Source organism: Streptomyces sp. NPDC088733 (genome assembly GCF_044751185.1).
GTDB lineage: Bacteria > Actinomycetota > Actinomycetes > Streptomycetales > Streptomycetaceae > Actinacidiphila.
This window is the reverse complement of the sequence record NZ_JBIVLH010000023.1, coordinates 1-56202: the sequence shown is the minus strand read 5'-3', so window position 1 is coordinate 56202 and position 56202 is coordinate 1. Positions and strand designations below refer to the sequence as shown.

Sequence of the window (56202 nt, the reverse complement as noted above, 5' to 3'; positions counted from 1 at the left end):
TTCCGGCTCACCCCGGTGGGCTGACCAGACCCGCGCGGCGCCGACGTTCGAGGGAGACGCCGGCGCCGCGCGGCACCACGCCCTGAGCGGGCGGCCGAGCGGTACGCCACCCCGGGGCCAGGACCGGCCGCTCCGTGTGCGGCGGGCACGTCGCCCGGGCTCACAGCGGCGCTGTCAGTGGCGGGCGGCACACTTGCGCCATGAACGTGTTCCCGCCCGACGCCGCCGGGACCCGCCGCCGGCCCGAGTGGGTCGAGTCGACGGGCGGTCCGCTGATCGTCGTGCCCGTCTCCGCGCTGCCCGCCTGGGGCGGCTGCACGAAAGCGGGGACGGTCGTGGGCGACGGAGACGTCCCTGACGACTACGACCGGGCCTGCGCCGTGGACGACCTGGCGGGGGTGATACCCGTCGGCCGGGACGGCGCCGTGGCGTTGGTCCTGGGGGAACAGCCCGCCACCACGCGTTACCTCCCGGCACACCGGACCTTCCTGCGTTGGCTCGGTGCCGGCTCCGAGGCCGAATTGTCCGAGGCGGCCGAGGCCTTACTCGCGGATCCGGGCATCACGTGGGAGCAGTGCGGGACATGGGACACCGACGGGCCCGCGGTACTCATGGACTCGGCCGAGGCGGGCAGTCCGCAGGGCGTCGAACACCCCGGCGGCGGCCTGCCCCAACATGCCTGCGTCCCGCTGCCTCCCGGACGTTGGGCAGTCCGCACCGTCGAGGTGGAGGCCGGCGACCGCACCTCGCTGGGCCTGGTGCGGCTGGTGCCCGCCAACCCCTGACGTGGCACGCCGACACGACCGACCGTCAGGTCGGGGCGGCCTCGGCGTATCTGCGGTGGGTCCCGGGATGGGCCGCCTCACGCCGACCCCGACGCCGCGTCAGGCCAGTGCCTCCCAGCGCCGGGCGAGCCGCGCCGCGCCGGCGTCCGTCAGGGAGCCCCACAGCCGCAGCCGCGCGACGCCGCCGTCGGGGTAGGTCTCGATCCGCACATGGGTCGCGGCGGGCGCGACGACCAGGAACCGGTGGACGGTGTCGGGCTGCAGGGCGGTGCGGGGCAGGATCGTGAACCACTCGCCGCTGCCGCCGTCGCGGCCCAGCAGTGCGGCCCAGCCGGCGGCGTTGCCCTTGTAGTAGCCGGTGTCGATCTCGACGGCGCGGACGACGCCCCGTTCCGCGAGCCGGTAGCGGACCCAGTCGTGGCCCTGGTCGCGGCGGCGCCGGGTCTCCCAGCCGTCGCCCATGCGGCGGGACTTCCCCGGAAGGATCGGGTTGACCGGCGAGGAGTAGAAGCGGTCGGAGACGTCCTCGGGGGCGCCGCCGTTCTCCAGGGCGACCAGGTCGAAGGTACCGAGCGCCGCGAGCCACGCGGGGTCGGGGACGATCTCGCCGTGGACGCGCAGCCGCGCGATGCCCCCGTCGGGGAACTGCCGGAGCCGCAGGTGGGTGAAGCGGCGCTCCACGGCCACCTCGAACCCGTTGGCGGCGTGGCCGCCGACATCCGTGCGCGGCACCAGTCCGGTCCACTCCACGCCGCCCGCGAGCAGGTCGTCCGGCGCGGCGGACAGCGGAGCCGAGGTGGCCTCGACGGAGACCTGCCGGGGGTGGTTGCCCCGGAAGTGGGCCGTGTCCACGACCAGGCCGCGGACGACGCCGGGCGCGGCGAGGCGGATCAGCGCCCAGTCGTGGTCGGTGTCGCCGGGGTGCGGGCTGTCGGCGCCGGTGCCGCGCCGGCGGCGGGTCTCCCAGCCGTCCATGACCTGCCCCTTGTGGCCGAAGTGCTCGGGCCGGAACTCGGGGCGCCCGGGGACGAGCAGGTTCTCGCGCTCGGCGAAGAACTCGTCGTTGGCGGCGATGACGGCGGCTCCCAGGCGCCGGTCGGCGAGGTCGGGCAGCCCCGTGAACGGCAGGTCGGCGCCGCGGTAGTCCGCCCAGGGGTCCCCTCCGGGGTAGGGCTGGGCGGCGCCGGTGTACCGGGGCACGGCGCTCACGCGTCCTCCCGCGCGATGAGGCGGCCGGAGGGCCCGGCCGGGGCGCCGTCGCCCGCGACGGGTTCGCCGCGCAGCCAGGTGCCGCGGACGACCCCCTGGAGGGTGCGGCCCGCGTAGGCGGTGACCGGGTTGCGGTGGTGGAGTGCGGCGGGGTCCACGGTGAAGCTCTCGTCGGGCGCCAGGACGGCGAAGTCGGCGTCGTAGCCGGGCGCGATCGCGCCCTTCGTGCTCAGGCCCGCGAGGCGTGCGGGGCCCTGTGCCATCCAGCGCACCACGTCGCCGAGCGAGGCGCCACGCCTGCGGGCCTCGGTCCACATCGCGGGCAGGCCGATCTGGAGGGAGGAGATGCCGCCCCAGGCCGCGCCGAAGTCGCCGGTGCCGAGGTGCTTGAGGTCGGCCGTGGACGGCGAGTGGTCGGAGACGACGCAGTCGACGACACCGTCGAGCAGGCCCTGCCAGAGGGCGTCGCGGTTGGCGGCCTCGCGGATGGGCGGGCAGCACTTGAACTGGGTGGCGCCGTCGGGCACCTCCTCGGCGGTGAGCGTCAGGTAGTGCGGGCAGCTCTCGGCCGTCAGGCGTACGCCCTCGTCGCGGGCGGCGGCGATCATGGGCAGTGCCTCCGCCGAGGACAGGTGGAGCACGTGCACCCGGCAGTCGTGGCGGCGGGCGAGCGCGATCAGGCCCTCGATCGCGGTGTTCTCGGCGGCGCGCGGACGGGAGGCGAGGAAGCCGGCGTACGCGCGGCCCGTGGGCCGCGGGGCGCCGTCGATGAGCGCGGGGTCCTCGGCGTGCACGATCAGCAGCCCGTCGAAGCGGGCGATCTCGGCCATCGCCTCCGCCAGTTCCGCGGGCGCCAGGTGCGGGAACTCCTCGACTCCGGAGGGCAGCAGGAAGCACTTGAACCCGAAGACGCCGGCCTCGTGGAGCGGGCGCAGGTCCTTGGCGTTGCCGGGGACGGCGCCGCCCCAGAAGCCGACGTCGGTGTGCACCCTGCCGCGCGCGGTGTCGCGCTTGAGGTCCAGGTGCGCGGTGGTGGTGGTCGGCGGCACGCTGTTGAGCGGCATGTCGATCAGCGTGGTGACGCCGCCCGCGGCGGCCGCGCGGGTGGCGGTCGCGAAGCCCTCCCACTCGCTGCGGCCGGGGTCGTTGATGTGCACGTGGGTGTCGACCAGGCCGGGGAGCAGCGCGTCGTGCCCCAGGTCGACCAGGCGGGCGCCCGGTGGTGGCGCGCTCCCGTACGGCAGGACGGCGGCGATCCTGCCGCCGGCCACGGCCACGTCGGCGGGGCGTTCGGCCTCGGGGGTGACTACCCGCGTCGAGCGCAGCACCAGGGAGGTCGCGGCAATGGCCTCGGACACCCGTTCCCCTTCCCCTGGTTCCACCGGCGTCGCACGGAAATTCAACGTTCTGTTGAATCAGATCCTCCGCCCAGCCGTACGACCCGTCAAGACCCGGCCGGCCGCCCGGGACGGGAGGACGGCGCGCGGGCCGGGGGCTTCCGGAGTAGGGTTGACGGATTCCGCACAACGGAATCCGGCTTCCGCAGCGGCCGTTGCGTCGCTCCGCACAAGGACGCGGCCGACGACGATCGCCGCCTCGCGACCGCCGGTAGGCTGCACCACCACATCGTCCGCCTGGGGAGGAACCGTGGCGTCAGACCGCGCCGGGGGCGTCCAGTCACTTGAACGCGCCTTCGACCTGCTCGAGCGGATGGCCGACGCGGGGGGCGAGGTCGGCCTCAGCGAACTGGCCACCGGCAGCGGGCTGCCGCTGCCCACGATCCACCGCCTCATGCGGACCCTCGTCGACTGCGGCTACGTCCGCCAGCAGCCCAACCGGCGCTACGCGCTGGGCCCCCGGCTGATCCGCCTCGGCGAGACCGCCTCCCGCCTGCTGGGCACCTGGGCCCGCCCCTGTCTCGCCGAACTGGTGGACGCGACCGGCGAGACCGCCAACATGGCCCTGCTCGACGGCGACGAGGTCGTCTACGTCGCCCAGGTCCCCTCGCGCCACTCCATGCGGATGTTCACCGAGGTCGGACGCCGGGTCCTGCCCCACTCCACGGGCGTCGGCAAGGCGCTGCTGGCCCAGGTCCCGCCCGAGGAGGTGCGCGCGCTGCTGGCCCGCACCGGCATGCCGGCCGCCACGGAGCGGACCATCACCGACCCGGACGCCTTCCTCGCCGAACTCGCGCACATCCGCGCGCAGGGCTACGCCGTGGACGACAACGAGCAGGAGATGGGCGTCCGCTGCCTCGCCGTCACCGTCCCCGGCTCCCCCACCGCCGCCGCCATCTCGGTCTCCGGACCGGCGGGCCGCGTCACCGACGCCGCCACCGAGAAGATCGTCCCCGTCCTCCAGGCCGCGGCCCGCTCCCTGTCCGCGGCCCTCGCCGGTGCCGCGGACCCCACGTGAGGGCTTGACCTGGAGTGCGCTCCAACAACTAGCGTCGTCCGGGTCCGCGACAACGACCCGAGGCGGGAGTGACCGTGCAACTGGGCGTGCATCTCACGAAGTTCGACCATCCGGAAGGACCTGCCGCGCTGGGCCCGGCGCTGGCGGAGGCCGGGGCCGCCGCGGAGGCGGCCGGGGTGGGCTGGCTGTCGGTGATGGACCACTACTTCCAGATGGAGCACAACGGCGGCGCCGAGGCGGCCATGCTGGAGTGCTACACGACCCTGGGCTATCTCGCCGCCCGCACCTCCTCCGTGCGGCTCGGGGTACTGGTCACGGGGACGACGTACCGGCACCCGGGGCTGCTGGCCAAGATCGCCACGACGCTCGACGTGCTGTCCGGCGGCCGGGCCACCCTGGGGCTGGGCGCCGCGTGGTACGAGCGCGAGCACCTGGGGCTGGGCGTGCCCTTCCCGCCCCTCGCGGAGCGCTTCGAGCGCCTGGAGGAGACGCTGCGCGTGTGCCTCCAGATGTGGGACCAGGAGGACGACGGCCCGTTCGAGGGCAAGCACTACCGGCTCGCGGAGACCCGCTGCACCCCGGCGCCCGTCAGCGCCCCGCACCCCGAGGTCATGGTCGGCGGTGGCGGGGAGCGCAAGACGCTGCGGCTGGTGGCCCGTTACGCGGACGCGTGCAATCTGTTCAGCTCCTCGCACGCCGATGTCGCGCACAAGCTGGACGTGCTGCGCCGGCACTGCGACGAGGCGGACCGGGACTACGACTCCGTCCGCAAGACGATGCTGTACGCGGGAAGCGCGTTGCGCGACGGGGACCTGGACACCTTCACCAAGGAGATGACCGGCTACGCCGCCCTCGGCGTCGAGAGCGTGATCGTGATGCCGCCGGAGGCCGCGTCCGCCGGGTGGATCGAGAGCCGGTGCGGCGCCGCCGCGCGGCGGCTGGCCGAACTCGGCTGAGCCGGGCTCAGTCGGCGGAAGGCGGGGCGCCGAAGAGTTCGATCGCGCGCCGCACCTCGGTCAGGGCGGCGGACAGGGCGCTGACGGAGCCGAGGGCGCTGGTGACGACCAGGAGCCCGCGGCGCAGCCGCGGGACGTCGGGAACACCGGCGGCGGCCGCGGACGCCAGCGCGGCGAGCTCGTCCTCCGCGATGTGGCGGTCCGGTAAGTTCGAGCGGTACGCGGCGAGCGCGCGACGGCAGTGGGAGACCGCCGCACGCAGCGCGGCCGCCCTCGGGTCCTCGGCGCCGTCCCCGTCCAGGGCCGCACGGGCCGCCATGTCCTTGACCACTGCTGTGTCCCCCATTGTTCGACCCCCGTTGTACGCACCCGTGCGGGTCCGGCCCCACCCGGGCCGCATCGGGGAGGACAGTAAACGCGACGGAGCGCTCCCCTCGCTATACGGACAGCGAAATCAGCCCCAAGTTCTCCTCGCGCGAGACGACTTGCCGACATTCAACGAACAGCGGGCGGCGTTCGGTTCCAGTCGGCGAGCCGCCACCCGCCGGCGCCGTGCCCCCAGCGCGCGAACGAGCCGTTGGCGACGTACGCTCCCTCCTCCGGCAGGGGCGGCCCCAGCAGATGACGGATCATCAGCACGACGGCGTCGTGGGCGACCAGCAGCACCGGCGCGCCGTCCCCGCCCGCGGGGAGCCCGTCCAGCACGGACCGCACGCGCAGGGCGACGTCGTCCATCGACTCGCCCCCGCCCGGCGGCCGGTAGGCCTGCTCGCCCTCCCGCGCACGCCGGGCGGCCTCCTGCGGGAAGCGCTCCCGGACCGCCTGCGGCGTGAGCAGTTCCAGCGCGCCCGTACCGCGGTCGCGCAGCCGGGGCTCGTAGGACGCCGGGGGCAGCGGGTGACCGGCGGCCCTGTGGACGGCGTCGAGGACGTCGAGGGTCTGCCGGGCGCGCCGGTACGGGGAGCAGAGCACCGTGCCGGGAGTGCCGTCGCCGAGCGCCAGCAGCTCCCCGGCGAGGCGCGCCGCCTGGTCGCGGCCGCGATCGGTGAGGCCGACATCGGCGTCCCGGACGCCCTCCGGGGAGACGCCGCGCGCGAACGCCGCGTTCGCGGTGCTCTCGCCGTGCCGCACAGCAATGAGCCAGTTCGTCATGGGAGGTCCTTTTCCTCGCCCGCCATCCACGGTATCCAGGGAGTGTGGAACGGGACGGTTCGAGCGGAACGGGCACCGCCGTCGCCGGGCTGCTGCTGGCCGCCGGGGGCGGCCGCCGGCTCGGCGGGCGGCCGAAGGCGCTGCTGGAGTACGGCGGCCGCCCGCTCGTGGAGCACGCCGCGAGGGCGCTGCGCGAGGGCGGCTGCGCCCCGGTGCACATCGTGCTGGGCGCGGCGGCCGCCGAGGTGCGGGCGCGGGCGGTGCTCGACGGCTGCACGGTGGTCGGGAACCCGGACTGGGAGCAGGGCATGGGCTCCTCGCTGCGGGCCGGTCTGACGTCGCTGGCGGGCACGGGGGCGCGGGCCGCGGTGGTCACGCTCGTGGACCAGCCAGGCGTGGGCGCGCGGGCCGTGGCGCGGGTGGCGGCGGCGTACGCCTCGCCGGCGACGCTGGCCGCGGCCGCGTACGGCGGCAGGCGTGGGCATCCGATCCTGCTGGGCGCCGGCCACTGGCCCGCGATCGCGGCGAGTGCGGCGGGCGACCAGGGGGCACGCTCGTACCTGGGGCGGCACGAGGCGGAGATCGTCCTCGTGGAGTGCGCGGACGTCGCGCTCCCCGGCGACATCGACACCCCGGACGACCTGTGGCGCCTCGGCGGGGGGCCGCGGCCCCCCGCGCCCGGTGCCACAAAACGTTGAAGTTCCGCAATGCAAAAACTATGCTCCACGCAGCAGAAGCGCCCGTCGGCCAGGGCGCCCCGCGGCCACTCCCGGCGGGCCCGGCACCGCGTGCCACGCCGCGCCCCGGCAGCCGCCCGGTATCCGGGCCGCCCGCACCTCCGCCGTGCCGCGTCCCCGCGCGGCGGGAGCAGCCGCAGCCAGAGGAGATCAGCTTCATGTCCGCAGCAGGAGCAGGGCCTTCCCCGCATGCCGTCGTCGCCGGCACCGCGCCTCCCGTCGAGCGCGCGGAGGAGGTGCTGACCGACGCGGCGCTCGCCTTCCTCGGCGAACTCCACCGCCGCTTCGCGCCGCGCCGCGCCGAACTCCTCGCCCGCCGGGGGGAGCGCCGGGCGGAGATCGCCCGGACCGGCACCCTGGACTTCCTCCCGGACACCGCGCACATCCGCGAGGGCGACTGGCGGGTCGCGGACGCCCCGGTCGCGCTCACCGACCGCCGGGTGGAGATCACCGGCCCCACCGACCGCAAGATGACCGTCAACGCCCTCAACTCCGGCGCCAGGATCTGGCTCGCGGACTTCGAGGACGCCTCCGCCCCCACCTGGGAGAACGTCGTCGGCGGGCAGATCAGCCTGATCGACGCCTACGAGCGGCGCATCGACTTCACCTCCCCCGAGGGCAAGGCGTACGCGCTGAAGGACGAGGCCGAACTCGCCACCGTCGTCACCCGCCCCCGCGGCTGGCACCTCGACGAGCGCCACCTCACCGTCGACGGCGAGCCCGTCCCCGGCGCCCTGGTCGACTTCGGGCTGTACTTCTTCCACAACGCGCACCGGCTGCTCGCCAAGGGCAAGGGCCCGTACTTCTACCTCCCCAAGACCGAGTCGCACCTCGAAGCCCGGCTGTGGAACGACGTGTTCGTCTTCGCGCAGGACCACCTGGGCATCGCGCAGGGCACGATCCGCGCCACCGTCCTCATCGAGACGATCACCGCGGCCTTCGAGATGGAGGAGATCCTCTACGAACTGCGCGACCACGCCTCCGGCCTCAACGCGGGCCGCTGGGACTACCTGTTCTCCATCGTCAAGAACTTCCGCGACGCGGGCGAGCGCTTCGTGCTGCCCGACCGCAACGCCGTGACGATGACCGCCCCCTTCATGCGCGCCTACACCGAACTGCTGGTCCGCACCTGCCACAAGCGCGGCGCCCACGCCATCGGCGGCATGGCCGCCTTCATCCCCTCCCGGCGCGACGCCGAGGTCAACGCGGTCGCCTTCGAGAAGGTCAAGGCCGACAAGGACCGCGAGGCCGGCGACGGCTTCGACGGCTCCTGGGTCGCCCACCCCGACCTGGTGCCGATCGCCCGCGCCTGTTTCGACGCGGTCCTCGGCGACCGGCCGCACCAGAAGGACCGGCTGCGGGAGGACGTCCACGTCACCGCCGCCGACCTGCTGGCCGTCGACTCGATCGGGGCGAAGCCCACGTACGAGGGGCTGCGCAACGCGGTCCAGGTCGGCACCCGCTACATCGAGGCGTGGCTGCGGGGCATGGGCGCGGTCGCCATCTTCAACCTCATGGAGGACGCCGCCACCGCCGAGATCTCCCGCTCGCAGATCTGGCAGTGGGTCGACGCGGGCGTCGTCTTCGCCGACAACGGCGAGAAGGCCACCGCCGACCTGGTGCGCGCCGTGGCGGGGCGGGAACTGGCCGCCATCCGTGCCGAGACGGGCGACGAGGCGTTCGCGGCGGGCCGCTGGCAGCAGGCCCACGACCTGCTGCTGAGGACCGCGCTCGACGAGACCTACGTCGACTTCCTCACCCTGCCCGCCTACGAGTTGCTCGACTGACCGGCCGCTGGCCCCGGGTCCCGGCCGCACAGGCCGGGGCCCGTCCGCCCGCGGCCGGCCGATCCGCCGTTCGCCCGACCGGCGGCAGGGGAAGGGTCCGGGCATGCCCTTCGACCACAACGACCACTACCACCGGCTGCTGCTGAACCACGTGCCGCCCGGCGCGCTCACCGCGCTGGACGTGGGCTGCGGCACCGGCCGCTTCGCACGCGAACTGGCGGAACGGGGGCTGCGGGTGGAGGCGCTCGACGTCTCCGAGGAGGCCGTCGCGGCGGCCGGCGCGGCGCCCGGGGTGGACTTCCGGGTCGCCGACGTGACGGCCGTGCGCCTGCCCGAGGGCCGCTACGACGTGATCACCTGCCTGGCGAGCCTGCACCACGTGCCGTTCCCCACGGTCACCGCCCTGCGGGCCGCGCTCGCCCCGGACGGGGTGCTGCTCGTCCTCGGCTGCTACCGCGAACGCAGCGCCGCCGACCGGGCGGTGAGCCTGCTGGCCGTCCCCGTCAACGCCGTCGCCCGGCTCTCCGTCGCCGTCTGGGAGCGGCTGCGCGGCCGCCCGCGCCCCGCCGTTCGCGCGCCGGTCCGGCCGCCCACGATGTCCCTGGCGGAGATCCGCGCCGAGGCGGAGCGCCTCCTGCCGGGCAGCCGGGTGCGCCGGCTGCTGTTCTGGCGCTACCTCCTGGTCTTCCACGAGGACGCGGCGCGCTGAGCCGGGCCCCTCAGGCCTGGCCGGTGTCGAAGCGGCTGATCTTCCCGTCGTCGACGGTGAAGTGCCACTTGGTGCGCATCTCGCCCCAGGTGTCGTTGCGGTAGTCGGCGATCAGGGTGCGGCCCGCGGCGTCCTGCGACTGGACGTCCATGTGGCCGTGGGAGTCGAAGATCTCCCGGTCGGCCCATTCGTCGAGGACGCGGTCGGAGCCGTCGTCCGACATGGTCGCGTTCTCGGTGAGCGCCCGGCGGAAGGCCTCGCGGTCACCTGCGTTGACCGCCGTGACGAAGGCGCGGACGGCGGGCTCGTTGAGAGCGTCGGTGCGGATCATCGTCGGACTCCCTGTGCCGGTGTACTGGCCACCAGCCTGGCCGTCGGGTGCGGCCTGCGCCACCCGGCGGACGGCCGTTCACCCGAGGGGCGGCCACCGCTGGCCGGGTGGCACGGACCCGGGGAGTCTGGGACGACAGCCCGGCGGGCCGGGACGGACGGCAGGAGCGCGCGCGTGGGAAGTGTCGACGAGGGCGGCACCGACGACCGCAGGGACGTGGCCCGCTACATCCGGCTGCTGCCCGTCGTGCTGCTCGTCGGCGGCTTCCTCGTGGACTACCTGACCCCCGCCGAGTTCAGCGGGACCGCCTTCTACTCCGTCGCCCCGATGATCGCCGCGCCGCTGATGTCGCTGGGCGGCACGTGCCTGATCGGTCTCGGGGCCATCGCGGCGGACGCGGGCATCCTCAACCACTTCGGCTACATCAACGGGGCGGGCGGGGTCAGCGAACTGCTGTCGATCACGGCGGTGGCGGCGGTCGCTGTCTTCATCAACCGGGTGCTGCACGTCCGCGAGGAGCGGCTGCGCTCCGCGCGGGGCATCGCGGCCGCGGTGCAGCGGGCGGTGCTGCCCGAGCCGCCGGAGCGCGCCGGGCCGTTCCGGATCGCCGCCCGCTACGAGGCCGCCGAGCAGGACGCGGACATCGGCGGCGACCTGTACGCGGTGCAGGAGACGCCGTTCGGGCTGCGCTGCGTCATCGGCGACGTCCGCGGCAAGGGGATGGACGCGGTCGAGGCGGCCACGGTGGTCCTGGGCGCCTTCCGCATGGCGGCCGACGAGGAGCCGACGCTCGCCGGGCTGGCCGCGCGCATGGACCGCGCCCTGTGGCGGGAGTCCGAGCGGCGCGAGGGCCTGGACCGGCTGGAGGGCTTCACCACGGCGGTCCTGGCGGAGATCGCCCCGGACGGGGAGCTGCGCCTGGTCAACCGGGGTCATCCGCCGCCGCTGGTGCTCCGCGAGGGCCGGGTCCACTACGCCGAGCCCTCGCAGCACGCCCTGCCCCTCGGCATGGGCCTGGAGACCGGGGTGGCCGCGGTGGACACCCTGCCCTTCCCGCCCGGCGCCTCCCTGCTGATGCACACCGACGGCGTCACCGAGGCACGCAATGCCGACGGCACCTTCTACGACCCGGTCGCACGGCTGGCCGGGGTGCGCTACGACGGCCCCGTCGAACTGCTCCAGACGCTGCTGGACGACGTCCATCTGCACACCGGCGGCCCCCGCAACGACGACATGGCGCTGCTGGCCGTCACGCACGACCCGCGGCCCTGAGCAGCGCCCCGCACGAGGCGCGTACCCGCAAGGAGGGCAGCAGGTCGAGGTGCCCGCGCGGCCGGGAGTCGCCGCTGCCGCGCTCGGCGATCCGCTGCAGCAGCAGCGCCGCCGCGGCCTCGCCGACGGCGCGCTCCGGCGGTGCGACGGCCGTCAGCGGAGGGTCGGCCAGGCCCGCCACCCGGTCGCCGTGGACGACGATCGCCAGGTCCTCGGGCACGAGCACACCGAGTGCCCGCAGCCGGGGAACGAGCACGACCGCGAACTGGTCGTCGTGCAGGAGCACCGCGCGCACGCCGTGCTCCTCGGCCAGCGCACGCAGGTGGTCGGCCGTCAGCGCGGTCCGCTCGGCCTCCGGCAGCGGCGCGGGCGCGCTGTAGGGCGAGCCGGGCGCCGGGGTCAGCTCCAGTGCCTCGACGGCGGCGGCGTGGCCGGCGGCCAGCTGTCGCGCGCGGGCGGCGTCCCGCAGCACCAGCGCGACCGAGCGGTGGCCGAGCGAGGCCAGGTGGCGCACGGCCGTCGCCGCGCCGTGCGCGTCGTCGCAGCGGACGTGGTCCAGGTCGGCCGCGGGGCTGCCCGGCGGTGCCTGCCGCTCCACGAGGACCACGGGCACCCCGCTCCCGGCGATCCGGCCGTCGCCGTCGGGGCCGGGGACGAGCAGCACTCCGTCCGCGCCGGCGGCGACCAGTCGTCCCGCCTGCTGGGCGTCGCCCTCGGCGTGGCCGGAGAGTCCGAGCACCAGCCGCCCGCCGCGCGCCTCCAGGGCGTCCCGGGCACCCTGGACGATCCGGTCGAAGGGGTGGTCGAGCGTGGGGACCAGCATCCCGGCCACCAGGCCCTCGGCATCGCGGGCCTTGGCGGGAAGGGGAGCGGGAGCAGGGGTGTCGACCGGGGTACCGCGGCCGCCGGTCTCCGCGCACGGCCAGACGACCGAGCCGTGCACACGGCGCAGTCTCCCCTGGGTCGCGAGCGTCTCGACGTCCCGGCGCAGGGTGACGGGGGAGACGCCCAGTTCCTCGGCGAGGTCCGCGACCCGCAGGCTGCCCCGTTCGCGGACCAGTGAGATGACCCGTTCGTGGCGCTGGCCGACATGGAGCCGCACGGTCTTCTCCCTGCTCAGGACCGTCGGGGCGGTGATCCGCACTCCCTTGTCACTGTACGCCGGGCGGGGCGCCGGGGGCCGGTGACGCCTACCGCCGGCTCCGCTGCCCGCGGGGCGCGGCCCGCTTGCGGTACCCGTCGAGCACGTCCTGCCGGAGCAGGAAGCCGAAGCCGGCCGACTCCAGCCGCAGGCCGAGGGCCGCCTCGTCGATCCCGAGGCCGGCGGCGGTGTCCGCCAGATGCCAGTCGTGGGCGGCGAGGCGGTCGAGGAGGTGGCCGCGGCGGACCTGGCTCTCCGAGAGCCGGAACGTCTTGAGGTAGACGGTCCGGCCGGCGGCGTCCGTGATGGCCTCGCCGATGTGGTTCTCCTGCCGGGGCCGGAACTCCGGCAGGAAGCGGGCGAGGGTGAAGGGCCCCATCCGGTGCACCCTGCGCCAGGTCCCGTCCTGCTCCGCCGCCCGTGCCGCCATCGTCGTGTCGTGGAAGGCGGCCCAGGCGCGCTCCTGTTCCCCGGCCGCCGCCCGCAGCCCGGCGAGGGAGTCGATGCCCTCGTCGGCCACGTGGGCCCGGAACTCCTGCACCGACGGCATCAGCAGCGCGTAGTGGTGGACGAGTTCGCCGTACAGGTCCTGCACAAGGGTGGGGTGGAGCACGCGGTAGTCGTCCGGGTGCGGCACGACGAACACGGCCGCCAGGGCGTCGGCGACGTAGAACAGCACCCCGCACTGCCCGGGGTGGATCTCGAAGACGCGCAGCGCGTCGGCCAGTCCGGGGATTTCGGCCCCGGTGTACGCCTGCTCGGCGCGCGGCGACAGCCCGCTGCGCAGCGCCCGGTGCGACCACTCCTCCCAGGCGAACGAGGGGCCGCCGAAGTGCAGCGCCAGATAGCCCTCCAGGGCCATGTGCAGCGGGAGGAAGCGCAGCCGGTGCTTCTCCTCGCGGCGGGCCATCCTGCGGTGGAAGCGCAGGGCGGTGGTGGCGGGCGCCGCCGCGTCGGCCGCGGCGGCCAGGTGCGTGCCGTAGGCGGCCGCCGGAGTGCCGTCGTCGGTCCAGTCGGCGACGAAGGCGTGCGGGATGTACGAGAAGTAGGCCGCGCGCGGGCCCACGCTCACCACCGAGGGGCCGTCGCCCAGGATCCGCGGATGCAGCCGCAGGTCCTCCACGGGCGCGGGACGCACCAGCGGCACCAGCCGCACCGCGCCCCATACCTGGGAGGGACGGGTCTCCAGGCCGGTCAGGTCCATCGCGGTCACCGGGCACGCTCCCGGGGGTCGGCGGCCGTCATGCGGTCGGCGCGGGCGTCCAGGTAGGCGGTGAGTTCGGCCAGGTCCGTGCGGCCCTCGGCGAACTGGGCGATCTCCACGAGCGCGGGCAGGTCCTCGGCGTCGCGGATACCGGCGGTGGCGACGGTCGCCGACAGCCGGCGCACGTCGAACGCGTCCGCGTCGTATACGGGGTTGAGGTGGACGACGGCGGTGCGCCCGGCGGGTTCGAAGTAGGACGGTGACCAGAAGTGCTCGCCCCACAGGTACTTGCGGATGTGGTCGGGGAACTCCTGCCGTCGGCGCCGGGCGGAGACACCCTTGAGGGAGCCCACGAGCCGTGAGATGGCGACCTTGGGCGGGTAGTGCACGAGCAGGTGGACGTGATCGCGTTCGCCGTTGAACTCCCCCAGCTCCGCGCCGAAGTCGGGGCACACGTCGCGCATGACCTCTTCGCAGCGCCGAAGGATCTCGTCAGTGAATGGTCCGCGGCGGCACTCGGGGGGTGAAGATCAAGTGTGCTTGGAGAGTGCGGACGACGCTACGGCCCCTACGAATAGCGGGGTTTGGTTCCAGCGCGGTGACATAGAGCAATGTTACGATCACGCCCGTGAAGATCGTGACGCAGTTCAAACTCATGCCGGATGCCGTGCAGGCATCCGTGCTTGGGCGCACCCTGCGCGCGGTCAATGACGCTGCGAACCGGGTGTCGCAGGTGGCGTTCGAACACGGCGTGCCGCGTGAGTACGAGCTGCGCAAGCATACCTACGCCGAGCTCAAAGCCCGTGGGCTGGGAGCTCAGGCCGCGCAACACGTCATCAAGAAGGTGTGCGACTCGTACACCACGCTCAAGGCCAACATCCGGGCCGGGAACCTCGGCAAGGACGGCTCCGAGCGTCGCCGCAGGGCCGAGTCCAAACCGGTCGCCTTTCGCCCCGAGGCCGCCCAGCCGTATGACGACCGGTGTCTGAGCTGGCAGTACGACCAGCAGACCGTGTCCATCTGGACCGTGGACGGCCGGGTCAAGAACGTACCGTTTTTGTGCTCCCTGGACGCGCTCAAGATGCTCCAGGCACACCGGCAGGGCGAATCCGACTTGATCAAGCGCGACGGCGTGTTCTACCTCGTCGCCACCTGTGACGTGCCCGAGGCCGCGCAGTACGAGCCGGACGGCTTCATCGGCGTGGACCTCGGGGTCGAGAACATCGCCACCGCCTCCACCGGCTACCTCGCCGCCGGGCAGAGGCTCAACCGGTACCGCAAGCGACAGCTCGCCCTGCGGGTCAAGCTCCAGAAGAAGCGCACCAAGAGCGCCAAGCGGCGGCTGAAATCGCGCGCCCGAAAGGAAGCACGGCACGCTGCAAACGTCAACCACATCATCTCCAAGACGATCGTGACCGAGGCTGAACGCACCGGACGCGGCCTGTCCCTCGAACAACTCAAGGGCATCCGCAACCGGGTACGGCTCCGCAAGCCTCAACGGGTCGCACTCCACTCCTGGGCCTTCGCCCGGCTCGGAGACTTCATCGTCTACAAGGCCAAGCGGGCCGGGGTGCCCCTGGTCTTCGTTGATCCCGCGTACACGTCGCAGACGTGCGCCGAGTGCGGCCACGTCGACAAGCGAAACCGTGTCGACCAGGGGCTTTTCATCTGCCGGGGGTGCGGGGTCGTTGCCCACGCCGACCGAAATGCTTCCTACAACATCGCCTTCCGTGGCGAGAGCGCGTGGAATGCGGGGCGTGAGTCACGCGTCCCTGCCACCCCATAAGGGTGTCTGGACGGAGGAGTCCACCCCAGCAGCCAGCTGGGCACTACCTCCAAGCCCCGTCCTTCAGGGCCAGGTCAAGTTGACAGGCAGTTTCCGGAAGTCGCACCGAAGTCCCGCGGCCAGCACCCGGACCGTAACAGAGCCCGCGCGGGCGGCTCCACCCGATTCCCGCCGGGGTCCCGCTGGTCAGCCGGTCAGGCCCGCGATGCGGGCGAGTCGCCGGGCCTCGGCGCGGGTGGTGCGGGCGATGGCGTCCTCGTCGGCGGTGACCAGCCGGCCGTCCTCCACCACCGGGCGGCCGTTCACCAGCGAGAGGGTGACGGGGGCCGCGGCCCCGAGGACCAGGGCGGCGACCGGGTCGGCGATCGAGGCGTGGGCGAGGGTGTCCATCCGCCACAGGACGAGGTCGGCGAGCTTGCCCGGTTCCAGCGAGCCGATCTCCTCGGCCCGGCCGAGGACCTGGGCCCCGCCGTGGGTGCCCAGCCGCAGGGCCTGACGGGTGGTCAGCGCGGCCTCGCGGTGGGGCCCGAGGCGGTTGACGAGCAGGGCGTTGCGCAACTCGGTGTGCAGTTCGCCCGATTCGTTGGAGGCGGTGCCGTCCACGCCCAGCCCCACGGGGACGCCGGCCGCGAGCATGTCGGGGACGCGGGCGATGCCCGCGGCGAGGCGGGCGTTGGAGGAGGGGCAGTGGGCGACGCCGGTCCGCGTGCGGGCGAAGGCGGCGATGTCGGCGTCGTTCATGTGGACGCAGTGCGCCATCCAGACGTCCTCGCCGAGCCAGCCGGTGGACTCGAAGTAGTCCGTCGGCCCCATGCCGAACAGTTCCTTGCAGAACTGCTCCTCCTCCACGGTCTCGCTGCCGTGGGTGTGCAGGCGAACGCCCTTGCGCCGGGCCAGTTCCGCACCCTGGCGCAGCAGTTCGGTGGAGACCGAGAACGGGGAGCAGGGTGCGACGGCGATCCGCGTCATGGCGTCGAAGGAGGGGTCGTGGTGCTCGTCGATCGTCGCCTCGGTCGCGGCGAGCGCGCCGTCCAGGGTCTCGACGGCGAAGTCCGGCGGCAGGCCGCCGTCGGACGCGCCCCGGTCCATGGAGCCGCGGGCGAGGGTGAAGCGCACGCCCATGGCGGCGGCGGCCCGGATGATGGAGCCGGACAGGTCGCCGGTGCCGCGCGGGAAGACGTAGTGGTGGTCCATGGCGGTGGTGACGCCGCCGCGCGCCATCGTCGCGAGGGAGCCCTGGGCGGCCGCGTGGGTCATCCGCTCGTCGATCCGCGCCCAGGTGGGGTAGAGGGCGACGAGCCAGTCGAAGAGGTTGTGGTCGGTGGCCAGGCCCCGGGTGAGCCACTGGTAGAAGTGGTGGTGGGTGTTGACCAGGCCCGGGGTGAGCAGATGGCCGGAGCCGTCGACCCTGCGGACGACGCCCTCCAGTCCGGCGGGGGCGGGGCCCGGGCCGACGGACTCGATGCGGTTGCCGGCGACGACGAGATGGCCGTCGGCGTACTCGGTGTCGTGCGCGTCCACGGTGGCGACGGCGCAGTTCTCGATGACGGTGCGCTGTGCTGCGGCGGTCATGGCGGGCCTCTCAGTCCGTCACCGGGATACGGGGCTCTGCCCCTTCGCGCAGGACCGTGCCCTCGATGAGGCCGTAGGGGCGGTCGGCGGCGAAGTACACCGCGCTGTCGGGGGTGTCGTTCTTCAGACCGAACGGTTCGAGGTCGGCCAGGAAGTGGTGCTTGTTGGGGAGCGACAGCCGCACCTCGTCGATCTCGGGGCGGTGCTCGACGACCCGGTCGCCCATCGTGTACAGGGTCTGCTGGAGGGAGAGCGAGTAGGTGCCGGCGAAGGCCTCCAGGAGGTGCCTTCGGGTCTCGGCGTACGACTCCTCCCAGTCTGGGGCGGGGTCCTCCTCGCGGGTCCAGTGGAACCGCCAGCGGGCGGCGACCTCGGTGGCGAGGACGCGGTCCCGGGTCTCGCGCAGCGTCGTCCAGCGGTCCTTGGCGAAGCCCCGGAACTCGGAGTCGGTGGAGTTCATGACGACGAGGTCCTTCAGGCCCGCGAGGACCTGCCACCGCGTGCCGTCGAAGGCGATCTCGGCGGTGCGGGTCTCCTGGCCCTTGCGGACGAACGAGTGCTCCTCGGTGAGGCGTTCCCAGGCGTACTCCTCGATGCGGATCCTGGCCCGCCCGATCGCGTCCTGACTGGTGACGAAGTGCCGGGCGAGCAGGATGCCGAACTGCTCGGCGGACTCGATCCCGTACTGCTGGGCGAACGCGAACACCGTGTTCTTGGCGGTGTCGGTGGGCAGGACGCTGGCGTTGCTGCCGGAGTAGTGGACCTCGTCCATCGCGCCGGACAGCGCGACGGAGACGTTGAGGTCCTTTACGTGGTGCGTGCGGCCCTCGCGGGAGACCCGGACGACGCGGGTCTCCGCTTTGCCGTACTGGTTCTGGCCGAGGCGGGTGGGCGACATGTCGGTGCTAGCTCCCTCGGTATACGGAGTAGCCGAACGGGTTGAGCAGCAGCGGTACGTGGTAGTGCTCGCCCGGCTCCACGGCGAGGACGACCGCCACCTCCGGGAAGAACGCCCCGCCGCCCCCGGCCGCGGTGCGGGCGAGGTACGGCCCGGTGGCGAACTCCAGGCGGACCTGGGCCGTGCCGCCGGGCAGGTCGGGCAGGTCCTTGCAGCGGCCGTCGGCGTCCGTCGCCGAGGCGCCGTGCGGCACCCAGGGGGCGTCGCCGGCGGGGCGGACCGCCAGGTGGACGGCGATGTCCGCGGCGGGACGGCCTGCGCTGGTGTCCAGGACGTGGGTGGACACGGACGTCATGAGGGGGCCTCCTCGAAGGGCGCGACGAGCCGGGCGAGCCGGATGCGGTTGATCTTTCCCAGCTCGGCACGGACGATCCCGCGCTCGGTGGCGGCGTCGTTCCCGATCCGCTCGGAGAGGGCGGCCAGCATCTCGTCGCCGGTCCGGCCGGTGGCGCAGATGAGGAAGACATGGCCGTGCCGCTCCTGGTAGGCGAGGTTCAGCTCCAGCAGCCGCGCGCGCAGGGAGTCCCGCACGCCGCTCTGCTCGCGGGCAGAGACCCGGTCGCCGGGCTTCGGGCAGCCGATCGGCGGGTGCCCGGCCATCGCCTCGGCCAGTGCGTCCGTACCCAGGCGGGCCGTCGCCGTGTCGCTCGCGGCGAGCAGCGCCTCGGCGCTGCCGTAGGGGCGGCCGGCGGCCACTTCCGCGCCCCAGGAGCGGCTCGCGCACACCTCGCGCAGCAGGGCGGCCGCCTCCACCGCGTCGGCGGAGTTGAACCGGGCCAGGCCCGGGGAGGGACGGGAGGTCACAGCAGCACGCTAGGAGCGCGCCCCGACCGGCGTCAACACTTTGTTGAAAAGAGTCCGCCCCGTGGCGGCCGCGACACGGCCGGAAGTGCGACGGACAGCGGCTACTCGCGCTCCCTCGCCGCGTTCTCCCGGTTCAGGTAGTTGTAGACGGTGAAGCGGCTCACCCCGAGGGCCGAGGCGACGGTCTCCACCCCGTGCCGCACGGAGAACGCGCCGCGTTCCTCCAGGATGCGCACGACCGTCTGCTTCTCCTTGCGGCCGAGTTCGGCCAGCGCCCTGCCGTGCCGGCGCTCCAGGTCCGCCAGGAGGTGGTCGAGGGAGTCGGCCAGGTGCGGCAGGCGTACGGCGACGACCGCCTCGCCCTCCCAGCTCAGCACGACGTCGTCGCCGCGGGCCTCACCGGGCGGCACCATCTGCGCGCCCATGGCGGCGACGAGCGGGGTGATGGCCGCACTGAACGGGTGCGGGTGCCCGCCGGGCGCGGTCATCGATCCGCCGCCTCATGACCGATGACGCTGATCTGCAGCGACACCCGGGTGGCCCCCGCGTCCAGGGTGCGCCGCAGCAGATCGCCGACGGCGTCCACCACCTGGTCGGCGGTGCCCTCGGCCGTATTGCCGAACGGCCCGACGTCGACCTTCTCCAGTGCGGCCGAGCCGATGACGTCCCGGGCCACCGCGGCGTGCTCCGGCAGCACGTCCAGGTCGAAGGGCTCGGTGGTGAATTCCAGTCTCAGGCGCACGTCTTCAACCTAGCTGGTCAGCGGCTTTCGGGGACATCCCTCTTGACAGTCCCCGGCCAGGTGATCCAGTCTTCCGGTAAGTAGAAAACAGATTCCGTATTGCGGAAGTCAGGGATGGCAACGCACCGGCCGGAACACCGGACGGAACACCGGACGGAAGGGGCGCACGGGATGGGCTTCGACTCCACGCGCTGCGATGTGAACCTCTCGATCCTCTTCACCGAACTCCCGCTCCTGGAGCGCCCGGCCGCAGCCGCGGCCGCGGGCTTCGAGGCCGTGGAGCTGTGGTGGCCGTGGCCGGACGCACCCACCCCGCCGAAGGCGCGTCTCGACGAACTGCGCTCCGCCCTGGAGCACGCGGGCACCCGGCTCGTGGGGCTGAACTTCTACGCGGGGCAGCTGCCCGGACCCGACCGCGGCGCGCTGTCCGTGCCCGGCGAGGAGTCCGCGCGCTTCCGCGCCAACATCGACATCGCCGCCGACTTCGCGCGCTCGGTCGGCTGCACGGCCCTCAACGCCCTCTACGGCAACCGGGTCGACGGCGCCGGCGCCGAGGCGCAGGACGAACTCGCCCTGGAGAACCTGGTGCGGGCCGCGCACGCCGCCCACCGGGTCGGCGCCACCCTGCTCGTCGAGGCCCTCAACGCACCCGAGTCGCCGCGCTATCCGCTGGTCAGCGCGCCCGCCGCCGTCGAGGTCGTCGACAAGGTCAACGCGGAGACCGGCCTCGGCAACGCCCAATTCCTGCTCGACCTCTACCACCTGTCGATGAACGGCGAGGACCTGCCGGCCGTGATCGACGCCTACGCCGACCGCACCGGCCACGTCCAGATCGCCGACAACCCCGGCCGCGGCGCCCCCGGAACGGGCTCGCTGCCCCTGGCCGGCCTCGTCGACCGCCTGCGCACGGCGGGCTACGACGGCTGGATCGGCCTGGAGTACAAGCCGGGACCGGAGGGGAGCGCCGCCTCCTTCGGCTGGCTCGCCGACGCCGCCCAGCAACCCGAGAGGACACCATGACCACCACGCCCCAGGCCGCCGCCTCCTCCCCTACCGGCCTCCCCCAGGTGGCCTGGATCGGCCTCGGCATCATGGGCTCCCCGATGGCGGAGAACCTGCTCAAGGCCGGTTACTCCGTCACCGGTTACACCCTCGAGCAGGACAAGCTCGACCGCCTCGCGGCCGCCGGCGGCACCGCCGCGGGCTCGATCGCCGAGGCCGTCGGGGACGCCGACGTCATCGTCACGATGGTCCCGGCCTCCCCGCAGGTCGAGGCGATCGCGTACGGCGAGGACGGCATCCTCGCGCACGCGAGGCCGGGCGCCCTGCTGGTCGACATGTCGTCGATCACACCGCAGACCTCCGTCGACCTGGCCAACGCCGCGGCGTCCAAGGGCATCCGGGTCCTGGACGCCCCGGTCTCCGGCGGCGAGGCGGGCGCGATCGAGGCGGTGCTGTCCATCATGGTGGGCGGCGCGCAGGCCGACTTCGACGAGGCCCGTCCCCTGTTCGACGCCCTCGGCAGGACCGTCGTGCTGTGCGGTCCGCACGGCGCCGGCCAGACGGTGAAGGCCGCCAACCAACTGATCGTCGCCGTCAACATCCAGGCCTGCGCCGAGGCCGTGGTCTTCCTGGAGAAGTCGGGCGTCGACCTGGGAACGGCCCTGGAGGTGCTGGGCGGCGGCCTGGCCGGCTCCACGGTGCTGAACCGCAAGAAGCAGAACTTCCTGCACCGCGAGTTCGCCCCCGGCTTCCGCATCGACCTCCACCACAAGGACATGGGCATCGTCACCGACGCCGCCCGCGCGGTCGGCGCCGCCCTGCCCGTCGGCTCCGTCGTCGCCGGTCTCGTGGCCGCGCTGCGCGCCCAGGGCGACGGCGGCCTCGACCACTCCGCCCTGCTGCGCGGGGTGGAGCGCCTGTCCGGTCTGCCGGTCACCGGCTGACCCCGGCTTCCGGGCGGTGGCGTCCGTTTCTGTCCTGTCGCGCCCGACGGACGTCACCGCCCGGAACCCCTCCCCCGGCCCGGGAGGATCACGACCGTCCGCGCCGCCATGAACTTCTGAGGGGTTGGTCCTGGCGGCGCGGACACCTGTGCGCGGGTCAACCGGCGCGCGCGGGAGCGCAGGAGAGCTGCGGGAGCGGCGTCCCGTAGGAGAACATGGAGGGTACGTCCGCCGCCCGGTAAGCACCCGCCCTGGAGTCCCGAACCATGGCAGAGAGTGTGCCCGTGCGCTGCCCGGCCTGCCGCCGGGAGCACACGTACACCGCCCCCGTGTTCCCGTGTGCCTGTGGCACGCCCCTCACGCTGCCGCTGCTGCGCGGCGGCATCCCGCTGCTGATCCGCCACCGCTCCTGGTCCGACTCCTGGGTGGGCATGCGCTGCCCCGACTGCCACCGCGAGGACCAGTGGCCGCAGCCCGAACTCGGCTGCGAGTGCGGGGCGGTGGTCCGGCTGCCGGTGGACACGCGGGCGCTGCGCACGCCGCCGGCCCGGCCCGCCGCCGTCGAGCACCCCGCCGGGGCGGCGCCGACGGCGCCGGGGCACCGGGCCCCGTTCCGGCCGGTGACGATCCGCACCGCGCGGGACGCGCTGACCGCCGCCGCGCAGTACCTGAAGTGGCTCGGCTTCGGCGGGGTGCGGATCGCCTCGGAGCGCGCCGCCAACGGCATCGACCTGCGCGGGGACGGGGTGGTCGCCCAAGTGGACCCGACGACCCGGCCGAGCGTGCTGCGGGACGTGGAGACCCTCTGGCTGAACTGCCTCAACGAGGACTCCTCCGGCGCCTTCTTCTCGCTGGCCGGCTACGCGCACGACGCCCGGCTGCGCGCCGACCAGCTCGGCGTGCCGCTCTTCGTCATGGACCTCACCGGCACCCCGCAGCCGGTGAACGACGCCGCGGACGCCCTCATCCGCACCGGCCCGCGCGCCCGGCCCTGAGGACGGACGCGCCGCGTCCGGCCCGCTCTGCCCCCGGCCTCACCCTGTGTGGCCACTCGGGTCGCGCGAGCGGCGCTCCCGGGGGAACATCGAGAAGTTCCCCTCTCCCGACTCCAGGAGACCCCAGGACTACGTCAGGACGCAGCGATGTCTACCGCCCTCTTGAAGCGCAAGCTCGACATATCCTTCCGCCGCCTGGACACGGACGGCAACGGGTATGCCGAGCGCGCCGACTTGCAGGACGTCGGCGCGCGGCTGATTCACGGCTTCGGCCAGTCCCCCACCTCACCCAAGGGCAGGCCGGTCGTGGTGCGCCTCGACGCCGTCTGGGCGGAGCTCGCGGCCTATGCCGACGGCGACCGCGACGGGCGGCTGTCCTCCGCCGAGTACCGCCACGGCATGACCCGGGCCTTCATCGAGGGCCCGGCCTTCGACCCCGTCTTCCATCCCGCCGCCGAGGCGGTCGTCCACCTCTGCGACACCGACGGCGACGGGCGGGTCCAGCGGGGCGAGTTCGAGATCCTGCAACGCGCCTTCAGCACCCCGGCCTCCGCGGTCGTCGCCGCCTTCGACCGCCTCGACACCGACGGCGACGGCCTGGTGAGCACGGCCGAGCTCGTGACGGCGATCCGGGCGTACTACACCGGCACCGATCCCGCGGCCCCCGGCAACTGGCTCTTCGGCCCGCTCTGAGCGGCCCGCCGCCCGCGCGGACTGACGCCGGCCGCCGCACCCGCCGAGGCGGGACGCGGCGGCCGGGACCACGCGGCGGCGGACGGGTCAGCCGCCGGCGAGCGGCAGGATCTCGGTGGGCGCGTGGCCGGGCTCGGTGGCCAGTTCCTCGAACTCCACCACGTTGCCGATGTCGTTGGTGACGCTCATCGCGATGTTCGTGACGCGTTCCAGGATCGCCTCGACCACCACGGGCACCCGGTACTCCGCGGCGAGCTTCTTCGCCCGTTCGAAGGCGGCGCCCAGCTCCGCCGGGTCGGTGACCCGCAGGGCCTTGCAGCCCAGGCCCTCGGCGACCTTGACATGGTCGACGCCGTAGACGCCCAGTTCGGGCGAGTTGACGTTCTCGAACTCCAGGTTGACCTCGAAGTCGATGTCGAAGGCGCGCTGCGCCTGGCGGATCAGGCCCAGGTAGGCGTTGTTGACCAGGACGTGCACGTACGGGATGCGGTGCTGCGCACCGACCGCCAGTTCCTCGATCATGAACTGGAAGTCGTAGTCGCCGGACAGGGCGACCACGGACGCCTCCGGGTCGGCCTTGGCCACGCCGAGGGCCGCGGGGACGGTCCAGCCGAGCGGCCCGGCCTGGCCGCAGTTGATCCAGTGCCGCGGCCGGTAGACGTGCAGCATCTGGGCGCCGGCGATCTGGGAGAGCCCGATGGTGGAGACGTACCGGGTCTCGGGGCCGAAGGCCTTGTTCATCTCCTCGTACACCCGCTGCGGCTTCATCGGGACGTCGTCGAAGTGGGTGCGGCGGTGCAGCGTGGCCTTGCGCTCGCGCGCGGATGCCGCCCAGGCGCCGCGGTCCGGCAGCCGCCCCGCCTCCTTCAGCTCGCGGGCGGCCTCGACGAAGAGCGCGAGCGCGGCCGCGGCGTCGGAGGTGATGCCGTAGTCGGGGGCGAAGATCTTGCCGATCTGGGTGGGCTCGATGTCGACGTGCACGAAGGTGCGGCCCGCGGTGTACACGTCGATGCGGCCGGTGTGCCGGTTGGCCCAGCGGTTGCCGATGCCGAGCACGAAGTCGGACTCCAGGAACGTCGCGTTGCCGTAGCGGTGCGAGGTCTGCAGTCCCACCATGCCCGCGTTCAGCGGGTGGTCGTCCGCGATGGCGCCCCAGCCCATCAGGGTCGGCACGACCGGTGTGCCGGTCAGTTCCGCGAACTCCACGAGCAGGGCGGAGGCGTCGGCGTTGATGACGCCGCCGCCCGCGACGATCAGGGGGCGCTCGGCCGCGTTCAGCATGGCCAGCGCCTTCTCGATCTGCCGCCGGGTGGCGGCGGGCTTCCAGACCGGCAGCGGCTCGTACGTCTCGGGGTCGAACTCGATCTCGGTGAGCTGGACGTCCACCGGCAGGTCGATCAGGACCGGCCCCGGCCGGCCGGACCGCATGAGGTGGAAGGCCTTCTGGAAGACGCCGGGGACCTGCGCGGCCTCCAGCACGGTGGTCGCGGCCTTGGTGACGGGCGCCGCGATGGAGGCGATGTCGACGGCCTGGAAGTCCTCCTTGTGGATCACCGCGGTGGGTGCCTGCCCGGTGATGCACAGGATCGGGATCGAGTCGCCGATGGCCGAGTAGAGGCCGGTGATCATGTCGGTGCCCGCCGGGCCGGAGGTGCCGATGCAGACGCCGATGTTACCCGGGGCGGTGCGCGTGTAGCCCTCCGCCATGTGCGAGGCCCCCTCGACGTGGCGGGCGAGCGTGTGGGTGATGCCGCCGGAGGCCTTGAGGGCCGCGTAGAAGGGGTTGATGGCGGCGCCGGGCACGCCGAACGCGGTGTCGACGCCCTCCCGCTTGAGGATCTCCACTGCCGCTCGGGCGGCGGTCATTCGAGGCATTCGCTCACTCCTGCGTCGTCCGGCGGTCCAGGTGTCGCGTCCCAGCCACGCTGAGGTCCATTTTTCCGCCATGCGGAAATTTACTTTTGTTATGTGGAACTGCATCGAACATAGGGCGTGCCGCGCGCACCGGTCAAGAAGAGGGCGCGCGGATGCCGGCGAAATCCGTGGTGGAACACATGTACGGACCAGTAGGGTGCGGTGGCTCCATATGCGCATCAGCACCGCACCTCAGCACCACAGATCCCGGGGGGGACCTCCGTGACCGCACCGACGCCACCCGCTCCCGCGCCCCAGCCCGCGCCGCAGGCCGAGCCGCAGCCCGCCGCGCAGCGGCCCCCGTCGCTCTACCCGCCGCAGTGGCCCTTCCTGCCGCAGCAGTCGATGAGCATGGACATACCCGGGTACGGCCCCTCGTGCAGCTTCTGCGGCTCGGTGCCCGCGGCGGCCGCCACCTTCCGCGGGCACCAGGGCATGCTCGTCCTCATGCGGCGGCTGCGGCTCAAGGGCTACTTCTGCCGGTCCTGCGGCCTCGCCGCGCACCGCAAGATGACCGGCGACAGCCTGGTGCAGGGCTGGTGGGGCGCGCCGTCGATGATCATCAACCCCGTCGTGATGCTGCTCAACCTCAGGCAGTGGGTGAAGGTCAAGCGCCTCGGCGAACCCGTCGCCGGCGCCCCGCGCAGGCCCGCCGACCCCGGCAGGCCCCTCTTCCTGCGTCCGGTCGCCCTCGGACTGCTGCTCCCGGTCGCGATCGTCGGCGGACTCTGGTTCCTCCTCCACGACGATCCCGAGTTCGCCGCCGTCGGCGACTGCGTGCGCAGCAGCGGCGACGCGTTCTACGCCGATGTCTCGGTCGTCGACTGCGGTTCCCCCGACGCCCGGTACAAGGTCGTCGGCCGCTTCGAGGACACCGGCGACCCCAGCCTCTGCCCCGCTTACCCCCAGACCGTCGCCACCTATGGCGAGGAGCACGGGAGAACCCGGTACATCCTGTGCCTGGGCCCGAACGACGAGGACGCTCCCGCGAACGACGGCTCCGCCGACACCAGCGTCTGAAGGGACAGGGCGGATGGCGGCCGCGGCGGTCGCGGCGGAGTTCTCCGCGGTCGTGGACGAGGCGGACCCCGTGCGGGGCGGGCGGACCGCCGTGGCCGTGCTGGTCGCCGGGACCGGCGGAACCGGCCGCCCGCTGCGGCAGGACTGCCTGGTCGCACGTGCCGCCGCAGCGCCGGGGCCGCCCGGTGCCGCCTCCCGCGTCCGCGCGGCACCGCGGAGGCACGGCCGGCGGCAACTCGGCCTTGCGCGGAGCCGGTCGGCGACGTCCGTCACCGTCGCCAAGCGGTGGTGGACGCTGACGATCGGCGCGGGCGCCTGGCCCGGCGAGCCGGACGCGTACGACGTCGTCGCCGTCCTCGACCGCTGCCGACGCACGGGGTGGCGTCCGCGGGCCCTGACATGGTGTCCCGATGGACGGGATCATCCGGCTGAACGGGACCTTCGGCGCGGGCAAAACCACCACTGCCGCGGAGTTGGGCCGACTGCTGCCGGGGGCGCACGTCTTCGACACCGAGCACGTCGGCTTCATACTCCGGCACGTACTGGCACAGGCCGCGCCTGTGCGCGACTTCCAGGAGTGGCCGCCTTGGCGCGCGCTGGCCGTGGAGTCGATCGCGCAGGTGCGGCGCTCCTCGGCGGTCCGCTGGTCGTGCCGCAGACCGTGCTCGTGGCGGCCTACTGGGCGGAGCTCCGCGACGGCCTGGCCCGGCAGGGCCTGCCCGTACGGCACTTCGTGCTGCACAGCGACAGAGCCACCCTGACCCGCCGTATCGAGGAGGACACCGTCGAGACCGGCGCACGGCAGTGGCGGCTGGACCACCTCGCCGAGTACGAGGCGGCCCTGCCGTGGCTGCGCGAGGCGGGCACCGTGCTGGACACCACCGGCGTGCCGCCGCGCGAGGCGGCCCTGCGGATCGCGGCGGCCGCCGAAGACGTCACCGCGGGCTGAAGGACTCCCGCAGTTCGATCTTGCGCACCTTGCCGCTCACCGTCATCGGGAAGGACTCCATGAGCCGCAGGTGGCGGGGCACCTTGTAGTGCGCCAGCCGGCCGCGGCAGTAGTCGGCGAGGTCCTGGACGGTGAGCGTCGCGGCCGGGTCCTTGAGGATGACGCAGGCGAGGATCTCCTCGCCGTAGCGCTCGTCGGGGACGCCGACCACCTGGACGTCGGCGATGCCGGGGTGCCCGTACAGGAACTCCTCGATCTCCCGCGGGTAGACGTTCTCCCCGCCGCGGATGATCATGTCCTTGATGCGGCCGACGATCTGCAGGTAGCCGTCCTCGCGCATGACCGCGAGGTCGCCGGTGTGCATCCAGCGGCTCGCGTCGATCGCCTCGGCGGTCTTCTCCGGCTCGTCCCAGTAGCCGAGCATCACCGAGTAGCCGCGGGTGCACAGTTCGCCCGCCGCACCGCGCGGAACGGTCACGCCGGCGGTGTCGACGACCTTCACCTCGATGTGCGGCAGGACCCTGCCGACGGTGCCGGTACGGCGTTCCAGGTCGTCGTCGCGCCGGGTCTGGCAGGAGACCGGCGAGGTCTCGGTCATCCCGTAGCAGATGGAGACCTCGGCCATGTGCATCTCGGCGACAACCCGCTTCATGACCTCCACCGGACAGGGCGAGCCGGCCATGATGCCGGTGCGCAGCGAGGACAGGTCGTAGTCCGCGAAGCCGGGCAGGTTGAGCTCGGCGATGAACATCGTCGGCACCCCGTAGAGCGAGGTGCAGCGCTCCTGCTCCACCGCCCGCAGCGTGGCCGCGGGGTCGAAGGTGGGCGCCGGTATGACGATGCAGGCGCCGTGCGAGGTGACGCCGAGGTTTCCCATCACCATGCCGAAGCAGTGGTAGAACGGCACCGGCAGGCAGACCCGGTCCTGTTCGGTGTACGCGATCGACTCCCCCACGAAGAAGCCGTTGTTGAGGATGTTGTGGTGCGACAGCGTCGCGCCCTTGGGGAAGCCGGTCGTGCCGGAGGTGTACTGGATGTTGACCGGGTCGTCGCAGGACAACTCGGCCTCGCGCTCCGCCAGTTGCGCGTACGGCACATGGGCGCCGGCCGCGACGAGCGCGTCCCAGCTGGGGCCGCCGATGTACACGACCTCGCTCAGCGACCGGCACTGAGGGCGGACCCGGTCGACCATGGCCCGGTAGTCGCTGTCCTTGTACGCGGTCGAGGAGACCAGGACCTCGATGCCGGCCTGGTTGAGGACGTAGGCCAGCTCGTGCACCCGGTACGCCGGGTTGATGTTCACCATGATCGCGCCGATGCGGGCCGTGGCGTACTGGACGAGCACCCACTCCGGGCAGTTGACCGCCCAGATGCCGACCCGGTCGCCCTTGCCGACGCCCTTGGCGAGCAGGCCGCGCGCCACGTCGTCCACGGCGCCGGAGAACTGCGCGTACGTCCAGCGGCGGCCGCCGGCCACGTCGACCAGTGCCTCGCGGTCCGGCCAGGCGGCCACGGCGCGGTCGAGGTTGCGGCCGATGGTGTCGCCGAGCAGCGCGGTGGTGCCGGTGCCGGAGGCGTAGGAGGGTTCCGCGGGCTCCTGGCCTTGCGACGGTCTGCCGGGTGCGGTCACTTGTGGTCCTCCTCGCGGTACTCGGTGCCGGTGCTTCCCTCGGCGGTGCGCTGCCGCAGTTCGATGCGGCGGATCTTGCCGGAGACGGTCTTGGGCAGGTCGGCGAACTCCAGCACGCGCACCCGCTTGTACGGGGCGAGCACCTGCCGCGAGTGCGCGAAGAGCGCGGCCGCGGTCCCCGCGTCCGGCTCCCAGCCCTCCGCGAGCACGACGTACGCCTTCGGCACGGCCAGCCGCAGCGGATCGGGCGAGGGGACGACGGCCGCCTCGGCGACGGCCTCGTGCTCCAGCAGGGCGCTCTCCAGCTCGAACGGGCTGATCTTGTAGTCGGAGGCCTTGAAGACGTCGTCCGAGCGGCCCACGTAGGTGATGTAGCCGTCGGCGTCGCGCGAGCCGATGTCGCCGGTGCGGTAGTAGCCGCCGGCCATCGCCTCGGCGGTCCGCTCCGGGTCCCCGGCGTAGCCGGTCATCAGGCCGACCGGACGCGCGGACAGGTCCAGGCAGATCTCGCCCTCGTCGCCGGGCTTGCCGGTGACGGGGTCCACCAGCTCCACCACGTACCCGGGGCTCGGGCGGCCCATCGAGCCCGGCTTGAGCGGCTGGCCGGGCGGGTTGGCGACCTGCACGGCGGTCTCGGTCTGGCCGAAGCCGTCCCGGATGGTGAGCCCCCAGGCGCGCCGTACGTGCTCGATGACCTCGGGGTTCAGCGGCTCGCCCGCGGCGACGACCTCGCGCGGCGGGGTGCGCAGCGCGGTCAGGTCGGCCTGGATCAGCATGCGCCAGACGGTCGGCGGGGCGCAGAAGCTGGTGACGCCCGCCCGGTCCATCTCGGCCATGAGGCGGCCCGCGTCGAAGCGGGAATAGTTGTGGATGAAGACGGTCGCCTCGGCGCTCCACGGCGCGAACAGGTTGGACCAGGCGTGCTTGGCCCAGCCCGGCGAGGAGATGTTGAGGTGGACGTCGCCGGGGCGCAGGCCGATCCAGTACATGGTGGCGAGGTGGCCCACGGGGTAGGAGATGTGGGTGTGCTCGACGAGCTTGGGCCGGGCGGTGGTGCCCGAGGTGAAGTAGAGCATCAGCGGGTCGTCGGCGCGGGTCTCGCCGTCCGGCGTGAAGTCCGCGGGGGTGCCCGCGGTGTCCTCGTACGCCAGCCAGCCCTCGGGCGCGCCCCCGACGGCGATCCGGGTGTAGTCCCCCGGGACCGTGTCGAACTTGGCGGTGTCCGCGGAGCGGACGATCACATGGCGGGCCTGCCCGCGCTCCACGCGGTCGGTCAGGTCGGCCGGCCCGAGCAGGGGGGTGGCGGGGATGACGACGGCGCGCAGCTTCATGGCGGCCAGCGCGGTCTCCCACAACTCGGCCTCGTTGCCGAGCATGACCACGATCCGGTCGCCGGCCCGCACACCCCACTCGCGCAGCCGCACGGCCACGCGGTTCGACCGCTCGGACATGGCGGCGAACGAGACGACGGTCTCGGTGCCGTCCTCCTCGACGATGTGCAGGGCCGGGCGGTCGTTGCCCTCGGCGATCACGTCGAACCACTCGAGCGCCCAGTTGAAGTGCTCGGGCCGCGGCCAGCGGAAGCCCTCGTACGCCGTCTTCCAGTCCTCCCGGTGGCGCAGCAGGAAGTCCCGGGCCGACCGGAACTCGTCTGTCCGGCTGGTTGCCGCCATGTGTCCTCCTTATTGCCTGCCCCCTCAGTAGCATCCTGTGGTGAGCGACAGAGCTCTCACTACCCCCGATCGGGGGTGAAGGAGCGCGGGGAGATGCCGGGTAGCGGGACGGGAACGGGCGAGGCGGCCGAGCTGCGGGCGGCGCTGCTGCGGATGCGGCGCGCCAGCGGGCTTCCCGTCGCCTTCGGCGGACTCCTCCCCGACCCGCGTGAGCTGCGGATATCCGAGCTGTCCGGCACCGCCACCAGTTCCTTGCAGGGACTTGCCGTCACCCTCGGCAACGGCCTGGGCGGCAAGACCATCGCGCTCGGCCGGCCGCTGGCCGTCACCGACTACGGCGCCTCGCGGGTGATCAGCCACGAGTACGACGGCGCCGTGGCCGCCGAGGGGCTGCGTTCGGTGCTCGCGGTGCCGGTGGTCGTGCGCCGCCGGGTGCGCGGCGTCCTGTACGGCGCGCTGCGCCACCCGACCGCACTCGGCGACCGGCCGGTCAGCGCCGCCGTCGAGGCGGCCCGCGAACTGGAGCACCGGCTCGTGGTGCGGGACGAGGCGGACCGCCTGCTGTCCACGTGCCGCCAGCCGACGGCGGGCGACCCGGCGGCGTGGGAGGAGGTCCGCGAGGCGCACGGGGAACTGCGGGCCCTCGCCCAGCGCGTCACCGATCCCCTGCTGCGCCAGGAGCTGCTCGCCGCCTGCGGCCGGCTGGCCGCCGCGTCCCTGGCCCCCACCGCCCCGCCCGACCCCGGCGCCCGGACCGTGCCGCTGTCCGCCCGCGAGATCGACGTCCTCGCCTGCGTCGCCGGCGGCGACACCAACGCCGCGGCGGGCGAACGGCTGGGGGTGCGCCCGGAGACCGTCAAGAGCTATCTGCGGTCCGCCATGCGCAAGCTCGGCGCGCACACCCGCCTGGAGGCCGTGGTCGCGGCCCGCCGCGCGGGGCTGCTGCCCTAGGTGTATTGCCCTGTGAGCCCGGCCACGCCGGCCACGAGGCGGCTCTCCGCCGTGCGACGCACCGCACCTGGGGCGGGCACCCCCAGCGATGGTTCGGGGGGCTCATCCGCCGACGGGGGCGCGGCCCCGGGCGGTGGCGGGTCCGTGGCCGCCGCTGGAGGCGTGGCGGCGGCCACGGCATGGGCGGGGCTGACGCTCCGTCACCATTCCCTCTGCGACGATCGGCCACCGGACGCCGGGAGGACGCCACGACACGTCGCTGTGCGTCAAGCCCGCCCGTATGGCTCAGTGCGCGGAACCCGGGGCGGAGGACGAACGGGGATCGCTGCCGGACATCGGGGGATACTGAAAGGGTGTCAGGAAGGAGGCGCTCCCGGTTTTTTCCCGACTTGGCCTCTCATCACCGGATATAAATCCGGCGCACAGGGATATTCCGTATAGCGGACAATCACTAAACTCTGCCAGCCACAGACCTGTCGGGATTCAATGGCCCTTTGCTTAACATTGTCCCGAACACGACACTGAGGGGAGCGGCGACCGTGGAACAGGCCTTCGACGTGCCGGCCCGACCCCGACCTGACCAGGTGATTGGGCGAGGTGATGTGCTCGCGCGCGCCCGCGGGCATGTGACCGAGGGGGGCAGCCTCCTGCTGTACGGCCCGGCCGGAATCGGGAAGTCCACCGTCCTGCGGACCCTCGCGGCCGAATGCGCCGGCGGCGCCACGGCCGTGCTGCGGTGTTCCGCGACGGAATCGGAGTCCCATCTCCCCTTCCTCGCCCTGGTCGACCTGCTGGGGCTCGTCGCCGACGAGGTGTCCGAGCGCCTGCCGGGCCCGCAGCGCGCGGCGCTGGAGTCGGCGCTGACCGGCCGCGGTGAGTCCTCCCTGCAACGGGACGGCCTGGCCCTGCGGCTGGCGGTGCTGTCGGTGCTGCGTGCGCTGGCCGCGCGGGGGCCGGTGCTGATCGTCGTGGACGACCTGCAGTGGATGGATCCGGCCAGTGCCGAACTGCTGGCCTTCGCGGCCCGCCGCGTGGCGGGCCTGCCGATCCGGGTGCTCGGCGCCGTGCGCACCGACGCCGATCCGCAGGACCAGCAGGACCGCTATGCGTGGGCGTTCCCGCAGGACGCGCTGACGCTGCGCGTGACGCCGCTGTCCCGCCCCGAGGTGTCCGAACTCCTGGAGGCGCGCGGGCACACCGGTCTGCCGCGCGCGGTCGTCCGGGACATCCACGTCACCAGCGGCGGCAATCCGCTGTTCGCGCTGGAGCTGGGCCGCGCCCTGGCGGAGAGCCGGACGCCGCCGCAGCCCGGCGAGCCGCTGCCGGTGCCGACCTCGCTGCGCGCGCTCGTGCTCAACCGGCTGGAGATGCTGTCCGCCGAGACCCGGCGCACGCTCCTGATCGCCAGCGCGGGGGCGCGCCCCACCCTCGCGACGCTGCGCAGCGCCGGGCGGGCCAACGCCGAGAGCGAGACCGCGGTCGCTGCCTCGCTCGGCCTGGTCGAGATGGACCACGACCACAGCGGGCTCATCCGCTTCGCCCACCCGCTGATATCCGCGGCGCTGTACGCGGAGGCCACCCCCGAGGACCGGCGCAGCGCGCACGCCGCGCTGGCCGCCGCGGCCGGCGACCCGATCGAACGCGCCCGGCACCTGGCACTGGCGACGACCGGCAAGGACCGGCGGGTCGCGGCGAGCCTCGCCGAGGCCGCGGACGAGGCCCGGCTGCGCGGGGCACCGTCGATGGCCGCGCAACTGGGCCTGCTGGCGGCCCGGCACACCCCGGCCGGTGCGATGCCCAGCGCCGACCAGCGGCGGCTGCGGGCCGCCGAGGACGCGCTGACCGCCGCGGAGCCCGAACTCGCCCGCGCCACCGCCCGTGAGGTGCTCGCGGTGGCGACGGAACCGGCGGACCGCGTACGGGCGTGGATCGTGGTGATCGACTCCGTCGGCCAGGCCCTGTCCGAGGTCGACGACGTCTACCCGCAGGCCCTGGCGGACGCCGGCGACGACCCGCGCCTGCAGGGCCTGGTGCGCTACCAGCTGGCCTGGCGGGCGCTGGTGGACGGCCAGATGATCCGGGCCCGCGCCGAGGCCGCCCGGTCGGCGGCGCTCGCCGCGAAGGCGGGCGACCGGCGGACCGAACTGCTCGCGCTGTCCTTCAAGGCGCTCAACGAGACGACGATGGGCCACCCGGACGCCGCCGCCACCCTGGCACTGGCCTCCGCGGAACCGCAGGACCCCGAGGTCGCCATGAACCACAACGGCCCGGTCTACATCCGCTCGCGCTACCTGCTGATGAGCGACCAGCTGGACGAGGCCCGCACCGCGCTGACCTGGCTGGTCGGCGAGGCGCGCCAGCGCGGCGCGGTGGAGAGCGAGGTCTACTCGGTGCGCAGCCTCGCCGAGATCGAACTGCGCTCCGGCCGCTGCGGAACGGCCCTCGAACTGGCCAGGGAGAGTCTGCGGCTGGCCGAGGACATCGGCATCGGCGAGGGCTTCGCGCTCCAGATCGCCTCCTTGGCCGAGGCCGGCGGCGGCACGGTGGAGCGCGCCCTGTCGCTGGCCGGGGACGCGGTGCGGCGGGCCGAGGCCGACAGCGACATGCCGTACATGACGCGGGCGCTGTACGCGCTCGGGCACGCGCGGCTGGTCGGCGCGGACCCGCAGGGCGCGGTGGAGGCGCTGCGCCGGGTGCGGGAACTGGAACGCGAGATGGGCGTGACCGAACCCGCGCGCGGCCGCTGGCAGGGCGACCTGGCCGAGGCCCTCGTCCTCACCGGCGCACTCGGCGAGGCACGCGAGGTCATCGACGCGACCCGCACGCACGCCGTCCGGCTGCGGCGGCACAGCATCCTGGCCGTGCTGGAGCGCGCCGAGGGCATGCTGCTGGCCGCCCGCGGCAACGCCGAGAGCGCGGTGGCCGTCCTCACCGCGGCGCGGCAGCGGCTCGCCGGGCTGGGCTACGGCCTGGAGGAGGCGCGGGCGGTGCTCGCCGTCGCCCATGTCGAGGCCGAGCGCCGCAACCGTTCCGCCGCCCAGGCCGCGCTGGAGGAGGCGGCCCGCCTCTTCCGCCGGGCGAAGGCCCAGCCGTGGCTCGACCACGTCGGTCCCGCGGCGGAGTCGCCTGCGGCAGCTCCTCCGGAGTTGGAGGGGCTGGCCACGATGGAGCGCCAGGTCGCCTCCCTGGTCCTGGAGGGCGCCACCAACCGGGAGATCGCCGCGACCCTGTTCATCAGCGTCAAGACCGTGGAGGCGACCCTCACCCGCGTCTACCGCAAGCTGGGCATCCGCTCGCGGGTCGACATCGTCCGCCTCGCCGCGGGCCGCCGCGCGGGCTGACCCCTCCAGGGCACGGGCCGGGGTCCGCCGGGGGCGGGTTCCGGCCGGCTCCGGTGCCTGTGCGTGACCGAGGGTTTTCCCTGCGCAACCGGGCGAGGGGCATCCCTCGTTGAGGGGCCGCCGGGTCGCCCCTACCGTAAGTGCCGCACGCAGCACAGCAGTTCAGCACCGCGAGACGCCGTGTGCGCCTCGTCTCTTCGTTCCACGGTCGCCGACGGCGTCGGCTCCGGCCGTGCCGTTCGCGCGGACTCCCCTGCCGCCCCACCGGCAGCCGCACGTCCCCCCACCGGCACCCCAGGAGCTCCGCGCCCCGGCTCGCCGTGCAAGGAAGGCCCGCCGCCGCGGTCACGGCGACCGCGGCGCGCCGGCCGGTCCGCCGCCATGAACTCCTGACCAACCGTCAGGGAGCGCCGGGGGCGCCGCGGGTCGGCCACGAGCCACCTGCGGCGCCCCTCTCCACGTCCGGCGGCGTCAGCAGCCGCCTCCCGCCGCGTCGACGGCGGCGTGGATACGGTCGAAGGCGGACTTGAGGCGGACGGCCTCACCCGGCTCCAGGGTGTCGAAGATCAGAGCGCGGACCGCCTCGACGTGCGCGGGGGCGGACGCGACCAGTTTCCCGAAGCCCTCGCAGGTGAGGGTGGCATTGGTGTACCGGCCGTCGCACGGATCGGTCTCGCGACGGATGTAGCCCCGCCCCTCCAGGCGCTTGACCACATGGGACAGGCGCGAGAGGGAAGCGCTCGCGAGGCCGGCCAGCTCACTCATCCGCATCGTGCGGCCGTCCTGCTCGGAAAGCTTCGCCAGGACGTGGTACTCCATCCAGTTCAGGTCGGCGTCCTGCTCCAGCCGCCGTTCCAGCGCGGGCAGGAGCAGGGTCAGCACCCGGGCCATCGACATCCAGGTCGCCAGCTCGTCACCGCGCAGCCAGCGCGGCTCCGCCGCAGTCACCTCGCCCACCGATGTGTCCGGATTCTTCGTCATGAGGACCAGGTTAACAAAAGGCTTGAAGCTTCAAGTTCGTCTGTTACAGTTCGAGCGGCGCTTCAGTTGAAGCTTCAAGATCAATTCCCCATGCACAGAGCAGGAATTCCCGACATGACCAGGATCGGCATCATCCTCGGCAGCACCCGTCCCGGCCGCAACGGCGAGAAGGTGGCCCACTGGGTCGTCGAGCAGGCCCGCACCCACGGCGGCGACGCGACCTTCGAGCTGGTGGACCTCGCGGACTACCCCCTCCCCCACCTCGACGAGCCCATGCCGCCGGCCATGGGCCAGTACCAGAACGCCCACACCAAGGAGTGGGCCGAGAAGATCGCCGGCTTCGACGGCTTCATCTTCGTCACCCCGGAGTACAACCACTCCACCTCCGGTGTGCTGAAGAACGCGATCGACTACCTGTTCGCCGAGTGGAACAACAAGGCCCTCGGCATCGTCTCCTACGGCTCGGTCGGTGGCGCCCGCGCCGCCGAGCACCTGCGCCTGATCGCCGGTGAGCTGAAGATGGCCGACGTGCGCACCCAGGTCGCGCTGTCGCTCTTCACCGACTTCGTCAACTTCTCCGAGTTCGCCCCGGGTGAGCACCAGGCCGCCACCCTGTCGACGCTCATCGACGAGGTCGTCGCCTGGAGCAGCGCCCTGGCGCCTCTGCGCGGCTGACCGCGCATTGACGAGGCAGGGGCGCCCGGCGGGCGCCCCTGCCTTCGGCTGCCGTCCGCTCCCTCCAACGCACCGCTAGATGATGTCGAGGCGGTCCAGGAACGGTGTTGCGGCGGACGCGTCCCCCGTGATGCGGCAGTGGTCGCGCCAGGGTGTGCGGGTGGTGGCCCAGGCGATGAAGTCCAGTGCCGTGCTCCGGACGCGGGTGGGCGCATCGGCGCCCGGCGCCAGGGTGAGCCTGCCGTCCGGCCCGTCGGCGGGCAGGACGGTGACGGTGGTGGCCCCCGGCCCGGTCAGGTCGAGCACGAGGGGCCGCGTCACCGTCGCGGCCAGTTCCGGGCCCTGCATCTGGGGCAGGCCGGCGAGCATGAACTCCACGGCGGGCGCCACCTCGCCGTCGGTCGGCTCCGGGAGGGCGAAGGGCAGGGGACCGTCCGGGGCGAGCATGTCGTTGCGCAGATGGCAGAAGACGTTGAACGCCATGGTGTTCGCCAGGAGATGCCGCGGATACGTCCCGAGGCCGGGCACCTCGACCGGCTCCCCCGCCGCGGGCGGTTCCTGGGCCGCTTCCAGGAGGTCGAGCTGCCGCGGGGTGCTGAGCCGCCACTCGGCGAGGACGTCGGCATGGCTCAGGCCGCGGCGTTCGTCGACGCGCAGATCGTGGTAGCGCTCGCGGTTCCGCGGCAGTGACGGATCGGGCGGCGGCGGGTCCACCGCCTCGGAGGCCAGCGCCGCGAGGTGCGCCATCACGTCGATGACGCGCCACCCCTCGCACGCCGACGGCAGTTCCCACTGCGCGTCGTCCACCTGGGGGACGATCTCCGCCAAGTGCGCCGTGCTCATACGCGCGGCGGCGATGCCGGCACGGGTCATCGTTCCTCACCCGCCTCCTTCGCAGGACGGTCCGGTCAGACCGCGGCGTGGCGGGACATCCGGTAGGTCGCGGCGACGTCCGCGCGGCCGAGCCCGTCGTCGCTCGCGAGGTGCAGCCGTTCGCTGACGACCTCGGCGATCCCCAGGTGCAGTCCCGCGGCGCGGGCGGTGTCGGTGATCAGCCCGGCGTCCTTGGCGGCCGCTTCGAGGGGGAACGACGGGGTGTCGAGGTCGTCGTCGAGCATCCGCGGGCCCTTGGTCTGTACGTACGGGCTGTTGAGGCCGCTGCCGTCGATGACGTCGATGACCATGTGCGGGTCCACGCCCAGGGTGCCGGCCAGGGTGAGGGACTCGGCGATGCCCTCCACGGTGGTCAGGACCCAGGCGTTGTAGGCGAGTTTGAGGCCGCTCGGCTGGCCCACCTCGTCGAGCCAGACGGTGCGCGAGCCCACCGCCTCCAGCACGGGCCGCACCAGCTCCCGCGCCTCCCGCTGCGGGGAGGCCGCCAGGACGGTCAGGGTGCCTGCCACGGCCGGCTCCTTGGTGCCGAGCAGCGGGGCCTCGACGTACGGGACGCCGAGCCGGTCCGCCTGCTGCGCGAGGCGCCTGCCCCCGTCCGGGGAGACCGTGCAGGTCTGCACCCACACGGGCCGGCCGGCCAGGCCGTCGCGGGCCTGGTCCATGACGTCGGCGACGACCTTCTCGTTCGCGAGCGCCGTCAGGACGACATCGGCGCCGCGGCAGGCCTCGGCCGGTGTGCCGCACACCGTCGCGCCGACTTCGGCCAGCGGTTGGGCGACGGCGCGGTTGCGGTTCCAGACACGCAGTCCCAGCCCCGCCGCCGCGATGTTGCGGGCCATGGCCTCCCCCATGGTGCCCGTGCCCAGCACCGCGACCACGGGTCCGCTCTGCCCGGACGAGGCCGTCCGGTTCGTTTCGCTCATCGCCGTGCCTCCCTGTGCTCGGCGGGCCGCGCGCCGCGCCGGCGGCGCGGGCCCTGTCGTGCCGACTGGCGTCCGGCGGCCGGGGGGTCAGGCGTGCTGCCCGATCCAGACGGTCTTGGCGTTCATGAACTCCCGCATGCCCAGGTCGGACAGCTCGCGGCCGTAGCCGCTGCGCTTGACGCCGCCGAAGGGGATCTCGGGGTAACTGGTCGTGTTGCCGTTGATGAAGGCCATGCCCGACTGCACGTCGCGGACGAACAGTTCGCGTTCGGCCTCGTCCTCGCTCCACAGGTTCGACCCGAGGCCGTAGGGGTGCCCGTTGGCCTCCCGCAGGGCCTCGTCCAGGGAGGGCACCGTCCACACCTGCGCCACGGGACCGAAGACCTCCTCGTGGTACATCCGCATGTCCGGCGTGGTGCCGGTCAGCACGGTCGGCGGGTAGAACCACCCGGGCCGGTCCGGGCGTTCGCCGCCGAGCAGGACCGTCGCGCCCTTGGCGACGGCGTCGTCGACGTACGACTCCACGTCCCCCCGGCCGGACTCCGTGGCCAGCGGCCCGACGTCGGTGGCCGCGTCCATCGGGTCGCCCACCACCAGCGCGCCCATCTTCGCCACGAACATCTCGAGGAACGCGCCGCCGATCTCCTCGTGCACGAAGAAGCGCTTGCCGTTGATGCAGGACTGCCCGTTGTTGAGGCACCGCGCCTTGACCGCGACATCGGTCGCCCGCTCCAGGTTCGTGGAGGGCATGACGATGAACGGGTCCGAGCCGCCGAGTTCCAGGACCACCTTCTTGATCTCGTCACCGGCGATGCCGGCCACCGACCGCCCGGCGGGCTCGCTGCCCGTCAGCGTCGCCGCCGCCACCCGCGGGTCGCGCAGCACCTGCTCCACCCTGCCGGCGGAGATCAGCAGCGTCTGGAACACGTCGTCGGGGAAGCCCGCGTCGTGGAAGAGCTCCTCCAGGTACAGGGCGCACTGCGGCACGTTCGAGGCGTGCTTGAGCAGACCCACGTTGCCCGCCATCAGCGCGGGCGCGGCGAACCGCATGGCCTGCCACAACGGAAGGTTCCACGGCATCACGGCGAGCACCACGCCGATCGGCTGATACGTCACGAACGTCCGCGCGGCGCCCACGCGCCCGGCGTCGGACTCCAGGTCCCGCAGGAACGCGGGCCCCTCGGTGGCGTAGAACCGCAGCCCGTGCACGCACTTGACCACCTCCTCCTCCGCGGCGCGGAAGGTCTTGCCCATCTCCGAGGTGATCATCGTGCTGACGCTCTCGACCTCCTTCTCCAGACGGTCGGCCGCGTGGTGCAGCCATTCCGCCCGCTCCTCGACGCCCGTCAGCCGGTACGAAGCGGCCGCTGCCGCCGCCCGGGCGAGCTTGTCCTCGAGCTCCTCAGGGGTCAGCTCATCGAACCTCCTGAGGACCTCACCTGTCACAGGGCTCGTGGTTGCGATAGCCATGAATCCACGGTATGACCGCCCGAAAACATCAGCAATTCACCTGTTTGCGCTGGCGTCGCACCGCGGCCCGGGCACGCCGCGGGGCACTCGTCCGGCGCACCCGCCGCGGCCGCCGACCGTACCCCCGCGTACCAGTCGCCTCATCGGTTCCGTGCGTGTAGACATAGCCCTATGGCGGGCCCCAACGACCAGCAGGCCTCGCGAAGACCGCCGGCCCGGGGCCTGCGTGTTCTGCTGGCCGGACGCAGCGTCGCCGGCCAGGTCTTCCTGCTGCAGGTCGTGGTGGTGCTCCTGCTGGTCGCCGCCGCGGTGGTCGAACTCCTGGTCCAGGCGAAGCACGACAGCCGGCAGGAGGTGGGCAACCGCTCGGTGGCCGTGGCCGCCGCCTTCGCCAGTGCCCCCGGGGTCGCCCAGGCCCTGGCCTCGCCCGACCCCTCGGCGGTCCTCCAGCCGAGGGCGGAGGAGGCCCGCAAGCGCTCCGGCGTGGACTTCATCGTCGTGACGGACACCGAGGGGACCCGCTACACCCACCCCGTGCCGGACCGCATCGGGGAGAAGTTCGTCGGCGACATCGGTCCCGCGCTGCACGGCGAGGTGGTGACGGAGACCGTCACCGGCACCCTCGGACCGCTCATCCAGGCGAACGTGCCGGTGTTCGACGCCCAGGGCAAGGTCGTCGGCATCGTGTCCGCGGGCATCACCATCGCCAAGGTCAGCGGCGTGGTCAACCAGATACTGCCCATCCTGCTGGGCAGCGCCGCCGTGGCGATGGCGCTCGCCATGGGCGGCACCTGGCTGATCGGCAGACGGCTGCTGCGCCAGACCGGCGGCCTCGGGCCGCTGGAGATGACCCGTATGTACGAGCACCACGACGCGGTGCTGCACGCCGTGCGCGAGGGCGTCCTCATCCTCGACGGGGACGGGCGGCTCCAGCTCGCCAACGACGAGGCGCGGCGGCTGCTGCGGCTGCCCGCGGACGCCGAGGGCCGGCCCGTCGGCGAGCTCGGCCTGGAGACGCGTGCCCGCGAACTGCTGTCCTCGGGCCGCACGGTGACGGACGAGGTGCTGCCCGCCGGCGACCGCCTCCTGGTGCTCAACAACCGGCCCACCGACCTCAACGGCGGCCCGCCCGGCTCGGTGGCCACCCTGCGGGACGCCACCGAGCTGCGCGCCCTGTCCGGCCGCGCCGAGACGGCCAGGACCCGGCTGCGGCTGCTGTACGACGCGAGCGTGGCGATCGGCACCACGCTGGACATCACGCGCACCGCCGAGGAACTCGCGGAGGTCGCCGTCCCGCGCTTCGCCGACTACGTCACCGTGGACCTGGCGGAACCGGTGCTGCACGGCGAGGAGCCGCTGCGGCCCGGCCCGGCCGTGACGATGCGCCGGGTGGCGGTGAGCGGGGTGCGCCCGGACCCGCCGCTGGGCCCCGAGGGGCACCCGGTGGTGGTCCCGCCGTCGAGTCCCCAGGCCACCGGGCTGACGACCGGCCGCGCGGTGCTGGAGCCGTGTCTCGCGGACTCCGCGGACTGGCGGCGGCAGGACCCGGAGCGCAACGCCAAGGTCCTCTCCTTCGGCATCCACTCGCTGATCTGCGCGCCGCTGAGCGCGCGCGGCGTCCTGCTCGGCCTGGTCAACTTCTGGCGATCGCAGGAGAGCCCGCCGTTCGAGGAGGACGACCTGTCACTGGCCGAGGAGCTGGCGGCACGCGCCGCGGTCTGCATCGACAACGCCCGCCGGTTCACCCGCGAGCACACCATGGCCGAGACCCTCCAGCGCAGCCTGCTGCCGCAGAAGCTGCCCCGGCTGAACGCGATCGACGCGGCCTACCGCTACCTGCCCGCGCAGGCGGGGGTGGGCGGCGACTGGTTCGACGTGCTCCCGCTGCCGGGGGCCCGTGTCGCCCTGGTCGTGGGGGACGTGGTCGGGCACGGCCTGCACGCGGCGGCCACGATGGGGCGGCTGCGCACGGCCGTGCACAACTTCTCCGCCTTGGACCTGCCGCCGGACGAACTGCTGAGCCACCTGGACGAACTGGTCGGCCGCATGGACCGGCCCGACGCGCTCCCGGACACCGGCGAGGACGGCGGCGAAGATGAGGGCGACGACGCGAGTGCGGTCGCGGGACGTGTCCCCGGCGGCACCGCGGTCTCCGGCGCCACCTGCCTCTACGCGGTCTACGACCCCGTCTCGGCGGTGTGCACCCTGGCCCGGGCGGGCCATCTGCTGCCTGCCCTGGTGGGGCCCGACGGCGCGGTGGACTTCCTCGAACTGCCCCAGGGACCGCCGCTGGGCCTGGGCGGGATGCCCTTCTCCGCGGTGGAGGTCGTGCTGCCCGAGGACAGCACCCTCGTCCTGTACACCGACGGCCTCGTCGAGGACCGCGAACGGGACATCGACGAGGGCCTGGAACAACTGCTCGGCGTCCTGGCGGGGCGCCGGGGCCGGGACCCCGAGGCGATCTGCGGGGACGTGCTCGACGCGATGCTGCCGCCGGACCCCGCCGACGACATCGCGCTGCTCGTGGCCCGCACCCGCGTGCTGGACGGCAGCCGCGTCGCCGAGTGGGACGTGCCGGGCGACCCGGCGGCCGTCTCCGGCGTCCGGGCGGCGGTGTCCCGCCGGCTGGCCGAATGGGGGCTCGCGGAGCTGTCCTTCACCACCGAACTGCTGCTCAGCGAGCTGATCACCAATGCCATCCGCTACGGGGCCGAGCCCATCCACGTGCGGCTGATCCTGGACCGGACCCTCATCTGCGAGGTCTCCGACGCCGGCAGTACCGCCCCTCACCTGCGCTACGCGGCCACCACCGATGAGGGCGGCCGGGGCCTGTTCCTCGTCGCCCAGTTCGCCGAGCGCTGGGGCACCCGCTACACCGCCACGGGCAAGGTCATCTGGGCCGAGCAGGCGCTCGCGGGGGTCACGCCGCCGGAGTGGTGACGCCCGCGGCCGGTGCGGCGGGCGCGGGCTCGTCGCGGTGGATCGGGGTGTGCCCGCCGGTGAGCGGGACGCCGGAGCCGCCGCGCCGGTGGGCGACGATCTCGGCGGCGATGGACAGCGCGGTCTCCTCCGGGGTGCGGGCGCCGAGGTCGAGCCCTATGGGGCTGTGCAGCCGGGCGAGTTCCCCCTCCGCCAGGCCCGTCGCGCGCAGCCGCTCCAGGCGCTGTTCGTGGGTGCGCCGGGACCCCATGGCGCCCACGTACCCGACCGGCATGCGCAGGGCGCGCTCCAGCAGCGGCACGTCGAACCTGTCGTCGTGGGTGAGCACGCACACCGCGGTACGGCCGTCGACCGGGGTCCGTTCCAGGTAGCGGTGCGGCCAGTCGACGACCACCTCGTCGGCGTCGGGGAAGCGGCGCGCGGTCGCGAAGACCGCGCGGGCGTCGCAGACCGTCACGGTGTACCCGAGGAACCGGCCGGCCCGTACGAGGGCGGCGGCGAAGTCCACCGCGCCGAACACCAGCATGCGCGGCGGCGGCACCCCGGCCTCGACGAGCAGCGTGACCGGCTCGCCGCAGCGGCTGCCGTCCGCGCCGATGTGCGCGGTCGCGGTGCGTCCCGCCGCCAGCAGCGCGCGGGCCTCGGCGGCCGCCGTACGGTCCAGGCGCGGGTCGCCGAGCGTGCCCTCGTACGCTCCGCCGGGCCGCACCAGCAGGCCCCGGCCCAGCAGTGCGGCCGGGCCGCGGACGACCCTGGCCACGGCGACGGCGTCCCCGGCGACCGCGCCGGCCAGCGCCGCGGCGTAGTGCGGCTCGGCGCGGGGGTCGATCCGCTGGACGAAGACGTCGATGGTGCCGCCGCAGGTCAGCCCGACGGCAAAGGCGTCGTCGTCCGCGTGGCCGAAGTGCTGGAGCACGGGCTCTCCGGACTCCAGCACCTCCCGGCACACCTCGTAGACGGCGCCTTCGACGCACCCGCCGGACACACTGCCGACGGCGGTCCCCCCGGCGTCGACGGCCAGGGCCGCCCCGGGCTGCCGGGGCGCGCTGCCGCCGACCGCGACGACGGTCGCGACCGCGAACGGCCTGTCCTGCCCGGCCCAGCGGTGCAGTTCACCGGCGATGTCCAGCATGAATGGCGCTCCTTGACGCTCCGTCAGGTACCCGTGAGGTGCTCGGGTCGTACCGGTACGCGTTCCAGGGGCAGCCCGGTCGCCGCGCGGATGGCGGCGACGACCGCCGGTGTGGAGGACAGGGTGGGCGCCTCGCCCGCGCCGCGCAGCCCGTACGGGGCGTGGTGGTCGGCGAGTTCGAGCACGTCGACAGGGATCGGCGGTGTGTCGAGGATGGTGGGGATCAGGTAGTCGGTGAAGGACGGGTTCCTGACCTTCGCCCCGTCGGAGACGACGATCTCCTCCATGACGGCCAGCCCCAGCCCCTGGGTGGTGCCGCCCTGGATCTGGCCGACGACCGCCAGCGGGTTCATCGCCTTGCCGACGTCCTGGGCGCAGGCGAGTTCGACGACCTTCACCAGCCCGAGTTCGGTGTCGACCTCGACGACCGCGCGGTGCGCGGCGAAGGAGTACTGGACGTGGCCGAAGCCCTGGCCGGTCCGCAGGTCGAAGGGCTCGGTCGGGCGGTGCCGCCACTCCCGTTCGATGTCGATCACCTCGTCGCCGAGGACCTCGGCGAGCGGGGCCAGCACCTCCCCGCCGTCGGTGACCACCTTGCCGCCCTCCAGGAGCAGTTCGGCCGTCGCCCACGCCGGGTGCCCGCTGCCGAACCTGGCCCGGCCCATCTCCAGGGCGCGTTCGCGCACCGCCTCGCAGGCGTGCCGCACCGCGCCGCCGGTGACGTACGTCTGCCGGGACGCCGAGGTGGAACCGGCCGAACCGACCCGCGTGTCGGCGGGGTCGATGGTGACCTGGGTGACGCCGAGCTCGGTGCGGGCGATCTGCGCGTGCACGGTGATCCCGCCCTGGCCGACCTCGGCCATCGCGGTGTGCACGGTCGCGACGGGCTCGCCGGCGACCACCTCCAGGCGGACCCGGGCGGTGGAGTAGTCGTCGAAGCCCTCGGAGAAGCCGACGTTCTTGATGCCGACCGCGTAGCCGACGCCGCGTACGACGCCCTCGCCATGGGTGGTGTTGGACAGGCCGCCCGGCAGGGCGCGCACGTCGACCGCGCCTCCGGCGCTCTCCCACTGGGCCTCCGGCGGCATCGGCATCGCCTTGACCCGGCGCAGGAGTTCGGCGACCGGCGCCGGGGAGTCCACGACCTGGCCGGTGGGCATGACCGAGCCCTGCGACATGGCGTTGAGCTGCCGGAACTCCACCGGGTCCATGCCGAGCGCGGCGGCCAGCTTGTCCATCTGCGCCTCGTAGGCGAAGCACGCCTGGACCGCGCCGAAGCCGCGCATGGCCCCGCACGGCGGGTTGTTGGTGTAGAGCGCGATCGCCTCGACGTCCACGTCGCCGACGACGTACGGGCCCACCCCGAGCGACGCGGCGTTGCCGACGACGGCGGGCGAGGAGGAGGCGTAGGCGCCGCCGTCCAGCACGATCCGGCACTTCACATGGGTGAGCCGGCCGTCGCGGGTGGCACCGTGCTCGTAGTGGAGCTTCGCCGGGTGGCGGTGGACATGGCCGAAGAAGGACTCGAAGCGGTTGTAGACCATCTTCACGGCCTTGCCGGTGCGCAGCGCCAGCAGGCAGGCGTGGATCTGCATCGACAGGTCCTCGCGCCCGCCGAAGGCGCCGCCCACGCCGGAGAGCGTCATACGGACCTTGTCCTCCGGCAGTCCGAGGACGGGGGCGATCTGACGCAGGTCCGCGTGCAGCCACTGGGTGGCGATGTAGAGGTCCACACCGCCGTCCTCGGCGGGGACGGCGAGTCCCGACTCCGGGCCGAGGAACGCCTGGTCCTGCATCCCGACCTCGTAGTCGCCCGTGACGACGACGTCGGCGCGCCGGGCCGCCGCCTCGGCGTCGCCGCGGACGACCGGCTGCCGGTGCACGATGTTGGGGTGCGGGACATGGCCGATGTAGTGGTCGGTGCGGCCCTCGTGCAGGAGCGGCGCGTCCGGCGCGGTCGCCGTGGCCTCGTCCACCACGACGGGCAGCGGACGGTACTCGACCCGGATCTTCGCGGCGGCGCGGCGTGCCGTCTCCGGGTGGTCGGCGGCCACGATGGCAACCGGCTCGCCGTGGTGACGGACGCGGCCGTGGGCCAGGACGGGGGTGTCCTGGAGCTCCAGGCCGTAGTGCCGCACCCCGGTCGGCAGGTCCTCGTGGGTGAGGACCGCGTACACGCCCGGCTGGGCGAGGGCCGCGGAGATGTCGATCGCGACGATCTCGGCGTGCGCGTGCGGACTGCGGAGCGTGTGCCCCCACAGCATGTCCTCGTGCCACAGGTCGGAGGCGTAGGCGAACTCGCCGGTGGTCTTGAGGAGTCCGTCGGGGCGCAGCGTGGACTCGCCGATGCCGCCCCTGGTCTCGCTGCCCTGGGTGGTCGGCGTCGGGGTACGGGTCACGCCCATCGCGGTCAGCCCTCCGCCCCGGTGCGGGCGGCCGCGAGGCGGACCGCGTCGAGGATCTTCTCGTAGCCGGTGCAGCGGCACAGGTTGCCCGACAGTGCCTCGCGGATGTCGGCGTCGGTGGGCCGGGGGTTGTGCTCCAGGAGTTCGTCGGCGGCGACCAGCAGTCCGGGGGTGCAGAAGCCGCACTGCACGGCGCCTGCGTCGAGGAACGCCTGCTGGACGGGCGACAGGGCGGTGGCCGGGTCACCGGGGCGGGCCTGCCACTGCCGGGCGGCGTCCAGGCCGGTGCCGCCGGGGGCGTTGTGCGCCGCGGGGGCGTCGCGCTCCTCGGCGTACCGCGCCAGGCCCTCGACGGTCACCACGTCCCGGTCCTGCGCCTGTCCGGCAGCGACCAGGCAGGCGCACACGAGGACACCGTCCAGGCGCACCGTGCACGAGCCGCACTCGCCCTGCTCGCAGGCGTTCTTCGAGCCGGGCAGGCCCATCCGCTCGCGCAGGACGTAGAGCAGGCTCTCGCCCTCCCAGACGTCGTCGGCCTCCTGGCGGCGTCCGTTGACGGTGAAGGTCACGCGCATCGGGTGCCCCCCGTCCCACCGCGGGCGCCGCCGCGGTACTCCTGCCATGTCCAGCCGAGGGTGCGGCGGGCCATGACGGTCAGCGCGTGCCGGCGGTAGGCGGCGGTGCCGCGCACGTCGTCGATGGGGCTGGCGCAGGCGGCGACCAGCTCCGCGAACTGCCGGGCCACGGCCGGGGGGACGATCCGGCCGTTGTCCCAGAACCCGCCCTCCTCCAGGGCCGCGTTCAAGAACTCCTCCGCGACGACGGCGCGGACCGGGGTGGGCGCCGCCGACCCGATCCCGGTGCGGACCGTGCGGGTGTCCGGGTGCAGGGCCAGGCCGAAGGCGCAGACCGCGATGACCATCGCGTTGCGGGTGCCGACCTTGGAGAACTGCTGGGGGCCGTCGGCGTTCGCGATGTGGACGGCGCGGATCAGCTCGTCCGGGGCGAGCGCGTTCCGCTTGACGCCGGTGTAGAACTCCTCGACCGGGATCATGCGGGTGCCGCGCACCGAGACGGCCTCCACCTCGGCGCCGGCGGCCAGCAGCGCCGGGTGCGCGTCGCCCGCCGGGGAGGCCGCGCCGAGGTTGCCGCCGACGCTGCCGCGGTTGCGGATCTGGGGGGAGCCCACGGTGTGCGCGGCCAGGGCGAGGCCCGGCAGCTGCCGCCGCAGGTGCTCCATGATCCGGGTGTAGGGGACGCAGGCGCCCAGCCGCACGGTCCGCTCCCCCACCTCCCACTCGTGGAGTTCTGCGACGCGGTTCAGGTCGAGCAGGACATCGGGACGCCGGTGGTCGAAGTTGATCTCGACCATCACGTCGGTACCACCCGCGATGGGCACGGCCGAGGGATGCTCCGCCTTCGCGGCGAGCACCTCCTCCCAGCTCGCGGGACGCAGGAAGTCCATGCGGCGCTCTCTTCTCGTCGGGAATCGGAATGGCTCGTTCATGTCCTGTTCACGCGATGTGACTCAGTACACTTCCATGCACCCGTCCGGGTGCAGTCACCGAACACCTGAAGCACTTGGCTGGTCGGTAGGCTTGCCTTGTAGATTCCTCCGAAAATCGCGGACCGGAAACCTGTCGGCATCGCGGTGGCAACACCGACGCAATGCATCAGGCGCCACCCTGGTACCGCCTCGACCGGAGGCGTACGAGACGAGGCGACGACGATGCGGCTGCGCGCACTCCTGGACACCGATGCCCTCGGGCTGCGGCTGCTCGGCGGCGAGGAGGAGCTCGACCGCACCGTCCGCGGGGTGATGACCACCGACCTGAAGGACCCCAGCCGCTACCTGACCGGTGGCGAGCTCGTCCTGACCGGTCTGGCGTGGCGGCGGGAGCCCGCCGACTCCGAGCGCTTCGTCCGCATCCTCACCGCGGCCGGGGTCGCCGGGCTGGCGGCCGGCGAGGCCGAACTCGGCTCCGTCCCCGACGACCTGGTGCTGGCCTGCGCCCGGCACCGCCTGCCGCTCTTCGCGGTGGACGAGGACGTCTCCTTCGCCTCCATCACCGAGCACGTCGTACGGCAGGTCTCCACCGAGCGCGCGGGCGACCTGGCGGCCGTCGTCGAGCGGCACCGCCGCCTGATGGCGTCGGGCCCGGCGGGCGGCGGCCCGGACGCCGTCCTGGACCTGCTCGGCAGCGACCTGGACCTGCGCGCGTGGGTGCTGTCCACGACCGGGCGCCGCATCGCCGGCTCCGACCACCCCCTGCCCGCGCAGGTCCGCGCCGAACTGGCCGGCGAGCACCTCGCCGCGTCCCGGACCGGGCGGCCCTCACCGCACCGCGCGTACGCGGCGGGCCGCCCCTACTCCCTCTTCCCGATCCGCAGCGGGGACCCGGCGGCGGACGTCCGGGCCACCTTGCTGTCCGACTGGTTCCTGGCCGTCGACGCCGACGCCGGCGAGTGGCCCGCCGAACGGCTCGACCTGCTCCACGGCGTCACCCAGCTCATCGCCGTCGAACGCGAGCGCCGCGACGCCTCCCGCACGGTGCGGCGGCGGCTGGCCGCGGAGGTCATGGACCTGGTCCAGGCCGGCGCGCCCCCGTCCGAGATCGCCGCGCGTCTGCGGGTCGCCGCGCCCGTCCTCGCCCCGGGGCTCGGCGCGGCCCCGCACTGGCAGGTCGTGGTCGCCCGCGTCGACTGGGCGGGCGGCGGCGTGCCCTCGGGTCCCGCGGCGCAGGCGCTGCTGGAGGAGGCCCTGGTCGATCCGGCCGCCGTCGGCTCGGACCCGGCCGACCGCATCGCCGTCGCCCACGCCGGCGACGAGGCGCTGGCCCTCGTCCCGCTCTCCTCGGTCGACACCGACGGCCCCGCACCCGAGCTCTCCGCCCAGCGGCTGCTCGGCATGCTCCGCGCCCCCCTGACCCACGGCCTCGACGGCGACGGCCGCCTCACCATAGGCGTCAGCGCCGCCGTCCACTCCGCCGACGGGCTGCGCGGCGCCCTGGAGGAGGCCCGCCACGCCCGCCGCGTCGCCGCCGCCCGCCCGGGCCGGGTGTGCGTCGCGGGCCACGAGGAACTCGCCTCCCACGTCCTCCTGCTGCCCTTCGTCCCCGACGACGTCCGCCGCGCCTTCACCGCCCGCCTGCTGGACCCGCTGCGGGACTACGACCAGCGGCACCGCGCGGACCTCATCCCCACGCTGGGGGCGTTCCTGGAGTGCGACGGCTCCTGGACGCGCTGCGCGAACCGGCTGCACCTGCACGTCAACACCCTGCGCTACCGCATCGGTCGCATCGAGCAGCTGACGGGCCGTGACCTGTCCCGGCTGGAGGACAAGGTCGACTTCTTCCTGGCCCTGCGGATGAGCTGACCGCTGCCGGCCGGGCGTCAGCCCGCGCCGAGGCCGGTCAGGAACGTCGCGGCGACGAGGTCGGCAGCCCGCGGGGGGTCCACATCGGGGAACCGGTGCGCGACGGAGTCGACGAGCCCGCTGAGGACCGCCCGCGCCCACGCGGGGTCGGTGTCCGGCCGCAGGAAGCCCTCGTCGACGATGCGCTGGACGAAGGCGTCGAGGCGGGCGCTCTGCTCGTCGCGACGGGCGCTGGCCTCGGGGTCCTTCTGCATCATCCGCCGGGTGTCGACGGGCCATTCCCGGCTGACCGGGATGATCCCTTCGAGGTAGCGGTGCAGGGCCACCTGGACCGGGGCCTCGGTCAGGCGCGCCTCGTCCAGAACGCGTCCCGAGGAGTCGAGCTTGGCCTGGAAGACGGCGCTGAGCAGAGCCTCCCGGTTCGCGAAGCGGCGGTGGACCGTCGTGCGGTCGACTCCAGCGGCGGCGGCGATGGCCGCCATGGAGGTGCCCGGGTCCTCGGCCAGGAGGCGGGCGCCGGCCTGGAGGACGGCGGTCAGATTGCGTGCGGCGTCGGCTCTCATGGTCCGCCGATTCTACCGTCCGGCATCACTTGCGCCATCAAACACTCGCCGTGAGATGCAACACGTCGATTAGATGCAACATTGATGTTGCGTTTCACGGAAAACCCTCTACGTTGGAGTTGCCGCCAGGAGAGGCGCGCATCGATGGACCGATAGACCGATGGACCGACGAAACGAGGCACGCGCATGTCACGCACATGGCTGATCACCGGAGGCTCGCAGGGGCTGGGCATGGCCCTGGCCCTCGCGGCGCTGGACGCGGGCGACCGGGTGGTGGTGACCTCACGCACCCCCGGGGCGCTGGATTCCCTGCGGGCCCGGTACCCGGAGCGGCTGGAGGCGGTGGCGCTGGACGTCACCTCCGCGTCGCAGTCCAGGGACGTGGTGGCGAGGGCGGTGGAACGGTTCGGTTCGGTCGACGTGCTGGTCAACAACGCCGGTTACGCCACCACCGGCTCGATCGAGGACTTCCCTGAGGACGAGTTCCGCGCCCAGGTCGAGGCCAACCTCTACGGCGTCGTCCATGTGACCCGGGCGGTGCTGCCGGTGATGCGCCGTCAGAGGTCCGGGCACGTGGTCCAGATCTCCTCCATCGGCGGGCGCGTCGGGGGCACGCCGGGCCTCAGCGCCTACCAGACGGCCAAGTTCGCCGTGGAGGGCTTCTCCGAGGTGCTCGCCAACGAGGTGGCGCCGTTCGGGGTGAAGGTCACCATCGTCGAGCCGGGCGGCATCCGCACCGGCTGGGCCGCGGGCGCGGCGGAGCCGTCCGGCCCGGTCACTCCCGACTACGCGCCCACGGTGGGCGCGTGGCTGGCCCGGTTCGCCGAGTACGCCGGCAACGAGCCCGGCGACCCGGACCGCATGGCCCGCGCGATCATCGGCGCGGTGGACGCCGAGGAGCCCCCGCGCCGGCTCCTGCTCGGCGGTGACGCCCTGGGCATCGCCATCCGCTCGGAGGAGGGCCGGCTCGCCGAGGCCCGCGCGTGGGCCGAGGTCAGCCAATCCACGGACTTCCCCACCGCCTGACCGGCCCGGCCGGTCCCCTCTCCCCCTCTGCCCGTCCCGTACGAAGGAACCCGCACGACATGACTGTCCACGACAAGCTCTACATCGGCGGCTCCTGGGTCGCCCCCAGCGACCCGGACCTGCTGCTCGACATCCTCTCCCCGCACGACCAGTCCCTGCTGGGCAGCGTGGCGCAGGCCGCGCCCGCCGACGTGGACGCGGCCGTCGCCGCGGCCCGCGAGGCCTTCGACCACGGGCCGTGGCCGCGCACCGCGCCCGAGGAGCGGCAGGAGATCGTCCGGCGCTACGACGCGCTGCGCGCGGCACGTGCCGACGAGGTCGCCGCGGCGATCTCCGTCGAGAACGGCTCCGCGGGCTGGTTCACCAAGGCCGGCCAGCCGTTCCTGACCCGCCAGGTCGGCGCGTACCTCAAGGCGGCCGAGGAGTTCGGCTGGGAGGAGGTCGTCGAGCCGTCCGATCCCTCGGTGGCCTTCGACACCATCGTGCGGCGCGAGGCGATCGGCGTGGTCGCTGCCGTCATCCCGTGGAACTCCCCGTTCTCCGCCGCCACCGCCAAGCTCGTGCCGGCCCTGCTGGCGGGCAACACCGTGGTGCTGAAGGTCTCCCCGGAGAACTCGCTGAGCATGATGCTGCTGGCACAGCTGTGGCACGAGGCGGGTCTTCCCGAGGGCGTGCTCAGCGTCCTGCCCGCGGACCGCGAGACCAGTGAGTACCTCGTCTCGCACCCCGGTGTGGACAAGATCTCCTTCACCGGTTCGACGCGCGCCGGGCGGCGTATCGCCTCGATCGCCGGTGAGCACCTCAAGCGCGTCGGCCTGGAGCTGGGCGGCAAGTCCGCCGCGCTCGTGCTGGAGGACGCGGACCTGCCGGCCGTGACGCAGGGCCTGCGGTTCGGTTCCATGGCCAACAACGGCGAGGCCTGCATCCTGCAGACCCGCATCCTCGCGCCGCGCAGCCGGTACGAGGAGGTCGTCGCGGCGGTGAAGGAGATGGTGGAGTCGCTGAAGGTCGGCGACCCGTCCGCCCCCGACACGTTCATCGGCCCGATGATCCGCCGCGACCAGCAGCAGCGTGTCATCGACTACATCACCCTCGGCATCGAGGAGGGCGCCCGCCTGGTCACCGGCGGCCCGCAGGTCCCCGAGGGCCTGGAGAAGGGCAACTACGTCACCCCGACCGTGTTCGCCGACGTCGACAACTCCATGCGCATCGCCCAGGAGGAGATCTTCGGCCCGGTCCTGGCCGTCATCGCCTACGAGGACGAGGACGACGCGGTCCGCATCGCCAACGACTCCGAGTACGGCCTGTCCGGCGGCGTCTGGTCGGCGGACCCGGAGCGGGCGCTGTCCGTCGCCCGCCGGCTGCGCACCGGCACGGTCACCGTCAACGGCTCGCCGATGAGCTTCGACGGCCCGTTCGGCGGCTACAAGGCGAGCGGGGTGGGGCGCGAGTACGGCAAGGTCGGCCTGACCGGCTACGTCGAGCACAAGTCGATCACCCGCAGCCGGTAGCCGTCGCGCTGCCCCGGCGGGCCCGGGAGCCGGCCCGCGAGGTGGTGAAGCCGGCTCCGCCGCCGGTCGGCCGAGGTACGCGGAACATTTCGGCCGCTGCCGGCGGGGGCTCGCGCCCCGGTCCTCGCGGGGCGCGGGAAGCGCGCGGGGCGGAGGGCGCCGTGATCGATGCGTGTCCGCCCTCTTGGCGCGGCACCCCGTGCCGTGCTGGACTTCGCCCAACGGGCTCGATGACGCGCTTCGGGAGGGCAAGTGGCGGACACCGCCATGTCGGACGCAGAGGTGGGACCGGCCGAGGGCGGTGGCGCGCCACCCGACGTGGCGCGGCTGCGCGGGCGGGGCTGCTGGACGGAGGCCGCGGCGCTGCTGGCGCCGTACGCCGCCGAGCGTCCGGAGGCCGCCACGCGGCGGGCGGCACTGCTGATCGAGCGGTGCCTGTTCACCCTGGACGGCTGGGCGGAGGCCGAGGACGCGCTGCGCACGGCGGAGGCCCTGGCCCGTACCGACAACGAGCGCGGCGAGGCCTCCTGCGAACGGGGGAACCTCGCCTACCTCGTGACGCTCTTCGGGCCGCGGGACCGCGCGGACGAGGCACGGGCGGCCCTGATGCGCAGTGCCGCGCTGCTGGAGCCCGGTGCGCCCGGACGGCCGCTGCTGGACTTCCGGCGGGGCCTGGTGGCGGAGCGGCTGGGCGACGACGCCACGGCGGCCAGGGCCTCCTACCTGCGGGCGCAGGCCGGGGCCGAGGCGCACGGCGATCCGCTGCTCACCTCCCACATTCTCGGCCGGCTGGCCGGACTCGCCGCCCGCGACGGCGATCGCGCCGCGGCCCGGCAGGGTTTCGCGGAGTCGCTGCGGCTGCGGGTGGAGACCGGGTACCTCGTCGGGACCGCCCCGGCCCTGGCCGCGCTGGCGACCGTGGAGCCCGAGCCGGAGGCGGCCCGGCTGCGCGCCGAGGCCGCACGGCTGTTCCGGCTGCTCGGCGGCGTACCCGTGTGGCTGGCGGAGAGCCTGGACGGCGAGGCGGTCGCGTAGGCGCGGGCGCCTCGCGAGAGGCGCCGACACGCTTACGGGCGACCGCGGTTCAGGGCCGCGCGCCGGGGCGGGGGCTCACTGCGCGGCGGGCGGCGCCTGGATGTAGTCCTCCAGGCGGGCCACGGTGAAACCCTGTTCACGGATGTGGCGGAGCATGTTGGCGAACATGTGCGTCATCGTGACGCCCTTGAGCTCCGCGGGTCCGCGGAAGTGCGCGAGGATGATGTCCCCGGGGCGCAGCCGCTTGTCCGCGGTCTGGTACTGGATCTGCTTGATCTGCATGGACTCGCGCCACAGCACGATCGCCCGCGGACCGCACTGGCGCACCGCCGCGCCGAGGGAGTCCGCGTAGGCTCCGGCGCCGTACGGCGGGCGGAAGAGGAGGGGGGCCGCGCCGTACCGCTGGGTGAGGACTTCCTGGTTCCCGCATATCTCGGCGCGCTGCCGGGCGGGCGACAGCCGCGTCATGTCCGGGTGGTGCAGCGTGTGGTTCTGCACATGGTTTCCCAGCGCCTGGAGTCGCGCGAAATACCCGTAGTCGCTTTTGATGGCGTCATTCGTCAGGAACATGGTGACGGGGACCTTCAGGTCCTCGAGCATCCGGACGAAGTCGGGGCTCTTCTCCTGGCCGTCGTCGATCGTTATGAAGACAATCTTCTTCTTGGTCGGCACCTTCGATATCACGGGGACCGGGCCGTGGGCGGTGAGTTCGACCGGCTTGACGGCCGGCGGCTCCGGGGCCGGCGCCAGCGGTTTCAGCCCCCATTTCGCCCAGGCGTCCGCTGCGTTTGCCGTGTTCGCCGACGGGCTCGGGGACAGAGGTGCGCTGAGCGGCGATGCGATCGCGCCGGGCCCGGAGGAAGGCGTTCCCCCGTGCGCCGCCGCGCTGCCGCCGCTCGCGCACCCGGTCACGGCAGTGCCGAGCACGAGCGCGCCAAATGCCGCACCGAGCAGTGCATTCCGTCGTCGCCGCACACGCCCGGGCAACGGCCGGACATTTCCATGAGTCATGCACGAACCGTATACGCCCGCAATGTGCAGCAAGACACGGGGTCGGTCCCGCATTCCCCGGTACCGAATCCGGGACCGGCCACGGGCGCGTGAATTCTATCGCGTCGTTTTCGGCGAGCGAACAATTCCCGCGCGGGACCACGGGAACAGGAACGGTTCCTGACAGGTTCCCCACATTCGCCGGGCACCCGTGACGGGTTTCCCTTTCATGCGCCACCCGCATCGTGCGGGACGGACCCTCAGTCGCCGTAGTGGCCGCGGGCCAGGGCCTCGACCACGGGGAGGTCACCGCTGACGAGGGCCTCCAGGAGCGCGGCGTGCTCACCGGCGTCGGCGACGAGTTCGGCCCGGATGCAGCGCGGTGTGCCGCCGGCGCGGGCGTGGTCCTCGGCGACCGGCCATTGGGCGCGGCGGTGCAACTCCTCGGCGACCGCGACGAGTTGCCGGTTGCCGGAGACCTCCAGGAGCGCGCGGTGGAAGGCGCGGTCGGCCTCGGCGTAGGCCGCGCGGTCCCCGAGGGCGGCGGCGGCCACGGTGGCCTCGACCAGCGGCCGCAACTGCTCCCAGCGGGAGGACGGCACGGTGCGCGCCAGCCGCAGGACGACGGGCACCTCCAGCAGCGCGCGCACTTCGGCGAGTTCCGCGCGGTCCCGGCGGCTGCGCTCGAAGACCCGGAAGCCCTTGTTCGGCAGGGCCTCGACGGCGCCCTCGCGGGCGAGCAACTGCATGGCCTCGCGGACGGGTGTGGCCGAGACCCCGAAGCGCTCGGCGAGCGCCGGGGCCGAGTACACGGCGCCGGGCCGCAGCTCGCCGGTCACCAGGGCGCCGCGCAGCGCGCGCAGGACCTGGTCGCGCACCGAGTGCCGTTCGGGCATCCGGCGCGGCCGGGGCAGCGCCTCGGCACGGCCCGGGGCGGCGTCCCGGAGGGGCTCGGCCTCCTGGTGCCGCTCGGCATGCGGATGGGCACCCCGGACGAGCTCGTCGTGGCCGGGCGGCAGCCCGGGGGCCGCGACGGCGGCCGCCTGGGCCGGCCGTGCGGCTCGGGGGGCGTACTCCACGGGGGCTCCTTCGGACGGGACGGTGTGCGCCTGGCGCACTCCTACAGTCGGTGCGCGCCGCCCTCTATTGCAACACTCTCCACGACCTGCTTCGAGAACTTACCTCCCGCCCTGCCCCCGGAAGCGAAGCAAGGCGAGGCTCACCTCATTTGGATCTTTTGTCCGGTCCACCTCGCACATGACCCGGCAGCGCGCGTCACGGCGTCCGCCGGACAGCCCGAGCGGGGTCACGCCAGAGCCCTCCACTAGTACTGCAACGGTCTTTGCCGTGACGGGTGGGCAGCGGGCTCGTTGAGGTGGGCATGGGGTGGGATGTGGTGCTGTCTGATGCGAGCCGGTGGTCAAGTGGTCTGGCGGAGTTGCACGAGCGGTTTATGCACCGGTTCGCCAGGTCCGAGCCGCGGGAGTCGGCACTGGCCTATATGAGGGGGCTGATAGCCCCGCTGGAACGGAAGAACGGCTGGACGCTGGCCGAACAGGCAGGTCACACAGGCCCGGACCGGATCCACCGGCTCTTGAACCGCATCGAC

49 protein-coding genes and 4 pseudogenes (1 of these 53 only partly in view) are annotated in these 56202 nt (G+C 73.5%); 25 read left to right on the top strand and 28 right to left on the bottom strand.

From position 1 onward, the window contains the following. Nucleotides 1-24, top strand: the end of a protein-coding gene (locus ACIP64_RS31955; RefSeq protein WP_401593511.1) for an RICIN domain-containing protein. 1929 nt of this gene lie to the left of the window's left edge; the window shows 24 of its 1953 coding nt (coding positions 1930-1953); its start codon lies off the left edge, out of view; it ends in the stop codon at nucleotides 22-24. A 176-nt stretch (nucleotides 25-200) separates the two neighbouring features. After that, nucleotides 201-785 (top strand): Imm21 family immunity protein, encoded by a 585-nt coding sequence (locus ACIP64_RS31950; protein ID WP_401593509.1) that lies wholly within the window; start codon nucleotides 201-203, stop codon nucleotides 783-785. A gap of 99 nt (nucleotides 786-884) precedes the next feature. On the opposite strand, the gene alc is transcribed toward ACIP64_RS31950, so the two are convergent. Next, a complete protein-coding gene (gene alc / locus ACIP64_RS31945; RefSeq protein WP_401593507.1) occupies nucleotides 885-1994 on the bottom strand; it encodes an allantoicase in 1110 nt (369 codons plus the stop codon). Next, entirely contained in the window at nucleotides 1991-3352 is a 1362-nt protein-coding gene (gene allB, locus ACIP64_RS31940) for an allantoinase AllB (RefSeq protein ID WP_401593504.1), read from the bottom strand. Before allB ends, alc begins: the two co-directional genes overlap by 4 nt. Nucleotides 3353-3641: 289 nt before the next feature. On the opposite strand from allB, the gene ACIP64_RS31935 reads away from it, so the two are divergent. Then, entirely contained in the window at nucleotides 3642-4409 is a 768-nt protein-coding gene (locus ACIP64_RS31935) for an IclR family transcriptional regulator (RefSeq protein ID WP_401593501.1), read from the top strand. 74 nt (nucleotides 4410-4483) lie between these two features. After that, nucleotides 4484-5365: an LLM class F420-dependent oxidoreductase gene (locus ACIP64_RS31930; protein WP_401593498.1), complete on the top strand. Its 882-nt coding sequence runs from the start codon at nucleotides 4484-4486 to the stop codon at nucleotides 5363-5365. Between the two features lie 7 nt (nucleotides 5366-5372). Here ACIP64_RS31930 and ACIP64_RS31925 read toward each other — a convergent pair whose 3' ends face one another. Next, nucleotides 5373-5684, bottom strand: a complete 312-nt coding sequence (locus tag ACIP64_RS31925; RefSeq protein WP_360909192.1) for a DUF5955 family protein — start codon at nucleotides 5682-5684, stop codon at nucleotides 5373-5375. Nucleotides 5685-5860: 176 nt separating this feature from the next. Then, the gene (locus ACIP64_RS31920; RefSeq protein ID WP_401593495.1) at nucleotides 5861-6517 is read right to left on the bottom strand and encodes a histidine phosphatase family protein; all 657 of its coding nucleotides are present in this window, start codon (nucleotides 6515-6517) and stop codon (nucleotides 5861-5863) included. Between the two features lie 44 nt (nucleotides 6518-6561). Here ACIP64_RS31920 and ACIP64_RS31915 point away from each other — a divergent pair, with 44 nt between their 5' ends. From ACIP64_RS31915 to ACIP64_RS31905, 3 genes are all read left to right on the top strand, one after another. Beyond that, a complete protein-coding gene (locus tag ACIP64_RS31915) occupies nucleotides 6562-7215 on the top strand; it encodes an NTP transferase domain-containing protein (RefSeq protein WP_401593493.1) in 654 nt (217 codons plus the stop codon). A gap of 197 nt (nucleotides 7216-7412) precedes the next feature. Then, complete coding sequence (gene aceB, locus ACIP64_RS31910) at nucleotides 7413-9041, top strand: malate synthase A (RefSeq protein ID WP_401593490.1); 1629 nt, start codon at nucleotides 7413-7415, stop codon at nucleotides 9039-9041. A 103-nt stretch (nucleotides 9042-9144) separates the two neighbouring features. Next, nucleotides 9145-9750 carry a class I SAM-dependent methyltransferase gene (locus ACIP64_RS31905; protein WP_401593488.1) on the top strand — a complete coding sequence of 202 codons (606 nt, stop codon included), beginning with the start codon at nucleotides 9145-9147 and terminating at the stop codon, nucleotides 9748-9750. Between the two features lie 10 nt (nucleotides 9751-9760). Here the strand turns inward: ACIP64_RS31905 and ACIP64_RS31900 are convergent, their stop codons facing one another. Further along, complete coding sequence (locus ACIP64_RS31900; protein ID WP_401593486.1) at nucleotides 9761-10081, bottom strand: nuclear transport factor 2 family protein; 321 nt, start codon at nucleotides 10079-10081, stop codon at nucleotides 9761-9763. Between the two features lie 174 nt (nucleotides 10082-10255). On the opposite strand from ACIP64_RS31900, the gene ACIP64_RS31895 reads away from it, so the two are divergent. After that, nucleotides 10256-11353, top strand: coding sequence for a PP2C family protein-serine/threonine phosphatase (locus ACIP64_RS31895; RefSeq protein WP_401593484.1), 1098 nt, complete (start codon nucleotides 10256-10258; stop codon nucleotides 11351-11353). Here ACIP64_RS31895 and ACIP64_RS31890 read toward each other — a convergent pair. The 3 genes and pseudogenes from ACIP64_RS31890 to tnpA all read right to left on the bottom strand — a co-directional run. Further along, nucleotides 11331-12455, bottom strand: coding sequence for a substrate-binding domain-containing protein (locus ACIP64_RS31890; protein ID WP_401593704.1), 1125 nt, complete (start codon nucleotides 12453-12455; stop codon nucleotides 11331-11333). The genes ACIP64_RS31895 and ACIP64_RS31890 overlap by 23 nt on opposite strands. Nucleotides 12456-12543: 88 nt before the next feature. Continuing rightward, nucleotides 12544-13707, bottom strand: coding sequence for an ARPP-2 domain-containing protein (locus tag ACIP64_RS31885; RefSeq protein ID WP_401593481.1), 1164 nt, complete (start codon nucleotides 13705-13707; stop codon nucleotides 12544-12546). A gap of 206 nt (nucleotides 13708-13913) precedes the next feature. Beyond that, a pseudogene (gene tnpA / locus ACIP64_RS31880) lies at nucleotides 13914-14292 on the bottom strand (IS200/IS605 family transposase); the annotation flags it as partial. 61 nt (nucleotides 14293-14353) lie between these two features. Between tnpA and ACIP64_RS31875 the strand changes: the two are divergent. Next, nucleotides 14354-15484, top strand: a complete 1131-nt coding sequence (locus tag ACIP64_RS31875; RefSeq protein WP_401593701.1) for an RNA-guided endonuclease InsQ/TnpB family protein — start codon at nucleotides 14354-14356, stop codon at nucleotides 15482-15484. A 186-nt stretch (nucleotides 15485-15670) separates the two neighbouring features. Here ACIP64_RS31875 and ACIP64_RS31870 read toward each other — a convergent pair whose 3' ends face one another. The 6 genes from ACIP64_RS31870 to ACIP64_RS31845 form a co-directional block, all read right to left on the bottom strand. After that, on the bottom strand, nucleotides 15671-17056 hold the full coding sequence (locus tag ACIP64_RS31870; RefSeq protein ID WP_401593479.1) for an 8-oxoguanine deaminase: 1386 nt from the start codon (nucleotides 17054-17056) through the stop codon (nucleotides 15671-15673). A gap of 10 nt (nucleotides 17057-17066) precedes the next feature. After that, on the bottom strand, nucleotides 17067-17954 hold the full coding sequence (pucL, locus tag ACIP64_RS31865; protein ID WP_401593477.1) for a factor-independent urate hydroxylase: 888 nt from the start codon (nucleotides 17952-17954) through the stop codon (nucleotides 17067-17069). Nucleotides 17955-17961: 7 nt separating this feature from the next. Continuing rightward, entirely contained in the window at nucleotides 17962-18309 is a 348-nt protein-coding gene (gene uraH / locus ACIP64_RS31860) for a hydroxyisourate hydrolase (protein ID WP_401593474.1), read from the bottom strand. Next, complete coding sequence (gene uraD / locus ACIP64_RS31855; RefSeq protein ID WP_401593471.1) at nucleotides 18306-18818, bottom strand: 2-oxo-4-hydroxy-4-carboxy-5-ureidoimidazoline decarboxylase; 513 nt, start codon at nucleotides 18816-18818, stop codon at nucleotides 18306-18308. Before uraD ends, uraH begins: the two co-directional genes overlap by 4 nt. 101 nt (nucleotides 18819-18919) lie before the next feature. After that, nucleotides 18920-19306: a helix-turn-helix domain-containing protein gene (locus ACIP64_RS31850; RefSeq protein ID WP_401593468.1), complete on the bottom strand. Its 387-nt coding sequence runs from the start codon at nucleotides 19304-19306 to the stop codon at nucleotides 18920-18922. Beyond that, on the bottom strand, nucleotides 19303-19560 hold the full coding sequence (locus ACIP64_RS31845) for a hypothetical protein (protein ID WP_401593465.1): 258 nt from the start codon (nucleotides 19558-19560) through the stop codon (nucleotides 19303-19305). The genes ACIP64_RS31850 and ACIP64_RS31845 overlap by 4 nt, the downstream gene beginning before the upstream one ends. A 171-nt stretch (nucleotides 19561-19731) precedes the next feature. Here ACIP64_RS31845 and ACIP64_RS31840 point away from each other — a divergent pair, with 171 nt between their 5' ends. The 4 genes from ACIP64_RS31840 (at nucleotide 19732) to ACIP64_RS31825 (ending at nucleotide 23194) form a co-directional block, all read left to right on the top strand. Beyond that, complete coding sequence (locus tag ACIP64_RS31840) at nucleotides 19732-20580, top strand: TIM barrel protein (RefSeq protein ID WP_360909048.1); 849 nt, start codon at nucleotides 19732-19734, stop codon at nucleotides 20578-20580. After that, nucleotides 20577-21506 carry a 2-hydroxy-3-oxopropionate reductase gene (locus tag ACIP64_RS31835; RefSeq protein WP_401593462.1) on the top strand — a complete coding sequence of 310 codons (930 nt, stop codon included), beginning with the start codon at nucleotides 20577-20579 and terminating at the stop codon, nucleotides 21504-21506. The genes ACIP64_RS31840 and ACIP64_RS31835 overlap by 4 nt, the downstream gene beginning before the upstream one ends. A 266-nt stretch (nucleotides 21507-21772) precedes the next feature. Then, nucleotides 21773-22501 carry a hypothetical protein gene (locus ACIP64_RS31830; RefSeq protein ID WP_401593460.1) on the top strand — a complete coding sequence of 243 codons (729 nt, stop codon included), beginning with the start codon at nucleotides 21773-21775 and terminating at the stop codon, nucleotides 22499-22501. A gap of 147 nt (nucleotides 22502-22648) precedes the next feature. Further along, the gene (locus ACIP64_RS31825; protein WP_401593457.1) at nucleotides 22649-23194 is read left to right on the top strand and encodes an EF-hand domain-containing protein; all 546 of its coding nucleotides are present in this window, start codon (nucleotides 22649-22651) and stop codon (nucleotides 23192-23194) included. Between the two features lie 87 nt (nucleotides 23195-23281). On the opposite strand, the gene gcl is transcribed toward ACIP64_RS31825, so the two are convergent. Continuing rightward, nucleotides 23282-25069, bottom strand: coding sequence for a glyoxylate carboligase (gene gcl / locus ACIP64_RS31820; RefSeq protein ID WP_401593454.1), 1788 nt, complete (start codon nucleotides 25067-25069; stop codon nucleotides 23282-23284). Between the two features lie 261 nt (nucleotides 25070-25330). On the opposite strand from gcl, the gene ACIP64_RS31815 reads away from it, so the two are divergent. Then, the gene (locus tag ACIP64_RS31815) at nucleotides 25331-26128 is read left to right on the top strand and encodes a hypothetical protein (protein WP_401593451.1); all 798 of its coding nucleotides are present in this window, start codon (nucleotides 25331-25333) and stop codon (nucleotides 26126-26128) included. Nucleotides 26129-26538: 410 nt separating this feature from the next. Continuing rightward, nucleotides 26539-27077 (top strand): annotated as a pseudogene (locus ACIP64_RS31810) (AAA family ATPase). Here the strand turns inward: ACIP64_RS31810 and ACIP64_RS31805 are convergent. Continuing rightward, complete coding sequence (locus tag ACIP64_RS31805; RefSeq protein ID WP_401593448.1) at nucleotides 27064-28707, bottom strand: AMP-binding protein; 1644 nt, start codon at nucleotides 28705-28707, stop codon at nucleotides 27064-27066. The pseudogene ACIP64_RS31810 and the gene ACIP64_RS31805 overlap by 14 nt on opposite strands. Then, the gene (locus ACIP64_RS31800) at nucleotides 28704-30380 is read right to left on the bottom strand and encodes an AMP-binding protein (RefSeq protein ID WP_401593446.1); all 1677 of its coding nucleotides are present in this window, start codon (nucleotides 30378-30380) and stop codon (nucleotides 28704-28706) included. Before ACIP64_RS31800 ends, ACIP64_RS31805 begins: the two co-directional genes overlap by 4 nt. Nucleotides 30381-30473: 93 nt before the next feature. Here ACIP64_RS31800 and ACIP64_RS31795 point away from each other — a divergent pair, with 93 nt between their 5' ends. Both ACIP64_RS31795 and ACIP64_RS31790 read left to right on the top strand, forming a co-directional pair. Continuing rightward, the gene (locus ACIP64_RS31795) at nucleotides 30474-31331 is read left to right on the top strand and encodes a response regulator transcription factor (RefSeq protein WP_401593443.1); all 858 of its coding nucleotides are present in this window, start codon (nucleotides 30474-30476) and stop codon (nucleotides 31329-31331) included. A gap of 539 nt (nucleotides 31332-31870) precedes the next feature. Further along, the gene (locus tag ACIP64_RS31790) at nucleotides 31871-34672 is read left to right on the top strand and encodes an AAA family ATPase (protein WP_401593441.1); all 2802 of its coding nucleotides are present in this window, start codon (nucleotides 31871-31873) and stop codon (nucleotides 34670-34672) included. A gap of 471 nt (nucleotides 34673-35143) precedes the next feature. Here the strand turns inward: ACIP64_RS31790 and ACIP64_RS31785 are convergent, their stop codons facing one another. Further along, entirely contained in the window at nucleotides 35144-35653 is a 510-nt protein-coding gene (locus ACIP64_RS31785) for a MarR family winged helix-turn-helix transcriptional regulator (protein ID WP_401593438.1), read from the bottom strand. A gap of 114 nt (nucleotides 35654-35767) precedes the next feature. Here ACIP64_RS31785 and ACIP64_RS31780 point away from each other — a divergent pair, with 114 nt between their 5' ends. Then, nucleotides 35768-36328 (top strand): NADPH-dependent FMN reductase, encoded by a 561-nt coding sequence (locus ACIP64_RS31780; RefSeq protein WP_401593435.1) that lies wholly within the window; start codon nucleotides 35768-35770, stop codon nucleotides 36326-36328. Nucleotides 36329-36403: 75 nt separating this feature from the next. Here ACIP64_RS31780 and ACIP64_RS31775 read toward each other — a convergent pair whose 3' ends face one another. The 3 genes and pseudogenes from ACIP64_RS31775 to ACIP64_RS31765 form a co-directional block, all read right to left on the bottom strand. Next, the gene (locus ACIP64_RS31775; RefSeq protein ID WP_401593432.1) at nucleotides 36404-37201 is read right to left on the bottom strand and encodes a maleylpyruvate isomerase family mycothiol-dependent enzyme; all 798 of its coding nucleotides are present in this window, start codon (nucleotides 37199-37201) and stop codon (nucleotides 36404-36406) included. Between the two features lie 35 nt (nucleotides 37202-37236). Continuing rightward, nucleotides 37237-38157: pseudogene (locus tag ACIP64_RS31770) on the bottom strand (NAD(P)-dependent oxidoreductase); the annotation flags it as partial. 75 nt (nucleotides 38158-38232) lie between these two features. Beyond that, a complete protein-coding gene (locus tag ACIP64_RS31765; RefSeq protein ID WP_401593430.1) occupies nucleotides 38233-39615 on the bottom strand; it encodes an NADP-dependent succinic semialdehyde dehydrogenase in 1383 nt (460 codons plus the stop codon). A 171-nt stretch (nucleotides 39616-39786) separates the two neighbouring features. On the opposite strand from ACIP64_RS31765, the gene ACIP64_RS31760 reads away from it, so the two are divergent. Further along, complete coding sequence (locus tag ACIP64_RS31760) at nucleotides 39787-42555, top strand: SpoIIE family protein phosphatase (protein WP_401593428.1); 2769 nt, start codon at nucleotides 39787-39789, stop codon at nucleotides 42553-42555. On the opposite strand, the gene ACIP64_RS31755 is transcribed toward ACIP64_RS31760, so the two are convergent. From ACIP64_RS31755 to ACIP64_RS31740, 4 genes are read right to left on the bottom strand one after another with little or no spacing between them, the layout of a single operon-like run. Continuing rightward, entirely contained in the window at nucleotides 42536-43687 is a 1152-nt protein-coding gene (locus ACIP64_RS31755) for an XdhC family protein (RefSeq protein ID WP_401593425.1), read from the bottom strand. The two genes, ACIP64_RS31760 and ACIP64_RS31755, sit on opposite strands and share 20 nt — an antisense overlap. A 23-nt stretch (nucleotides 43688-43710) precedes the next feature. Continuing rightward, entirely contained in the window at nucleotides 43711-46092 is a 2382-nt protein-coding gene (gene pucD, locus ACIP64_RS31750) for a xanthine dehydrogenase subunit D (RefSeq protein WP_401593423.1), read from the bottom strand. Between the two features lie 5 nt (nucleotides 46093-46097). Continuing rightward, nucleotides 46098-46667 carry a (2Fe-2S)-binding protein gene (locus ACIP64_RS31745; protein WP_401593421.1) on the bottom strand — a complete coding sequence of 190 codons (570 nt, stop codon included), beginning with the start codon at nucleotides 46665-46667 and terminating at the stop codon, nucleotides 46098-46100. Then, the gene (locus tag ACIP64_RS31740) at nucleotides 46658-47557 is read right to left on the bottom strand and encodes an FAD binding domain-containing protein (RefSeq protein WP_401593418.1); all 900 of its coding nucleotides are present in this window, start codon (nucleotides 47555-47557) and stop codon (nucleotides 46658-46660) included. The genes ACIP64_RS31745 and ACIP64_RS31740 overlap by 10 nt, the downstream gene beginning before the upstream one ends. A gap of 264 nt (nucleotides 47558-47821) precedes the next feature. Between ACIP64_RS31740 and ACIP64_RS31735 the strand changes: the two genes are divergently transcribed. After that, a complete protein-coding gene (locus ACIP64_RS31735) occupies nucleotides 47822-49468 on the top strand; it encodes a PucR family transcriptional regulator (RefSeq protein WP_401593416.1) in 1647 nt (548 codons plus the stop codon). Between the two features lie 17 nt (nucleotides 49469-49485). On the opposite strand, the gene ACIP64_RS31730 is transcribed toward ACIP64_RS31735, so the two are convergent. Continuing rightward, nucleotides 49486-50031 carry a TetR/AcrR family transcriptional regulator gene (locus tag ACIP64_RS31730; RefSeq protein ID WP_401593413.1) on the bottom strand — a complete coding sequence of 182 codons (546 nt, stop codon included), beginning with the start codon at nucleotides 50029-50031 and terminating at the stop codon, nucleotides 49486-49488. A 186-nt stretch (nucleotides 50032-50217) separates the two neighbouring features. On the opposite strand from ACIP64_RS31730, the gene ACIP64_RS31725 reads away from it, so the two are divergent. The 3 genes from ACIP64_RS31725 to ACIP64_RS31715 all read left to right on the top strand — a co-directional run bounded on the left by ACIP64_RS31725 (nucleotide 50218) and on the right by ACIP64_RS31715 (nucleotide 53603). Then, entirely contained in the window at nucleotides 50218-51057 is an 840-nt protein-coding gene (locus ACIP64_RS31725; RefSeq protein WP_401593411.1) for an oxidoreductase, read from the top strand. 59 nt (nucleotides 51058-51116) lie between these two features. Continuing rightward, entirely contained in the window at nucleotides 51117-52568 is a 1452-nt protein-coding gene (locus ACIP64_RS31720) for an aldehyde dehydrogenase (RefSeq protein ID WP_401593408.1), read from the top strand. Between the two features lie 252 nt (nucleotides 52569-52820). Further along, on the top strand, nucleotides 52821-53603 hold the full coding sequence (locus tag ACIP64_RS31715; RefSeq protein WP_401593406.1) for a hypothetical protein: 783 nt from the start codon (nucleotides 52821-52823) through the stop codon (nucleotides 53601-53603). Between the two features lie 75 nt (nucleotides 53604-53678). Here the strand turns inward: ACIP64_RS31715 and ACIP64_RS31710 are convergent, their stop codons facing one another. Then, a complete protein-coding gene (locus tag ACIP64_RS31710; RefSeq protein WP_401593403.1) occupies nucleotides 53679-54275 on the bottom strand; it encodes a polysaccharide deacetylase family protein in 597 nt (198 codons plus the stop codon). Here ACIP64_RS31710 and ACIP64_RS31705 point away from each other — a divergent pair. After that, nucleotides 54265-54609 (top strand): hypothetical protein, encoded by a 345-nt coding sequence (locus ACIP64_RS31705; protein ID WP_401593401.1) that lies wholly within the window; start codon nucleotides 54265-54267, stop codon nucleotides 54607-54609. The two genes, ACIP64_RS31710 and ACIP64_RS31705, sit on opposite strands and share 11 nt — an antisense overlap. Before the next feature lie 244 nt (nucleotides 54610-54853). On the opposite strand, the gene ACIP64_RS31700 is transcribed toward ACIP64_RS31705, so the two are convergent. Beyond that, complete coding sequence (locus tag ACIP64_RS31700; RefSeq protein WP_401593399.1) at nucleotides 54854-55672, bottom strand: GntR family transcriptional regulator; 819 nt, start codon at nucleotides 55670-55672, stop codon at nucleotides 54854-54856. A 302-nt stretch (nucleotides 55673-55974) separates the two neighbouring features. Here ACIP64_RS31700 and ACIP64_RS31695 point away from each other — a divergent pair. Beyond that, nucleotides 55975-56202 (top strand): annotated as a pseudogene (locus tag ACIP64_RS31695) (IS701 family transposase); the annotation flags it as partial.

Bases quoted from the DNA above. Each gene is read 5' to 3' on its own strand.
- ACIP64_RS31875 (WP_401593701.1), top strand. From the start codon at position 14,354: ATGCCGGATGCCGTGCAGGCATCCGTGCTTGGGCGCACCCTGCGCGCG.
- ACIP64_RS31745 (WP_401593421.1), bottom strand. From the start codon at position 46,667: ATGCGCGTGACCTTCACCGTCAACGGACGCCGCCAGGAGGCCGACGAC.
- gcl (WP_401593454.1), bottom strand. From the start codon at position 25,069: ATGCCTCGAATGACCGCCGCCCGAGCGGCAGTGGAGATCCTCAAGCGG.
- ACIP64_RS31950 (WP_401593509.1), top strand. From the start codon at position 201: ATGAACGTGTTCCCGCCCGACGCCGCCGGGACCCGCCGCCGGCCCGAG.
- ACIP64_RS31835 (WP_401593462.1), top strand. From the start codon at position 20,577: ATGACCACCACGCCCCAGGCCGCCGCCTCCTCCCCTACCGGCCTCCCC.
- ACIP64_RS31795 (WP_401593443.1), top strand. From the start codon at position 30,474: ATGCCGGGTAGCGGGACGGGAACGGGCGAGGCGGCCGAGCTGCGGGCG.
- aceB (WP_401593490.1), top strand. From the start codon at position 7,413: ATGTCCGCAGCAGGAGCAGGGCCTTCCCCGCATGCCGTCGTCGCCGGC.
- uraH (WP_401593474.1), bottom strand. From the start codon at position 18,309: ATGACGTCCGTGTCCACCCACGTCCTGGACACCAGCGCAGGCCGTCCC.
- ACIP64_RS31840 (WP_360909048.1), top strand. From the start codon at position 19,732: ATGGGCTTCGACTCCACGCGCTGCGATGTGAACCTCTCGATCCTCTTC.
- ACIP64_RS31905 (WP_401593488.1), top strand. From the start codon at position 9,145: ATGCCCTTCGACCACAACGACCACTACCACCGGCTGCTGCTGAACCAC.
- ACIP64_RS31755 (WP_401593425.1), bottom strand. From the start codon at position 43,687: ATGCTGGACATCGCCGGTGAACTGCACCGCTGGGCCGGGCAGGACAGG.
- ACIP64_RS31775 (WP_401593432.1), bottom strand. From the start codon at position 37,201: ATGACCCGTGCCGGCATCGCCGCCGCGCGTATGAGCACGGCGCACTTG.
- pucD (WP_401593423.1), bottom strand. From the start codon at position 46,092: ATGGGCGTGACCCGTACCCCGACGCCGACCACCCAGGGCAGCGAGACC.
- ACIP64_RS31920 (WP_401593495.1), bottom strand. From the start codon at position 6,517: ATGACGAACTGGCTCATTGCTGTGCGGCACGGCGAGAGCACCGCGAAC.
- ACIP64_RS31925 (WP_360909192.1), bottom strand. From the start codon at position 5,684: ATGGCGGCCCGTGCGGCCCTGGACGGGGACGGCGCCGAGGACCCGAGG.
- ACIP64_RS31785 (WP_401593438.1), bottom strand. From the start codon at position 35,653: ATGACGAAGAATCCGGACACATCGGTGGGCGAGGTGACTGCGGCGGAG.
- ACIP64_RS31850 (WP_401593468.1), bottom strand. From the start codon at position 19,306: ATGACCGCGCCCGGCGGGCACCCGCACCCGTTCAGTGCGGCCATCACC.
- ACIP64_RS31725 (WP_401593411.1), top strand. From the start codon at position 50,218: ATGTCACGCACATGGCTGATCACCGGAGGCTCGCAGGGGCTGGGCATG.
- ACIP64_RS31830 (WP_401593460.1), top strand. From the start codon at position 21,773: ATGGCAGAGAGTGTGCCCGTGCGCTGCCCGGCCTGCCGCCGGGAGCAC.
- ACIP64_RS31740 (WP_401593418.1), bottom strand. From the start codon at position 47,557: ATGGACTTCCTGCGTCCCGCGAGCTGGGAGGAGGTGCTCGCCGCGAAG.
- ACIP64_RS31760 (WP_401593428.1), top strand. From the start codon at position 39,787: ATGGCGGGCCCCAACGACCAGCAGGCCTCGCGAAGACCGCCGGCCCGG.
- ACIP64_RS31765 (WP_401593430.1), bottom strand. From the start codon at position 39,615: ATGGCTATCGCAACCACGAGCCCTGTGACAGGTGAGGTCCTCAGGAGG.
- ACIP64_RS31780 (WP_401593435.1), top strand. From the start codon at position 35,768: ATGACCAGGATCGGCATCATCCTCGGCAGCACCCGTCCCGGCCGCAAC.
- ACIP64_RS31870 (WP_401593479.1), bottom strand. From the start codon at position 17,056: ATGACCGCCGCAGCACAGCGCACCGTCATCGAGAACTGCGCCGTCGCC.
- ACIP64_RS31735 (WP_401593416.1), top strand. From the start codon at position 47,822: ATGCGGCTGCGCGCACTCCTGGACACCGATGCCCTCGGGCTGCGGCTG.
- ACIP64_RS31800 (WP_401593446.1), bottom strand. From the start codon at position 30,380: ATGGCGGCAACCAGCCGGACAGACGAGTTCCGGTCGGCCCGGGACTTC.
- ACIP64_RS31900 (WP_401593486.1), bottom strand. From the start codon at position 10,081: ATGATCCGCACCGACGCTCTCAACGAGCCCGCCGTCCGCGCCTTCGTC.
- ACIP64_RS31720 (WP_401593408.1), top strand. From the start codon at position 51,117: ATGACTGTCCACGACAAGCTCTACATCGGCGGCTCCTGGGTCGCCCCC.
- ACIP64_RS31825 (WP_401593457.1), top strand. From the start codon at position 22,649: ATGTCTACCGCCCTCTTGAAGCGCAAGCTCGACATATCCTTCCGCCGC.
- pucL (WP_401593477.1), bottom strand. From the start codon at position 17,954: ATGTCGCCCACCCGCCTCGGCCAGAACCAGTACGGCAAAGCGGAGACC.
- ACIP64_RS31730 (WP_401593413.1), bottom strand. From the start codon at position 50,031: ATGAGAGCCGACGCCGCACGCAATCTGACCGCCGTCCTCCAGGCCGGC.